At 49.3% G+C, this 57,671-nt stretch carries 37 protein-coding genes (1 of these 37 cut by a window edge); 16 read left to right on the forward strand and 21 right to left on the reverse strand.

The genetic code is table 11. The annotated features are described in order from the left end of the window. Positions 1–86: 86 nt before the first annotated feature. The gene (locus PAEVO_RS30665; protein ID WP_100541248.1) at positions 87–2,246 is read right to left on the reverse strand and encodes a serine hydrolase domain-containing protein; all 2,160 of its coding nucleotides are present in this window, start codon (positions 2,244–2,246) and stop codon (positions 87–89) included. Positions 2,247–2,536: 290 nt separating this feature from the next. Between PAEVO_RS30665 and PAEVO_RS30670 the strand changes: the two genes are divergently transcribed. Continuing rightward, positions 2,537–4,330 carry a helix-turn-helix transcriptional regulator gene (locus PAEVO_RS30670; protein WP_100541370.1) on the forward strand — a complete coding sequence of 598 codons (1,794 nt, stop codon included), beginning with the start codon at positions 2,537–2,539 and terminating at the stop codon, positions 4,328–4,330. 133 nt (positions 4,331–4,463) lie between these two features. On the opposite strand, the gene PAEVO_RS30675 is transcribed toward PAEVO_RS30670, so the two are convergent. The 6 genes from PAEVO_RS30675 to PAEVO_RS30700 form a co-directional block, all read right to left on the reverse strand. Further along, positions 4,464–7,244, reverse strand: a complete 2,781-nt coding sequence (locus tag PAEVO_RS30675; protein WP_100541249.1) for an endo-beta-N-acetylglucosaminidase — start codon at positions 7,242–7,244, stop codon at positions 4,464–4,466. A gap of 115 nt (positions 7,245–7,359) precedes the next feature. Continuing rightward, the gene (locus PAEVO_RS30680; protein ID WP_100541250.1) at positions 7,360–8,880 is read right to left on the reverse strand and encodes an ABC transporter substrate-binding protein; all 1,521 of its coding nucleotides are present in this window, start codon (positions 8,878–8,880) and stop codon (positions 7,360–7,362) included. A 115-nt stretch (positions 8,881–8,995) separates the two neighbouring features. Next, positions 8,996–9,943, reverse strand: a complete 948-nt coding sequence (locus PAEVO_RS30685) for a carbohydrate ABC transporter permease (protein WP_100541251.1) — start codon at positions 9,941–9,943, stop codon at positions 8,996–8,998. Positions 9,944–9,964: 21 nt separating this feature from the next. Further along, entirely contained in the window at positions 9,965–10,894 is a 930-nt protein-coding gene (locus PAEVO_RS30690; RefSeq protein WP_071219420.1) for an ABC transporter permease, read from the reverse strand. A 249-nt stretch (positions 10,895–11,143) separates the two neighbouring features. Continuing rightward, complete coding sequence (locus tag PAEVO_RS30695) at positions 11,144–12,694, reverse strand: response regulator transcription factor (RefSeq protein ID WP_100541252.1); 1,551 nt, start codon at positions 12,692–12,694, stop codon at positions 11,144–11,146. Next, entirely contained in the window at positions 12,691–14,553 is a 1,863-nt protein-coding gene (locus tag PAEVO_RS30700; RefSeq protein ID WP_100541371.1) for a sensor histidine kinase, read from the reverse strand. Before PAEVO_RS30700 ends, PAEVO_RS30695 begins: the two co-directional genes overlap by 4 nt. Before the next feature lie 56 nt (positions 14,554–14,609). On the opposite strand from PAEVO_RS30700, the gene PAEVO_RS34050 reads away from it, so the two are divergent. The 11 genes from PAEVO_RS34050 (at position 14,610) to PAEVO_RS30750 (ending at position 26,182) form a co-directional block, all read left to right on the forward strand. Further along, on the forward strand, positions 14,610–14,777 hold the full coding sequence (locus tag PAEVO_RS34050; protein ID WP_165789783.1) for a hypothetical protein: 168 nt from the start codon (positions 14,610–14,612) through the stop codon (positions 14,775–14,777). A gap of 131 nt (positions 14,778–14,908) precedes the next feature. Further along, entirely contained in the window at positions 14,909–15,982 is a 1,074-nt protein-coding gene (locus PAEVO_RS30705; protein WP_100541253.1) for a hypothetical protein, read from the forward strand. A 26-nt stretch (positions 15,983–16,008) separates the two neighbouring features. Further along, positions 16,009–17,460, forward strand: coding sequence for an AcpB/EbpR/MafR family transcriptional regulator (locus PAEVO_RS30710; RefSeq protein ID WP_100541254.1), 1,452 nt, complete (start codon positions 16,009–16,011; stop codon positions 17,458–17,460). 136 nt (positions 17,461–17,596) lie between these two features. After that, the gene (deoD, locus tag PAEVO_RS30715) at positions 17,597–18,307 is read left to right on the forward strand and encodes a purine-nucleoside phosphorylase (protein WP_100541255.1); all 711 of its coding nucleotides are present in this window, start codon (positions 17,597–17,599) and stop codon (positions 18,305–18,307) included. A gap of 41 nt (positions 18,308–18,348) precedes the next feature. Further along, complete coding sequence (locus PAEVO_RS30720) at positions 18,349–18,948, forward strand: ECF transporter S component (RefSeq protein WP_100541256.1); 600 nt, start codon at positions 18,349–18,351, stop codon at positions 18,946–18,948. Positions 18,949–18,992: 44 nt separating this feature from the next. Next, positions 18,993–19,742: an energy-coupling factor transporter transmembrane component T gene (locus PAEVO_RS30725; RefSeq protein WP_100541257.1), complete on the forward strand. Its 750-nt coding sequence runs from the start codon at positions 18,993–18,995 to the stop codon at positions 19,740–19,742. After that, positions 19,739–20,599: an energy-coupling factor ABC transporter ATP-binding protein gene (locus PAEVO_RS30730; protein WP_100541258.1), complete on the forward strand. Its 861-nt coding sequence runs from the start codon at positions 19,739–19,741 to the stop codon at positions 20,597–20,599. The genes PAEVO_RS30725 and PAEVO_RS30730 overlap by 4 nt, the downstream gene beginning before the upstream one ends. Continuing rightward, complete coding sequence (locus PAEVO_RS30735) at positions 20,596–21,402, forward strand: energy-coupling factor ABC transporter ATP-binding protein (protein WP_100541259.1); 807 nt, start codon at positions 20,596–20,598, stop codon at positions 21,400–21,402. The genes PAEVO_RS30730 and PAEVO_RS30735 overlap by 4 nt, the downstream gene beginning before the upstream one ends. A 20-nt stretch (positions 21,403–21,422) precedes the next feature. After that, entirely contained in the window at positions 21,423–22,373 is a 951-nt protein-coding gene (locus PAEVO_RS30740; protein ID WP_100541260.1) for a nucleoside hydrolase, read from the forward strand. Between the two features lie 24 nt (positions 22,374–22,397). Beyond that, entirely contained in the window at positions 22,398–23,333 is a 936-nt protein-coding gene (locus tag PAEVO_RS30745) for a nucleoside hydrolase (RefSeq protein ID WP_100541261.1), read from the forward strand. Positions 23,334–23,548: 215 nt separating this feature from the next. Then, positions 23,549–26,182, forward strand: a complete 2,634-nt coding sequence (locus PAEVO_RS30750) for a family 16 glycosylhydrolase (RefSeq protein WP_100541262.1) — start codon at positions 23,549–23,551, stop codon at positions 26,180–26,182. 161 nt (positions 26,183–26,343) lie between these two features. On the opposite strand, the gene PAEVO_RS30755 is transcribed toward PAEVO_RS30750, so the two are convergent. The 6 genes from PAEVO_RS30755 to PAEVO_RS30775 form a co-directional block, all read right to left on the reverse strand. Beyond that, a complete protein-coding gene (locus PAEVO_RS30755; protein WP_100541263.1) occupies positions 26,344–26,874 on the reverse strand; it encodes a DinB family protein in 531 nt (176 codons plus the stop codon). A 128-nt stretch (positions 26,875–27,002) separates the two neighbouring features. Then, positions 27,003–27,239, reverse strand: coding sequence for a DUF2798 domain-containing protein (locus tag PAEVO_RS34960; protein ID WP_481856510.1), 237 nt, complete (start codon positions 27,237–27,239; stop codon positions 27,003–27,005). A 352-nt stretch (positions 27,240–27,591) separates the two neighbouring features. Further along, on the reverse strand, positions 27,592–28,191 hold the full coding sequence (locus PAEVO_RS30760; protein ID WP_100541264.1) for a uracil-DNA glycosylase: 600 nt from the start codon (positions 28,189–28,191) through the stop codon (positions 27,592–27,594). 428 nt (positions 28,192–28,619) lie between these two features. After that, entirely contained in the window at positions 28,620–28,907 is a 288-nt protein-coding gene (locus PAEVO_RS30765; RefSeq protein WP_100541265.1) for a hypothetical protein, read from the reverse strand. A gap of 56 nt (positions 28,908–28,963) precedes the next feature. After that, positions 28,964–29,740, reverse strand: coding sequence for an AAC(3) family N-acetyltransferase (locus PAEVO_RS30770; RefSeq protein WP_100541266.1), 777 nt, complete (start codon positions 29,738–29,740; stop codon positions 28,964–28,966). 151 nt (positions 29,741–29,891) lie between these two features. Next, positions 29,892–30,446 carry a TetR/AcrR family transcriptional regulator gene (locus tag PAEVO_RS30775; RefSeq protein WP_100541267.1) on the reverse strand — a complete coding sequence of 185 codons (555 nt, stop codon included), beginning with the start codon at positions 30,444–30,446 and terminating at the stop codon, positions 29,892–29,894. A gap of 167 nt (positions 30,447–30,613) precedes the next feature. Between PAEVO_RS30775 and PAEVO_RS30780 the strand changes: the two genes are divergently transcribed. Beyond that, positions 30,614–32,065 (forward strand): DHA2 family efflux MFS transporter permease subunit, encoded by a 1,452-nt coding sequence (locus PAEVO_RS30780; RefSeq protein ID WP_100541268.1) that lies wholly within the window; start codon positions 30,614–30,616, stop codon positions 32,063–32,065. Between the two features lie 53 nt (positions 32,066–32,118). Here the strand turns inward: PAEVO_RS30780 and PAEVO_RS30785 are convergent, their stop codons facing one another. Both PAEVO_RS30785 and PAEVO_RS30790 read right to left on the reverse strand, forming a co-directional pair. Next, positions 32,119–32,697 (reverse strand): TMEM175 family protein, encoded by a 579-nt coding sequence (locus PAEVO_RS30785; protein ID WP_100541269.1) that lies wholly within the window; start codon positions 32,695–32,697, stop codon positions 32,119–32,121. 152 nt (positions 32,698–32,849) lie between these two features. Continuing rightward, positions 32,850–33,548, reverse strand: a complete 699-nt coding sequence (locus tag PAEVO_RS30790; RefSeq protein ID WP_100541270.1) for a DUF4386 domain-containing protein — start codon at positions 33,546–33,548, stop codon at positions 32,850–32,852. 75 nt (positions 33,549–33,623) lie between these two features. Here PAEVO_RS30790 and PAEVO_RS30795 point away from each other — a divergent pair, with 75 nt between their 5' ends. Next, complete coding sequence (locus PAEVO_RS30795; RefSeq protein ID WP_100541271.1) at positions 33,624–34,496, forward strand: helix-turn-helix transcriptional regulator; 873 nt, start codon at positions 33,624–33,626, stop codon at positions 34,494–34,496. A 357-nt stretch (positions 34,497–34,853) separates the two neighbouring features. On the opposite strand, the gene PAEVO_RS30800 is transcribed toward PAEVO_RS30795, so the two are convergent. Then, the gene (locus PAEVO_RS30800) at positions 34,854–35,774 is read right to left on the reverse strand and encodes an alpha/beta hydrolase family protein (protein ID WP_100541372.1); all 921 of its coding nucleotides are present in this window, start codon (positions 35,772–35,774) and stop codon (positions 34,854–34,856) included. 253 nt (positions 35,775–36,027) lie between these two features. On the opposite strand from PAEVO_RS30800, the gene PAEVO_RS30805 reads away from it, so the two are divergent. Together PAEVO_RS30805 and PAEVO_RS30810 are read left to right on the forward strand one after the other, a co-directional pair. Beyond that, positions 36,028–36,405: a MarR family winged helix-turn-helix transcriptional regulator gene (locus PAEVO_RS30805; RefSeq protein WP_243391006.1), complete on the forward strand. Its 378-nt coding sequence runs from the start codon at positions 36,028–36,030 to the stop codon at positions 36,403–36,405. 343 nt (positions 36,406–36,748) lie between these two features. Then, positions 36,749–41,881: a DUF7507 domain-containing protein gene (locus PAEVO_RS30810; RefSeq protein WP_165789784.1), complete on the forward strand. Its 5,133-nt coding sequence runs from the start codon at positions 36,749–36,751 to the stop codon at positions 41,879–41,881. Positions 41,882–42,323: 442 nt separating this feature from the next. Here PAEVO_RS30810 and PAEVO_RS30815 read toward each other — a convergent pair whose 3' ends face one another. From PAEVO_RS30815 to PAEVO_RS30835, 5 genes are all read right to left on the reverse strand, one after another. Next, complete coding sequence (locus tag PAEVO_RS30815; protein WP_100541274.1) at positions 42,324–43,100, reverse strand: class B sortase; 777 nt, start codon at positions 43,098–43,100, stop codon at positions 42,324–42,326. 19 nt (positions 43,101–43,119) lie between these two features. Beyond that, positions 43,120–49,143 (reverse strand): DUF7601 domain-containing protein, encoded by a 6,024-nt coding sequence (locus PAEVO_RS30820; protein ID WP_100541275.1) that lies wholly within the window; start codon positions 49,141–49,143, stop codon positions 43,120–43,122. Between the two features lie 420 nt (positions 49,144–49,563). Continuing rightward, the gene (locus tag PAEVO_RS30825) at positions 49,564–55,623 is read right to left on the reverse strand and encodes a CehA/McbA family metallohydrolase (RefSeq protein ID WP_100541276.1); all 6,060 of its coding nucleotides are present in this window, start codon (positions 55,621–55,623) and stop codon (positions 49,564–49,566) included. A 124-nt stretch (positions 55,624–55,747) separates the two neighbouring features. Continuing rightward, the gene (locus PAEVO_RS30830) at positions 55,748–56,854 is read right to left on the reverse strand and encodes an SGNH/GDSL hydrolase family protein (protein WP_100541277.1); all 1,107 of its coding nucleotides are present in this window, start codon (positions 56,852–56,854) and stop codon (positions 55,748–55,750) included. Between the two features lie 452 nt (positions 56,855–57,306). After that, on the reverse strand, positions 57,307–57,671 hold the 3' portion of the coding sequence (locus PAEVO_RS30835) for a Cof-type HAD-IIB family hydrolase (RefSeq protein ID WP_100541278.1). It continues 400 nt past the right edge of the window; the window shows 365 of its 765 coding nt (coding positions 401–765); its start codon lies off the right edge, out of view; it ends in the stop codon at positions 57,307–57,309.

Below are 57,671 nucleotides of genomic sequence, written 5' to 3' on the forward strand. Positions count from 1 at the left end.
CGTACCCCAATTCCATGAATCAACGGCAACACGACAAGAAAGCCGGCATCGGCCCTCGAATAAAGGGCGCGATGTCGGCTTTTAACTTAACGGCCAAACTCTTTATTGAATATTTTATCGTGAGCCTCCGCAACTTCCGGGGCTACCGAGTTGATGGCTGTTACCAGAATATGCTTTCCGCCTACAGGTCCGAAGGCTCTCGTCTCAAATCCGAAAGTTCCGCCGGCATGCCCCCAATAGGATTGCCCGTCCGAAGTTTTTCCTTCGTAAATCCCTAGGCCGAATTTACCTATAGGTGATTCTACTGCCGTGAGCATCTGGTCCATCATCTCTTGATTCAGAAGCTCGCCGCCCAACAGCGCACTGAAGAAGGTGGTCAGATCCTTGACTGTTGAAACCATGTCACCCGCTGCATTTGCCCATGATTGATTCATTTCAGTCAAATCATACATATGACCTGATCTGTCCATATTATATCCTCTGGCATGCTTACCCGGAATATAGGAGCTGTTTTCCATAACGAATGTCTCCGTCAGCCCGAGCGGCTCGACGAACCGTTTCCTGATCTGCTCCGCATACGTATCCCCGGTGACCTTCTGAATAATTTGACCGGCTAGCAGTGTATTGGTGTTGGAATAGTTCCAGCCTTTCCCTGGCGCATATACAGGCGGCTTTGCAAGTGCCAAGCGGAGGAGTTCGTCAACGGCATAATAACGGAATGGATTTTGAGGCAAGGTCATGTCTCGCATATCATCATCTGTATAGCTCGCAATTCCGCTTGTATGGTTCAGCAGCTGACGAATCGTAATTTGGCTGCCGTCATACCCGTTCCCCTTTACGACCCCCGGCAGCCATTGTTCGACCGAATCATCCAGGTTTAATTGTTTCTCCTCAGCCAGCTGCAATACAACGGCAGCGGTGAACGTCTTCGTAATGCTCCCAATCCGGAATGAAAAATCCGGCTCTACGGGGCCTGGTACCTCGTAGCTGGCTGTACCGGTGGCATAAGACCAACGTTTCCCGTCCTTTAGCCCACCTCCCACGACACTTGGGACTTGTTTATTGGTTACCACCTGATCCATGACGTGTTTGACTTCTTCCCTTCGCTTGCTTTTCTTTTCCTCCTCCGTGAGTTCCTTTTTGGCTTCTACTGCGAATTCAGACGCTAAAATTTCAGGAATATATTTATCCGCATCGCCCAGTACATTGATATTGATCGAAATGGTATGTTGACCGCCTTCGGTTCCGCCTGCAAAGTTGGTAAATCCGGGAATGCCGCCGCCATGTCCCCATACAATGGTTCCGTCCGGCAGCTTTGTTTGGTGTATGCCAAGCCCATACTTTCCAAGAAAGGAGTCGGCTGTGCTGGTCAACATTTCCTTCAGCATCTCCGGTGTCAACAGCTTACCGCCCAATAAGGCGCGGAAAAACGTGGTCATGTCTTCCCCGGTCGAGATCATCTCACCTGCGGCGTTCGTAAACGATGGGTTCAGCATGGTGATATCCACTAATTGATCCCCTGTGTTCAGGTAGCCGCGGGCATTTTTCTTCGGAATATCCGCCGAGCTGCCGGGAAGGAACGTTTCTTTAAGTTGAAGCGGTTCAATAATTCTTTTCTTCATCTGCTCCGTATACGTTTCCCCGGTGACCTTCTGGATAATAAGCCCCATAATAACCGTATTCGTGTTTGAATATGACCAGCCTGTTACGGGCTTTTGCTCCAAGGCTAGGTCAATTAACTGTTTGGCTGTATAATTATTTCCTGGATTTGTAAGTAATTGAGTCCTGAGCTCAGGAGTCAAATAGTCTGGAAGTCCGCTTGTATGATTCAACAATTGGCGAATCTTAATCTTATTTCCATCAAATCCATTACCGTGCACAAGCCCCGGAAGCCATTTCTCCACCGTATCATCGAGGCTTAGCTTTTTTTCGCCGGCAAGCTGCAAGGCAACGGTAGCAACAAACGTCTTCGTTGTACTTCCGATCCGGAAAGCGGAGTCGGCGTCTACCTTATGGTTCCTTTTGATATTCGCTTCACCGGAGGCATATGACCAGCTCGCCGTTCCTTTCTTTACAGTAACAATAACGCCCGGAATATGGTCGGCATTGGCAGCTTTATCGATTGCTTGCTGGGTTGGTGTCTTAACTGCCGCATGTACAGTTCCATAAGCGGGGAATACCAGTGTACCCGCCAACATGGCTGTTAGAGTAAGCGCAGCTCCTTTTTGAGTGGTGAATGATTTCATAATGCATCGCTCCTATGATTTTGGAATGTTGTGTTCTTCACTCCTTCACCCTACCCCCGAGGTTGTTAAATCGGACAGTGATAAAACCGCCAAGCTTTGGATGACATCGTACTTGGACCTGTCACATATCCCGTATGACAAAGTGTCAACGGTTCATGTGACGTGCCGGCTGCAGCCAAGTTCTAACAACCTCCTCCATTGCTTGACGGATCGAGAAGTTATGGTGCATGATAGGTCTGAATTATTTGGAAATTGGTTTGCAAATAAATACAAGCAGGTGTACATCATCCGTGTTCTCCCTAATGAAAAAATGGTTCTGGTATGATTGGTTACTTGTAGCCATACGAACACTTTGGCTGGTTATTATCGTAAGCACTGCTATTGTCAATCCGTCATTGATCCATGCGCCGGTTTGGGTTGTACTTTCTTTTGCTTTGGCTCTTTACCTCATTCCCTTAACGGTACGCTATAGAAAAGAAGAACGGTATCTTGCAGTCGAAGTCACAACAGCAGGCTTGTTCCATCTCTATTTGGCCTACGCAGCACCGGAATTGTTGTGGTCTTTCATTCTATTCGTGATGATTATCAGTTTGACGAGCAGTCGAAGAAGCTATGTGTGGACAGGAATCCTCTGTGGAATCATATTCCCGATCTTGAACGGTTGGATGGCTAGTCGCCTCCCGTATGAGTATATCGTTAACTGCAGCCTTGGTTTTGCCATCGGCTTCGCGTTTAATATATTAATTCAGTCCCATAAGCAATCCCGAATTATCCAAGAGCAGAAGCTGCTGCTGGAGCAGCATATTAAGCGGATCGAGGAGCTTACGCTGATGGAGGAGCGCAGCCGGCTGTCACATGAGCTGCATGACACGATCGGCCATTCGCTTACGTCGCTCATCGTCGGCGTTGAATCACTCCGATCATCCGTACCGGATTCGCAAATCGAGAGAATTGATTCGCTTGTCGGTATCGCACAGCACAGTCTCGAGGATATCCGAAAGCATCTGCACAAGCTCTCTCATACCACGTTAAGCCATTCGTTAAGTGAGTCGCTGTGGCAGTTAAGCGATTCGTTTATGAAATCGACAGGGTTAACTATCCATTTCCGTGTGATCGGAAGTGAGACTCTCGTTATACAAAAAATAAACTTTAGTCTATATCGCTGCCTTCAAGAGTCTCTAACCAACGCCGTTCGGCACGGCCAGGCGAGCGTGATAACCGTTCAGCTGCATTTCGATAGTCAGCAGCTTCGATTACAGATCGAAGATAACGGCATTGGAATGGATAACATCCAATTCGGATTTGGGCTCCATGGGATGAAGGAACGCCTTGAATTATTTAACGGCACGCTGTCCGTCCATTCCGGGTCTGGGCAAGGCACTATCGTCATATGTAACATTCCGCTGCAGACAGAGCCTGTACATGACGCGATCCGCCTGCTGATCGTTGATGACCAGGCGATCATCACGGACAGCTTAAAGCATAATTTGGAACAGCATGCTGAGTTTATCGTCGTGGGTAAGGCCGGGGACGGGCGGGAAGCATTGGAGCATTGTGAACGGACTCAACCGGATATCGTACTAATGGATATTCGAATGCAGGGAATGGGCGGGCTTGAAGCTTTGCTTGAGATGAAACAGCGATGGCCTAATATGAAGGTTGTCATCATGACAACGTTTGAGGATTCCTTGCAGGCAGCAACTGCATTGGAGCGCGGGGCGGAAGGCTACATCCTGAAGTCGATTCATCCGCGGGAACTGAAGGAAGCCTTGAAACTTATTTATAACGGAGGAACCTGGATCGACCAATCGGTCGCCGCACAAGTCTTCGAAGAGATGAAGCATCAACGTGAGCAGCTGGAAAGAATCGGCTCAAGTCAGGACAACTACCCGTACGGGCTTACGAAACGCGAGATGGAGATTCTGGAGAATCTCTCGAGCGGACTGCGCTACAAGTCGATCGCCGCCAAGCTATTTTTATCGGAGGGAACGATCCGTAATTACTGCTCGATTCTCTACTCCAAGCTAGGCGTCAATAACCGGGAAGAAGCCATACAAATGGCGCGCTCCGAGAATATCGTGTAGGTGCCATCTATACAAAATCTATACATGCTGGGCTCGGGCCTTGACGGCGATTCTATGCCGGGTCCTGACGATATGGGCAATCAAAAAAAGAGCGTTCCCCATTTAAGGGGAACGCTCTTTCAAGTCATCGGAATTATTTCAAACCCAGTACTTCAAAATCATAAATCCGCGCTGCCGTATCCCCGCCTTGCGTAGCCTTCTCTATTTGAAGACGCACGTACCGTGCGGAGGTCAGTTCGATGGCATGGCTGCTGACCGCTTTCGTATTGTCCTTGACCGATACCGCGTCCTTCCATTCCTTGCCGTCCGAGCTTATTTGAATGGTGAATGCCCGCGTGTTGAATGCGGCCGGCTCACCTCCCGCTTCCGCATGCTTGATTACGAATTCGCTGATCTTATGTTCGGCTCCCAAGTCCACGGTCAGCCAGTGAGGCCCGTCTCCGACAGCACACCACTTGGAAGCCGCATTACCGTCCACCGCAAATGGAGGTGCTTCCTTCTCGTTCACGAAGCTGGATGCTGACGTCTTCTTGCCAAGGGCAAGGTTGCCAACGCCATTCTCCGCTTCGCGTGTAACCGTGATGAGCTTCTTCCGAACCAAGTCCTCGCCAACGCTATTTGTAGCGGTTAGCGTCACTTCGTACGTTCCTTCCTCCGGATATGTCACTTTTGGATTCTGCTCCGTGCTGGATGCTGGCTGTCCACCCGGGAAACTCCAGCTCCAGGACTCCGTCACTTCCGAGGAAAGATCCGTGAATTGTACCGTTTCTCCCGGTGCGATCAGCGTTTTATCCGCTTTGAAGGCTGCAACCGGCTTCGGATATTCCGGCCAATCAAAGCTTACCGACGATGCTTTTCCTTGTTCGTAATGGCGGTTTACTGGAATTACGACCATCTTGGTTGCCTGCTCCTTCAGCAGCCGCTTCATTTCCGGCACGTAATATACCGTATTCCCCGTCATGCCCATCAACTCGTACTTGCCGTCCGGTTGAACCCGGTACACCTGGTAGTACATTACGTCCTCAGCCTGTTTCGGTGCCTTCCAAGACAATCGCGCATCTCCATATATCCCGTCGCGGAAATCATTATCGATGACCTGAAGATCGGTCACCTGGTGCGGTTTCTTCGCCTTATCATTCACCTGAGTAACGGCCAGTTTTCCAATATTCGCCCGATAATCCGCTATATCCGCTGCAGATTCGAATTGCAGCGAGATTCCCACAATCGTGCGGCCTTTATACTTGTTCAACTTAACGCTGCCCTGCTTCCAATCCTGATCCGCACCCGTGGCGGTCCACTTGCCAGGCTCGAAGAATTCATACCGATCGGGCGCATCGGAGAATGCCAAACCAATCTTCACCTTGGCGTCCTTCGCATTGTCCGCATAGACGAGCGATACTTCCGTCGTCGGTTCTACCGGGATATTCGCCTTATACAGCTTGACATGGGTAGAGGAGCCTTTGCTTACGGCACCCGCCACCTGAAGCGAGCTGCCTCCGTAGTAAGATTTGCTAAAGTCAAATCCAGGCTTGAGGGCTTCACCCTTTCCATTAGTTTCCGTGATCCAGCGCCAGGTCGGCAAAATATCCTGCAGGCTCCGATTGCTCCAGTCTCTGCTCCGCATCACTTTGCCGTCCACCGCAAACATATGGCCGTTCCCGGTATTGAAATGGGTGACAAATTCAGAACCGGTGAGCACGGTTTTGGCAACCACATCATTCGCAATCCCTCTCCAGGCGAGCGGATCGGTCCCTTCAGGCTGCGAGGTATTAGCTGGATTCATTCCAGGTCCCGCCCAGAAAATCTGCTCCTTTTTCATATACTCCTCGTGGGTTTCAGAGCTGTTAAACGCCCAATCGGGGCGATAAATGCCGAGGGATGTCGTAGCTTTCTTGCCGTCCGGGAACACAACCGGCCAATTGAACTTGCCTTCGTAGCCTTTCGCCTCCACGTCAATGCCGGCGTATAGATCATACGGGCTGCGGCCAAGCTCTGCCGCTTTGGCCGGGGAATTCAGGAACGGAGTAATGTAGTCGTATTTGCCGTTCTTCTCATCCTTGTACTGCCAGCGGAAATCGATAAACATATTGTCGGAAACCCGCTGATTTCCCGCCTGGAAGAACATCTCGTTCTTATCAGTCAACGCCCCCTGCCACTTCACCGGTCCTTCCTTGATCATGGAATCGTACCAGATCACTTCCATGCCTGGCGCCTTTTTCTGCTGAAGATACGTTAAAAACTCAGCCATCTTGGCGGCATCCTCAGGCGTTCCGCCCTGCGTCTCCTGATTGATGAACCAGCCGTCAAATCCGTAATACGCAGCAACCTCAATCAGTTTGTCTGCAACCGGGAAGGATCCATCCTCCCGCTGCTTTAACAGATCATGCATCCACTGGATTTTGCCTCCATGCTCGGTTTGCGGCAAGAAAACGGTTCCAAAAACAGGTACGCCATTCTTGTGAGCCGCATCGATCACATCGGCGCTTGGCGGAACGATCAATCCTTCGCCTGCTGAGCCGCCCCACATCACCAGCTTGTCAATATACTGCCAATTGCTGAACGTATAGGTATGGAACTTCTCCGAGCCTTGGGAAGGAGCTCCGCTTGTGCTTGGATACATGGAAGCGATCGATAAAACCTTCACTTCCTCCTTGGCATTGCTGTTTACCTTATGACCCTGGAGACGCTGATCCTCCAGCTTAACCGTCCCCCGATTAAATAGAGCATCCTTATCCGTGGACGGCGACCATTCCAGCAGCGTGTTCGGATACCAATATGACGAGTGAGGCTGTGCTGCTTCAGCTTCTCCAGCAAAACCCGTCAGGGACGCGGCCAGCACTGCCGTGCTCATCCATACCGTCATTCTGCGTTTCCACTGGGCTTTCGTTAAATAATCCGGTTTGATTCGTTTCATGGGAAAACCTCCTGTTTATTTCATGATTTCGTGGTGAACAATGAATGTAGGAATGACAGAGAGAAACGGCCGCTTTAGATCAGCCGTTTCTACCCCCTCATACACTTTTTATGGATTACTTGTTTTGAGCCTTCCACTCATCAAACTGCTTTTGAGCCTCAGCGATAACTTTGTCAATTCCAGCATCCTGGAATTTTTGTTTTGCTTTTGGCAAGTATTCTTCAGGATCGATGGAGCCGGTGTACAGCGCAGGAATAAATTCCTTCGCTACGTTGGTGATGGCCGCAACTTCTGTTTTTACCGGAGCCGTGTCGAAGTTAAAGCCGAACGTAGGAGCTACCACAGCCGAGCTGTTAAACTTCTCGAATGCTTCCCACTTGTCTTCAGGCTCGCCTTCATGAAGATACGTCAGGAACATATTGCCGAGCGCAAATCCAGGCATGGCATAGTTTTCCTGCATAGCAGGCATATCTTCGATGTATGGTCCTTCAAGCTTCTTGTAGTGCGTACCTTCCAAACCGTATTGAATCATATTCCGGAGCTTCACATCGGTGTTAAGCAGGTTCAAGAACATCATCGCCCGCTCCGGATTTTTGGAGTACGAAGAAATCGCCATCATCGAGCCCGCTGCAGAGCTGGTGTAAATGACTGGATCGTGCATCGGTCTTGTCACAATGTCATATCCCGCGTTTCTGGACCAGCCGAGCTCCGCGTATGGCTGTGTAATCTCGCGGTCCACGAGCCATTTGCCGGTTTTGATGTTATCAATACCATCCAGCGTCGCTACGTCCTCGCGCACATAACCCGCTTTATAGTATTTGCGCATCGTGGTCAGCGCCGATTTCAGTTCAGGTGAATCCAGCAAATTCACAAATTTAAAGTCTTTGGTGTCCAGGTACATACCGATCGGAATTTCATCTCCAAGCGGGAAGTCGACCGGCAAGTACGGCTTAAAGCCTTTCGGTACGGCAAGCGGCGTAATATCCGCAGGCTCGTTCTCTTTAATCGTTTTCAGAAGCGGTTCGAGATCCTCAAGCGTCGTTACATTGGAAATGTCCAAATTGTACTTATCCAGATACTTCTTATTAAAACGCCATACAAACTGCTGTGCCAGTTCCTTGTTGGCCGGGATACCATAGTTCACGCCGTTGACCTTCGTTCCTTCCAAGAAACGGGGGTCCAACGTTTCCTTAATGCCTTTTCCATACTGATCAAGCAGGTCATTCAGCGGCTTAAACGCGCCCTTCGCGGCATTTGGAAGATAATCGAACGCCCATGAGCTAGTGAAGGCAATATCATAATTCTCGCCGGAGCTTGTAATCACCTGCATCCGCTGGCTGTAATCGCCCCAGTCGATCATACTGATCTCGATTGTTGCATTGATTTTTTCCGTCAAATATTTATTGATCTCCTCTTGAACCACGGGTAGATCCTTCTGGTTAGGCCCGATCATGTACATTTTTAGTTTGACCGGATCCAGCTTGGATACATCAACCGTGCCGTCGCTTTGAACGGCTGCCCCTTCCTTCGATGGCTCGCTCTGCTTAGTGCCTTCCTTGCTGCCGCAAGCCGACAATACGACCGTCAGCAGAAGCACAAGAGCAAGGGACAGTATAGAAACCTTTTTCTTAAACATGTGTTTTTCCCCCTGTATCACTTAATGGTTAATGCTATATTGGCACCGCTTACACACTTGGAACATCAAAGCCGGATTTCTCCGGCCTGTGCGATGCGGGTACAACCTTATGAAATTAGCCTTTGACCGAGCCTACCGTCAGGCCCTGGACAAAATATCGCTGGAAGAACGGATACGCCATAACAATCGGCAGCGTCGCCAATACGACCATCGCCATCCTTACCGTCTCTGTCGGCAGGCCGGCTGCTGCATCAAATGAACCGATATTCTGCGCATTCTGTGTCAGAAAGTCCATATTCTTCTCAATCTTCATGAGCATGAATTGCAGCGGTGGCGTCGCCTGTGGATTGTTGTAATACAGCAAGGCGTTAAACCAGTCGTTCCAGTACCCCAAAGAGCTGAACAAACCAATCGTTGCAATCCCCGGCAGCGAGACCGGCAGCACAATTCGGATAAAGGTCAGAAACTCGCCGGCGCCATCGATTTTGGCGGACTCGATAATTTCATCCGGAATCGTCGTTTGAAAAAAGGTTCTCATGACAATGATGGAGAACGCGCTCAAGGATAAAGGAAATATCAACGCCCAGATCGTGTTTTGCAGATGCAGGAACTGGGTCATCACGATATAACCAGGTACCAGACCACCCGAGAACAGCATGGTAAAGAATGCGAGGAAGCTGAAAAACCCTCTAAATTCAAAATTTTGACGGGACAATGCATAAGCATAAGTCGTAACCAGCGCCAGACTCACCAGCGTCCCCAGTACCGTGACCAGGAGCGTTAAGCTGAACGAGGACAGCAGCTCGCCTCCCGTTTCGAAAATATATTCGTACGCCGCCGTACTGAACTGACTCGGCAGCAGCCTGAAGCCTTCCAAGACCAGAGTCTGTTCGTCGGTCAAGGAAATAATAATAACAAATAGAAACGGAAAGATACAGGAGAACGAGAAGATGCCGATCACGATATTGAAAATCGTATTCCACAATGGGGAGATGGCGTTATAGTCTCTCTTCTTTGAACGCTTTGCCGGCTGATTCGCGGTTTGCGTTGATAGCTGCGTCATGAACGGTACACCTCCCTCGGATTAGAAGATCGCATGATCTTTTTCAATTCGTCGAACGATATAATTGGCGACTAGAATCAGAACCAGCCCTACAAGCGATTGGTACAAGCCCGCTGCCGTACTCATTCCGATGTCCCCCATATTGATCAGTCCGCGGTAGACGAAGGTATCGATAACATTCGTTACCGGGTAGAGAGCACCCGAGTCCTTCGGAAGCTGATAGAACAATCCGAAATCGGAACGGAAGATGCCCCCGATTGCCAATATGGTCAGTATGATCATCAGCGGCTTCAAGAGCGGAATCGTAATGTACCGCGTTTGCTTCCACTTGTTGGCTCCATCGATAACAGCTGCTTCATAATAAGACTTGTCGATCCCTGTAATAGCTGCCAGGTAAATCACGCTGTTATAGCCCACGCCTTTCCAGATGCCGACAAAAACGAGAATGAAGGGCCAATATTTAGCTTCGGCGTACCAGCTGATCGGCTCTCCCCCGAAATAAGTGATGATTTGATTCAACGTCCCTTTGTCTACGCTCAAGAAGGTGAACGCAAAATAACTGATGATAACCCACGACAAAAAATGCGGCAGAAACATGCCGGTCTGATATACCTTGGCCGTCCGCTTGTTGACAAGCTCGCTTAGCATGATCGCAAAGCCCACCGCAATGATCAGGCCCAGGATAATAAAAGCCAGGTTGTACAGAATCGTATTCCTCGTAATGATATAGGCATCATTGGTTGTAAACAGATACTCGAAGTTTTTGAACCCTACCCATTCGCTGTTGAACACGCTGGCGAAAAACCCGTCCGGGCTTATACGGAAGTCCTTAAAAGCAAGAACGGTGCCGAACATGGGCAAGTAAGCAAAGATAAGAAACCATATGGTTCCGGGCAGTATCATCAACAGCATAAACCGGTTGCGTATGACCTTTTTGATGAACCCCGACATGAACACTCCTCCTCTTCCCTGTTAAATACAAGTGATGCGACTGTTGTAGAAGATCCCCCATGATCTTTGTCGATGCGGCTATTCTATCACTCGCCCTTTAACTACTATCATTGTGCCAAGTAAGCGCTATCGCGCTCAAGTTGAAAAATACTAGAACGGGATGGATAAATTAAAGAATCCCCCAAAAACAACAAAGAACAGGCCAAAGGTTATCCACCTTGAGCCTGTCGCAAATGGTTTATTGTTGATTTAGATCCGATACATGGACCTCATTTCAGTTGGAGACACGCCCGTATATTTTTTGAACTGCCTGTAAAAGTACGAGCTGTCCGTATATCCTACGCTGAACGCAATATCCGCCGTCTTTTGATCCGTATGTAAAAGGAGCTGCGTGGCTTTCTCGATGCGGTACTGGTTCAAATAATCCGAGAAGCTTGCGCCGACCTCCTGCTGAAAGAGCTGCCCCAAATAATTCGGATGCATCTGCAGCCGCTGACTCAGCGTCTTCAGGGAAAGCTCTTCCGGATAATGGTGCTGCACCTGCTCCACTAGGAACGAGACATGCAGGCTGTAGCCCTGATCCGCTTCTTCCAGGCGCGCAAGGCAGCGTTCGACGATACGCCATACATGATTTCGGAGTCCCTGGAGCGTATTAATCCGGTGCATTGGCGTAAATACCTCGCTGTAATCGGGATTTTTCTCCATATCCTTCGCCGCGATCATCAATTGGACTGCCGCGTTCAGGCAGGTTCCCCGAGGTACCGTTGGCTCCCCGCTGCCGCCGCCAAGAACAGACTCGATATAGGCTTGCAAGGAGGAAACGTCTCCCTCGATCAACAGCTTTGCAAACGTATCGGGACGGGCGGACGGCGAAGAAGCCTGAACGGTCTCCGGTTCCGCAGGCGGACTGAAGAGGATCATGTCATCTCCGGCAATCAGGCAGGCGTTGAAATGGCCCTTCGCCATCCTGTAGCTCTCCTGAATGTCTTTGAAATCATTGAATCCCGCATTTCCTTCGGAGCACCACATGCGCAAGCCGGTCAACACCCGCAGCTTGGCCATGGCATTTCTCATGCCTTCCCGCGCGGCATCCCTCCGTTCATTCATCGCAACCGACATCACAACGATGTCGTCATCGGCATCAGGGAAACAGATCACCTCATGATCTCCCCCAAGCTCTTCCGAAAAAGCCCGGCAAAATTCATCGGCTAGGCTGGTCAAGCGATAGAGCTGGGATACCGGGCGTTCGTCGGATATAAGCCGCAGAACGTAAACCTGGTAGGAGACATAATTCAGCGGAATTCCGAGAAGTTCGGCTCTTTGCTTTAATTCCGAGCTTTTGATTTCGCCGTTGACCCATCGCTGCAAAATATTGCTGCGCAGGATCTTCCAATCCTCCTCGGAGCGAAACCGTTTCAATTCCTCGCGCTCCCAGTCCCCTCGGATATGCTTAATGGTCGCTTCCAGCTCCTCGATGTTGATCGGCTTCAAAATGTAATTCTGAATGCCGAGCGTGATCCCCACCTTCACATATTCAAATTCTTCGTACCCGCTGAGCACAATGAATTTGGTGCGGGGATGCATTTCCTTTACCTTCTTGATAAGCTCGAGTCCGTTCATTCTTGGCATCATAATGTCCGTGATCAGCAGATCCACGGGCTCTTCCCTCAACCGCTCAAGCGCCTGCAACCCATCGTTGGCCGAACCTGACACATGCAGGTCGTAATTCTGCCAATCCACAATGGTGGCCAACCCCTGAGCGATCAAAGGCTCGTCATCAACAAAAAATACCTTCCTCATGTCGTCTCCCCCTTGCGAACCATCGGTATTTCCATGCGGACCTCGGTTCCCTGTCCCTCCGTGCTGTTTATGGCCACTCCGTAATCATTTCCGTAATTCAGCACGATTCGTTCAAGCACATTCATGAGCCCGATCGAACGGTAACCCTTGTCGGGAGGCTGGAGAACCTTGTCCAGCGTGCCGCGGATTTGGGTAAGCTTTTCCTCCGGTATGCCCGTTCCATTATCCGATACGATGATCACGACCCGGTCCCCTGCCCGGCGGGCACGGACTGAAATTTTATTGTTATCTTCCAGCGGGCGAAACCCGTGAACGATATAGTTTTCCACGATCGGCTGGACCAGCAGCTTGATAATGCTGACACTTTGGATTTCCGGATCCACCTCGATTTCCGTCTCCAGCCGTCCGTCATAGCGGATGCGGAACAGGTCGAGATAAACAGAACACATGTCCATTTCCTCTTCAACGGTAACCACCGTGCTTTTTTTCACCATGTTCTTGAACATGACCGACAAGCTGTATATCATTTGCCCCACTTCCTTCGCCCCTTCGAAATACGCCTTCATGCGAATGGATTCGAGCGTATTATATAGAAAATGAGGGTTGATCTGGGATTGCAGGGCGACCAGCTCCGCATTTTTTTGCTTGATTTCCGAGGTATACATTTTATCGATATATTGCTCCAAACGGTCGCCCATGTCGTTAAACCGGCGGGAAATCTGCTGGAGCTCATCTTCGCCGGACATCTGAATGCGCGTCGACAGATCGCCCTCGCCGATCCGGTTCATCGAGCGGATAATCCGCTGCACTTTTTTGGAGAACTTTCGAATGATCGTAAACGTAATCGCAAAACTGGCCGCCATAAACACAAGCGTGACCAGGATCAGTCCGGTTCTTAAACTCTCCGTGCTCTCTTTGATCAGGGATTGCGACACAATCCCCACCACCGACAGGCCCGCGTTGCCGACATTCAATATGTTCACTTTAGAGGGTTCATCCAGCTCCACCCAGTCCCCGGCTTTTTCCTGCTCCAAGTGGTAGGGATAGGTTTGACCGTAGTACTCATCCTCCGAATCGTAAATAACGGTTCCCTGTGCGTTCAACACCAAAATCCGGCCTTTTACCGAAGCTCGGCTCTCCAGCCAAGATGAAATTTGCCGGGCGTCGAACTCCACATTCATCATCCCCACCCGATTCAGGGTCCACGGGTCCTTCAGCTCTCTCGAATAGGAATATGATCTAGGACCGGAGCCTCCGGATGAACCCGAGGACTCGTTTTGAGGCATGGTATCCCAGCTGTGCTGCTCCCGGCGGGCAAACCAGGTCTCCCACTTGTTCTTGGAACCCGCTTCATTATTCAACTGCTGATTGGTCCGGCTGATATGCATGTAAAAATTGTTTGGATAGCTGTAGATCGACACGCTTCTGGCGCTTGACTCCTGCTCCAGGTAATTTTTCAGCAAGGTATTAAAAGACCGTAAACGCTGCTCTCCCGTCCTGGTGTATAAATCCAGCCGATATTTCAGGTAACTCTCATATTCGTTGTTCAAAAAATAGATCAGCTCATCGCTCAGCGTGGCATCTCCATATATCTGCTGAAATATATTCTGTATGCCCTCGTACTGCCGGCTCAAATAAATATTCAGAACATGCGCGGATTTGAGATTCGCATCGGTCTGCTCGCGGAGTATGCGCTGCGTCTGATATTGATAAACCAGGGTTGCCGCAATCGCGAACAGCACGATCATGACGGTCGAATACAGCACAACGATTTTGTTGAACATTTTTCGCTTTAGATGATTTAAATAGAATTGGCGCAGTCTGAAAATATGAAACACACCCTGTTCTATAATGGTCACTTCGGCACCCAGTGTACACCCTTTCCGTAAACCCGGCAATTGAAATTTGCATCTTTATGAACAAGCGCCGTTTGACTAGAACAGCATTAACGGACTGCGAGGGTACGGGGGGCGGCATGGCGTTCGTTCTGACCGAACGCGGCAAGGAACCCCTATGCTGCGAATTGCATTGTACGAGCCAGGCCAGCTTATCCGCATGGATAGGCACGGGATCGCTGCTTTGAAGTATCGTCCATCTATTATGGACTAGAGGAATGCCCCGCTATATGTTGAATATCTATAAGGAAAAGAGTAGGAGAAGCTGTGCCAAAACGTTAATTACGAGATAAATCAAATAAGAGCCGAGGATAGACGAATGAAACTTCAATTACTATATAATGAATATCTTAATTTTAAATTCAATAGAGGACTACCGTCCGTTCAAACGGACGGCTTTGTATATGGCCTTCTTGAGGATGACAGTGCAGCGTTATTCTTTGCCGAACGTAGCGATGAGGCCTTTGTGGAGTGGGCGTATGAATTACAGCCAAGGGACCCCAATTATGTCGCGAGTCCGGACTGGAAGCCTGTGCTCTCGGACTCCTATAAGCAGCTGGATGTCTATGATGAATTGGTATTCTATTATCTGTTGTTTACGATCAATGCGACGACGTCCATTGCCAAGCTCAACCCGTATAATGCCATGAATGATATGATGAAGAACTACTGCTTTTTTCAGCTGGCCCAATTGACGGATGCCTCCAGGTTGAACGAGGTACAGAGACAGCAATTAAGAGATTTTTTCTTCTTTTTCTACCTATACGCGCACCCGGTGAATGAGGAGACCCTCTACGCCTTTTCATTCCGCGGGCTTGATTTGGTCCATACGAAAACCAACATTCATGTTGAGCAATATGTAACTGCTTATCACGATTACTACAGCAAGCATCACGACAAGTACAAAGATCAAATTTCCATCGATCCACATCAAATCCAAGCCTGCAAAAGCCTTACACTGGAGCTGTTAAGGTCCATCGAGGGCAAATCGGCCAAGCTGGAGATGCCCCCTGAAGAAGGGCTAGAGGCTGTATTGCAGCTGATTAATGACGTGGATGGTTTAATGCATATGTACTCCGAAAATAAAACAACATTATTCGGTATGATGAGAGACTTCCTCTCGGACAATCGCTCAAACCCCTATCGCGATCATTGTTTCCGTATGCTGCTTCAGAATTATGTCTGTTATATCCTTTATTTTAAGTTTGATGAAATTCATCATTTGGTGGATTATTTTAAAGACACGCCGGTATGGTGCGAGAGAATGATTAATTCCCTTTTTACGGATGCTATCTTTATCCAAAAGATCATGCGGCAACACCGGATCGACATTGCCGAGTATGAGAATGTGATCGCGTTCTTTAATGAGGAGGCGCGGAGGATTTATTTGTAATCCAAAAGCAGGGGGAGAACCGACGCATGGAAAAGGAATTCATACTGACACATAAGCTGCTGACCCTGCTCGATTCCGAGTATCGCTGGTTCACCCTTGCCGAGATTGAAGAGCAGATTGGCGTATCGGACAAAACGATCCGTAAAATTATCGATGAAGCCAAGGAGGAGCTTCCTCCTTCGATTCATTTTGAGATTTCGCGTGGAAAAGGCGTCATTCTCCACTATGATAAACGGAATGTCGCGATTGGCGAGGTCATCTCTTCCATGTACAGGCAGAGAACCTTCTACCAGCTGCTGGATGTGCTATTCGCCGAGGGAGGGCGCTACTCGCTGGAAGAGCTGGCCGACAAGCTGTATATGAGCTCTTCTTCGCTGAAAAAGCTGATTATCCGGCTGAACAACCATGACCTGAAGCGATACCATTTGCGTATCGCATATTCCATGCCTGAGGTCAAAGGCAGTGAAATCGGTATCCGTTATTTTTACTGGAAATTATATTACGATGCCTATGAATTCTCCGGCTGGCCATTTGCCGACATCGACCAAGCCCAGATCCATGAGTATATTACGGCGATCGAGTCGGAGAATGACATCGTGTATTTCCTGAACGCCAAGCGGAGCTTGTCTTTTCTGGCGGCGATCATGATTAACCGAGTGCTGCAGGGCAAATATGCGGATGTTCCCAACGGGCACTATGACTGGGAGAGCAGCATGCTTCACGCATCTGTTGCCGCATTGGCCAGAGCGCTGGAACAGCGGTACGCCATTCATCTGCCGCTGGACGAAATCCGGTTTCTGCAAGCCATGTTCAGCTTGGGCCAATACAATTATTATGATGATGCGAAAGTCAGCGCGATGATATCGAGGGAGAAAGCAAGCCTAGTGGAAATCGGGGAGGAAAAGTATCGACTCCTCAATCATTTCCTCATGCTGGCGCTTGCCGCGTTCCCTGCGATTGATATGAACGACCGGTTCATCTGGGAAATCGGCGATTTCTTCGAGAAGCTGCGGCTGGAAAATGCGCTTCCCGATCTGATCGCCATCTCGGCAAGCAGCTTGACGGTATATGTTCAAAGGGATTGCCGGCCCATGTACCAGAGCGTAAAAAGCTGCATGCTGGAATGGAGCCAGCGCTACCCGGGCATTCAGTATAACGACTATCATCTGACGAAGCTGACGCTGTTGATCAGCTCCAGCCTGCGCTATAACAGCAAAAAGGCTTTCCTGCTGATCGGCGAGGAATTCTCCATCCGCCATTACGTCGCCAAGCTCATCAAGAATGAAATCGGTGACGAGCTGATCATCAACACCTCCATTATGGAGGGGCTTACCGATGAAATGATTCGAAAACACGGCATCGATTTTGTGATCAGCACGTTTCCTGTCGAGCTGAATGCGGTACCCGTGGTCATCATTTCAACGATACCGACCAAACGGGATTTGGAAAATATCCGCAAGGAATTAATGCAACCATGAGACCTCATGGTTGCATTTTTCCGTTAGGCTCCGTAACTTTCTGGTCTTGGTTATCCCTCCGATTCTGACTATGATGAAGGCAGATCAATAATAAAGCGCTTTCTTAAGAGGGAGGCCAGTAAGCAGGAGGAGCAAGATGAGCATACATTTGGGAGCAAAGCAGGGAGAAATCGCTGAACGTGTGCTGCTGCCCGGCGATCCGCTGCGGGCGAAGTTTGTAGCAGAGCACTTTTTAGAGGAGGTATATTGTTACAACGAAGTGAGGGGCATGTACGGGTACACCGGCCTTTATAAAGGAGTTCCCGTTTCGGTCCAAGGTACAGGAATGGGCAACCCGACCATGAGCATTTATGCGACGGAGCTGATTCAGGATTACGGGGTCAAACAGCTGATCCGCATCGGTACGTGCGGGGCCATGCAAAAAGAGCTTCAGGTCCGCGACATCGTACTGGCTCAAGCCGTATCCTCGGACAGCAATCTGATGGAAAAAATATTTTATGGCTGCAATTACGCGCCAACAGCCGATTATGACATGTTAAGCAAAGCCCATCGACTGGCTCAGGAGAAGCAGGTGAATGTCTTTGTCGGCAATATCTATAATTCCGATGAATTCTATAGAGAAACGTTGGACCGTCTTCATAAATTTATGGACTTCGGCGTGCTCGCGGTTGAGATGGAAAGTGCCGCCCTGTACACGCTGGCTGCTAAATACGGCGTCAGGGCCCTGTCCATATTGACGGTAGGCAGCCATCTGCTGACCAATGAACGTTCGTCCCATCAAGACAGCGAGAAATCCTTCCACGACATGGTCGAGGTCGCGCTCCATACCATCTTAGCGGACGAATAGGGATTGCTTGAAAACAAACTATGCTCTAGGGGGAAAAATCAATGGGAATCAAACGCGGATTTAAATATGATTTTTCGTTGTTGGCCATTTTGTTGATCCCGATTGGGATCGCAATCAACTTTGTCGGCGCGCAAATTATACTGCTGCTCAAGCTGCCGATTTACCTGAACACCATCGGGACGATTCTGACGGCCATGATCGCCGGTCCTTGGGTCGGTATGATTACGGGGGCCAGCACCAATCTTGTTGTCGGCATAACGAACCCGGTCTCGTTCGCATTTACGCCTGTACAAATGGCCGTCGGTCTGGTGGTCGGCCTGCTCTCCATGAGAGGCATGTATACGAAGCTGTGGAAAGTCATCTTGTCCTCATTCGCTGTCGTACTGACCGTTTTGATCGTGGCTTCTCCAATCCAGGTGCTGATGTTCGGCGGAGCGACAGGCAACTCTTCGGATGCCGTGGTTGCTACATTTCTGGCCTCCGGTCAGCAGATCTGGACAGCGGTATTCTCAACCAAAATCCTGGTGGAAAGCGTCGACAAAGTCATCAGCAACGTCATTGCCTTTGTCATCGTGATGAAGATGTCCCCGAGATACTTGTCCAAGCTCAATTACGGTGCAGCTTTTATCAAAAAGAAATGACGTGTAGTCCGTAATGGATACGCTTTCATAAAGGAGGGGTTCTTGTGAATAACGAACGGTCCTTATTGAGCCGTCTTTATCCAACAACCAAGTTTATGATTACCATCGCTTTATGTATGGCAGCATTTATCGTGCCCGGCTACGGGTTTAGCTACGCCGTTCTGCCGATTTGCATGGTGCTGGCCTACTTTGCCGGCAGCTTCAAGGAATTTTCCAATCTGGCGATCAAGGCACTGCTGATGATTGTTGTGTTCATCTTTATTCTGCAGAGCTTCTTCTATCCCGGCAACGACATTCTGTGGAGCTGGAGCATCTTCTCTATCAAGCGGGAAGGACTTGAATTCGCCCTGTTCCTGACATCCAAAATCGTCGCGGTGGCATCGGCCTTCATTCTGTTCTTCCGCATCACCAAGGTCAAGGATTTGGTCCATTCCCTGGAACAGGTCGGCCTGCCGTCCAAAGTAACCTATGTCATCTTGTCCACCTTGCAGCTCATTCCGGAGATGAAAAAGCTGACCCACGTCATCATGGATGCCCAAAAAACAAGAGGCGTTGAAACCGAAGGCAAGCTGCTTGTCCGCATAAAGGCCTTCCTGCCGACCCTTAGTCCGCTCATTCTCGGATCCGTGGCGAGCACGGAGGAACGGGTACTGACACTGGAGTCGAGAGCCTTCTCGGCCAATGTCAAAAAAAGCAGCATCTACAAACTGGAGAAAACAAAGCATGACCGGCTGGTACAAATGCTGCTGGTCGTACTGCTTGCTATCTTAATCGTCTGGAGAGTTGCGCTATGAGTATCATTACGATCAAGAATCTATCCTACCAATATCCGATCAGTGAGACCGATGCACTTAAGAACGTGAATGTAACGATTGAAAGAGGCAAGCTGTATGCGCTGATCGGGGCCAACGGAGGCGGAAAAACGACCCTGTGCAACGTCATTCGCGGGTTTATCCCCCACTTCTATAAGGGAGATCTGCGCGGCGAGGTGCTGATCGAAGGCAAGGATATCCGCGAATGGGAAATGGGCGAGCTCTCCCAAAAAATCGGCTATGTGTTCCAGAATCCTTTTACACAGATCAGCGGCGTGAAGGATAACGTGTTTGAAGAGATTGCATTTGGCCTTGAAAATCTGGGCATGGAGCCCGGACTTATCCGGGAGAAGGTGGATCAGGTCATCCACATGCTGGAGATCGATTATCTGCGGGACAAAAACCCGTTCGAGCTCTCCGGCGGCCAGAAGCAGCGGGTTGCGCTCGCCTCCATCATCGTCATGGAGCCGGATGTGCTGGTTATTGACGAGCCAACCTCGCAGCTTGATCCGAAGGGGACGGAAGAAGTGTTCAAGATTATTGAGCTGATGAAGAAAAAGGGAAAAACCATCATTCTCGTCGAACATAAAATTGAGCTGATTGCCGAATATGCCGACGATGTCATCCTGCTGAGCGAGGGCGAAGTGGCTATGCAAGGCAGCACGCAGGAGATTCTTACCGATGAGCGTGCCCTGGCATTCGGAGCCGCGCTCCCCCAATATTCGCTGTTCGGCCTGGACATGCGCAAACGGGGGATGGATCTCGGCAGCATCCCCTTAACGGAAAAAGAAGCCCTCGAGGCCGTGCAGACATGGATGAAGAAGGGGGTTAACGCATGAGCTTTCTGACTTTAACGAATGTTTCCTATGCCTATCCGAACGGCTACAAAGCGGTGGATAGCGTCAACATGTCCTTCCGAAAGGGGGAATCCGTTGCCATTGTCGGCCAGAACGGGGCAGGGAAAACGACCACCGTCAAGATGATGAACGGGCTCCTCAAGCCTTCCGAGGGAGATGTCGTCATCGACGGCTGGAATACGCGGGATTATACCACCGCGCAAATATCGCGGAAGGTCGGCTATGTATTCCAGAACCCGGACGACCAGATCTTTCATAACGATGTGTACAGCGAGATTGAATTCGGCCCCCGCAAGCTCGGCCTTCCGGAAGAACAGGTCAAAGCAAACGTCATGAAAGCGGCGGAGCTGGCAGGCGTCGTCCCGTTTCTTAAGGACAATCCGTATAATTTGCCCTATTCCATGCGTAAATTCGTAACGATTGCCTCCGTCATTGCGATGGATTCCAGTGTCATCATTCTGGATGAGCCGACGGCAGGCCAGGATCTTCCGGCTATGGCGCGGCTCGCCCATCTGATCGAGGCTTTAAACCAGGAAGGAAAAACCATTATCACCATCACGCATGATATGGAATTTGTCGTGAACAACTTCCATCGGGTCATCGTCATGGCAAACCGCCAGGTCATTGCGGATGACGATAAGCGGGCCATATTCTGGAATCTGGAAGTACTGGAGCAGGCGATGCTGAAGCAGCCGCATATTAGCAGGCTCAGCCACTCCCTGGATATCGGCCATAACATCCTGGCGATACCGGAGCTTGCGGATGAGCTTGCCAAGCATAAGTGATGGAATAAGGGAGTGACGATATGGAGCAGGTAAAGCACATCTTGTTGGATGTGGATACCGGCGTGGATGATGCCCTGGCGCTCATCTTTGCCGTAAAATCCAATAAGCTGCATATAGAAGGCATTACAACGGTGTTCGGCAATGTGGACGTGAAGCAGGCGACGGAGAATACGCTCCAGGTGCTCGAATTGGCGCAGCCCCGGTACGAAATTCCCGTTGCCATGGGAGCGGACGCCCCTTTGTTTCGCCCTCGCCGCGAGAACGTAACCGCCATTCATGGAGCCAACGGCCTGGCCGGATATGAACTGCCGGAGGAGGCGCGCCAATCGCCGGTGAACGAGAGGGCATCTGATTTCATCGTGCGGAAGGTACGGGAACAGGCACATGACATTACCCTGGTATTCACGGGCAGGCTGACCAATCTGGCGGTGGCGCTCGCCAAAGACCCGTCGATCGCGCAGAAAGCCAAGCTGGTGCTGATGGGAGGCGCCATCAAGGTGCCGGGCAATACAACGCCCGTATCCGAAGCCAACATCCACGGCGATCCCGAAGCGGCGCACCGGGTGTTCGAGTCCGGGATTCCGATTACGATGGTCGGCCTGGACGTGACCGGAAAGGCCAAGTTCGGCGAGGCTCATTTTCAACAGCTTATGAACGGTTTCACGGATGAACAGGCAGAATTAAGAGCATTCATGCAGCATATATTCACCTTCAGCTTTGAGGCAAGCGACCGCTTGAACGAGGGCAGATATCGGCTGATGCATGATCCGCTGGCGCTGGCTGTCGTCGAGGACGCTTCCCTTGTGGAGATGGAGGATTATTACGTCTATATCGAGACAAAGGGACAGGTATCTTCCGGTGCAACGCTGGTCGACTTCAGGCGTCCGCAGTCACGGACCAATGCCTCTGTCTGCATGCAGGTCCGTGAAGAGGCATTCCTACAGCATTACATTCGCACGGTGCTGTCATAACCGTCAGAGGAAGGAGCATGATTAATGCATCGAATCGTATTGGATGTGGATACGGGCGTGGACGATGCGCTGGCGATTGCCTATGCCGTCCGCTCTTCGGCTCTCGATATCCTGGGAATAACGACCTGTTTCGGAAACGTTCCGGTAGAGTACGCCACTCGCAATACGCTCCATGTGCTGGAGCGACTTGGCGCAGCCGGAATCCCTGTCGCCATGGGGGAATCCGCCCCCTTGTTCCATCCCTCTATCAAGTCTTATCCCGTCCAGTTTCATGGCGAGAATGGACTCGGCAACCTAGCATTCCCCGATCCGGGAGCCAAGCCGGTCTCGACGTCCGCCGCGGCCTTTATGGTGGATCAGGTCCGGCGATATCCGAAGCAGGTAACGCTGATCTGCGTCGGCCCATTGACCAATCTGGCTGGGGCCATTCTGCAGGCGCCGGAGATATCGTCGTTGGTCCGTCAGATTATCATAATGGGCGGAGCTGTGGCCGTGCCGGGCAACCGCCAGATGCATGCGGAAGCGAATGTATACTCCGACCCGGAAGCGGCCCAACTTGTCTTCCAATCCGGAGCTCCGATTACGCTGGTCGGCCTGGACGTGACCATGCAGACCGAGCTCAGTCTGGAGGATATTCAGCGCTGGAGAGACCTGGATTCGGACCTGACCCGCTTCTTGGCCGATATGACTTCCAACTATATCGGAGGCTACCGGGAAGCCTATGGCGACCGGACCGGCTGTGCCCTGCATGATCCGCTGGCGGTAGCCGTCGCGATCGACCCGAGCCTGGTTGAGGTTCAGCCGATGGTGCTGCAGGTCGATCTGGAAGGCATTCACTCCTATGGCAGAACCATTGCCGATCTGCGTCCGCGTTGTACCGCTCGGCCGAACGTCAACGTCTGCACCGGTGTCGACGCCAAGCGGTTCCAGGAGCATTTTATGAAGACCTTGATGAAATAGCTGCAGCATAAGGAGTGAACGCCGGGTGCGTTTCACTCCTTTTTTGATGAATGATCTATCCCCGCCTAAAACCCGAAATAATGGGACACAACCAAAAAAATGGTACCTATCCTTCTGATTATGAAATTCGATAGAATAAAGATGTTCTTAGGTGTAAGCGTTTTCCATTACGCGCATAGTCTGGGAGAATCCATAATGATTAAGGGAGGGTATTTATGAGGCGATCTTACATTACGGAAAGGCGGTTTAGGCAAAAGGGATTGAGTTTGTTCTTGGCGGTTCTGATGCTGGCTGGCATCGGCCTATGGCCGACCTCGAAGGTTCAGGCAGCTGAGGCTGCCGGGACTACCATTACCTCGATGTCTTACTTTTCGGCAGCAGACGGGCCTGTCATCACAAAATCAGGGATTGATCAGGCTAGCTACGGTTTTGTCATGCCGATCTTCAACGGAGGCTCCGCCACCTGGAATGATGTTGCCCAGGACCTGGGAGTAAAGGTGAAAGTAAATGGCAGCTGGGTTGATATCGACAGTGTCGGCAGCTTTGTCTATAACCAGAATTGGGGTCACTGGAACGACGGCGGCTTTATCGGCTATTGGTTCACGCTCTCCGCAACGACCGAAATTCAGCTGCACTCCAAAGCCAATGGGGTCACACTTGAATATTCACTTGTCTTTCAAAACATCAACAAAACAACCATCACGGCGATGACCCCGACGCAAGGCCCGCTGATTACGGCAGGTTTTACGGGCGGTGCCGGCTTTACCTATCCGACTTTCAACCATGATCCCGCCATAACCTATGCGGCCGTAGCGGATGATTTAAAGGTGTATGTGAAGCCTGTAAACAGCAGCCAATGGATCGATATCGACAACAATGCAGCCAGCGGCTGGATCTATGATCAGAACTTCGGCCAATTCACCGACGGAGGCGGCGGCTACTGGTTTAACGTAACGGAATCGATTAACGTCAAATTAGAATCAAAGACCTCTTCGGCTAACATCGTATATACCATCACCTTTAATGAGCCCGTAAGAAATTCTTATGTCCTTACGCCTTATGAAGGAACGACCTTTACAGCCGATGCGAGCGGCGCTATCGGCATCCCACTGCCTAAAATTGATGGGGGTGCGCCAATCGGCACCGAGCTTGGCAATTTCGTATACCAGATCCATATCAACGGGCAATGGGTGGATTTGGACAATTCGAGTCAGAGCGGATTTGTATATGCCGCTAATGGCTACAACAACATGTCTGATGCCAATCAGTGGGGATATTGGGCCGACCATATCTATGGCCTGTGGTTTCAGCCGATCCAGGAGGATATGCAGATCCGTATCGGCTATCCGCTAAATGGGCAGGCAGGTGGAAGTGTGGGCAGCAATTTCGTCAACTATACCTTGATTGGCAACCCGGATGCTCCCCGTCCGGATGTAACCGATCAGGAGGATATTCCGATCGGAACGCCAAGCGACTCGGCCATCGAGGGCATGGATCTCATCTGGCAGGATGAATTTAGCGGAACTGCGCTCGATCTCAGCAAATGGAATTATGAAACAGGATATTATCTCAGCGACGATCCCAATACTTGGGGTTGGGGCAATTCGGAGCTGCAGCATTATACCGATCATGCACAAAATGTTTATGTACAGGATGGAAAGCTTAATATCAAGGCCTTAAACGAGAAAAAATCCTTCCCGCAGGATCCAAATCGGTATGCACAATATTCCTCCGGCAAGATTAACACCAAAGATCATTTCTCCCTTAAGTATGGCCGAGTGGACTTCCGTGCAAAGCTGCCTACAGGCAACGGCATCTGGCCTGCGCTCTGGATGCTTCCGCAGGATAATGTGTATGGGACATGGGCATCCTCCGGTGAAATCGATGTGATGGAAGCAAGAGGACGCCTGCCTGGCGCGACGAGCGGCGCCGTACACTTTGGGGGGCAATGGCCGACGAACCGGCATCTTTCCGGCGAATATCACTTCCCTGAGGGGCAAACCTTTGCCAATGACTATCATGTCTACTCGGTCGTCTGGGAAGAGGACAGCATTAAATGGTATGTGGATGGCAAGTTCTTCTTTAAAGTAACCCGGGATCAATGGTATTCCGCAGCGGCGCCGAACAATCCGAATGCTCCTTTCGATCAGCCGTTCTACCTCATTATGAATCTGGCGATCGGCGGGACCTTTGACGGCGGCCGGACCCCGGATCCGTCCGATATTCCTGCAACGATGCAGGTGGACTATGTGCGTGTGTATAAAGAAGGAGAAGGCGGCGGCCAGAATCCGGGAAACGTGCCCGTTACCGGCGTAACGGTGAATCCAGCCACAGCACAGGTGGAAGTCGGGCAGAGTGCTCAATTAAACGCCAGCGTGGCACCGTCCAATGCAACGAATAAGCAGGTCACCTGGTCCGTTTCGAGTTCCAGCATCGCATCCGTGAGTCCGAGCGGTCTCGTGACAGGGCTTGCCCCGGGTACGACAACCGTCACGGCGACGACCGCTGACGGCAATAAAACAGCCAGCGCTACCCTTACCGTTGTGCAGGCACCATCCACCGTGATTGTCATCGGCGATGAGGTGAAGGGCCTGAAGAAAATCGGCGATGACTTGCTGTTCTATGTCAATGGCGCAACCTTTGCCGATTTACACTATAAGGTCAATCATGGCGGGCAGCTGAACGTAGCCATGGTCCCAACGGGGAACGGCAACTATACCTACCCTGTCAATAACTTGAAGCATGGGGATACCGTCGAGTACTTCTTTACCTATAACCCGGGGCAAGGAGCACTGGACACCCCTTGGCAGACGTATGTTCATGGGGTAACGCAAGGAACGCCGGAGTAACCCGGTAAGTCCGGACGAATATGTAAGTGGTTGAAAAACCGGTGTCTGCTCCGGGTTGCAAGAGTGCAATATCCAATAAATCAGGGCTCTCTCATTCATAAGAGGGCCCTGATTTATTAGAAATGGATTCAATACGGCAATTGCTTGCCCTATAACCCCTTTTATTTTGAAATTGAATTTTCTGCATACCACTTTCTTAATAGATTAATATGCGCTTGATGGTATCGGTTGTGGTCAGCCATATGCCATAATCCCCAGCGAATGGTTGCTTGCTTTTCATTCTCATGGCCAAAGGTGACAACTCGGTCTAGATCATCATCTTGTAATTGGGTGCAGGTGTCTTCCAACATGTTTAACACATCTTCATACTCCGATATCAGGGTGTTGAGAGCCTTGCCTTTGACCATCGGAAGTCGGTTACTCGCATCAATCATGGGGCCATATTGTTCTTGTAAAGATTGAGGAAGAGGCTCCCCTTTCATTCGGTACACCCAATTCAAATCAACATACAGGATATGTCTTATTAATTGGGCGGTACTATTAAAGCTGCCATTGAGCCCCCTGTAATCGACTTCTTCCTGCGACATCCCCTTCGTGATCAGTTGAAGTCGCTGGCTATTTTCTTTCACAGCCGAAAACAGCATGCCCACGATCGGTGACATATTCGCTTCCCCTTGTAAATCGCACAACATCGGGCTTTTCCTCCTTCCATATGGGTCTACATATAAATAAACTCTCTCTCCTTTACCCGCCATAAATATTCATCTATCGTTGGTTCTCGTTAGTTGAATCTCTTATATTTTTGTATATAGCTTCAAAATTACGATTGTGCACTCGCCGCTTTACCCGCCTGTCTTGAATGTAAAACTTTCATTGCGAATCTTGCTATAGGCTGCGCGATCAACAATTCAATCCAGAAAGCTACGCCAAAGTTTCGAGGCCAAGTATGGAGGAAATTTTTAAACGGTCCAGACTTATTTGTTTGGTACCAACCATAGGGCCTATAATGGAGAGCAAAAGAGATAATACCGTTACATTTAGTACGATATTTAGTAATACTCTTGCATTAAATCCATCGGTCTGTCCTACAAATTTCGGCATCACCTTACTAACGAGAGGGCCCGCAACTATCTTTACGCATAACACGACGATGACCCACATCATAGGAATCACTTTTAGATGTTTCTGGGCAGTCTTGTCTCTACGTACTTCTGGTTTGCCATCCCCTATCATCACCCCTCCAAGTAAATGTATCACCGTGTTATTTTAGCGATTTAGGGGTCTTCTTCATAAGTGAACATTTGATAACCTTTGATTTGTTCGGAGCCTATTTTCTGGATTTCTACGTCGAGGAGGCCCGAAGGTTCTATTGGTAACGTAGCTTCTCTCTTTTCATAGAATTCGTTGATTTATGTTTCCCTTGCTGCCCTGTCCTCCCACTTCTCCCTCAAAGCTTTCAAGTCCTCAACAAAGAACCTTAGCAAATTGGGTCTTCTTCTTACTGCCAGCGGGTGATAGGTAAAGCCGATCGGTACCCCTTGGAACTCGTGCCAGCTTCCTCGAAGTTCCTTGACGGTGGCATTCTCCTTCTGCGGGAATAATCCTTCGGCCACGGCATTCCCAAAGCCAAATAGTACTAGCGGCTGCTTCTGAAGGATCTGCGACTGTAGATGCGGAAGACATGCCGCTCGGGTTGCAGGTTTATCGTAAGCACGGATTGGCCGGCGTTTCAGCAAATAAGTGACATAAACCGTATGTATATCCATACCCGCTTCCCTCATGCCGAGTTGGAGGGTTTCCCGGGTACCGCATAAGAACTCATTTCCTTCCCGGTCCTCCCGGGCTCCCGGATTATCCAGGATCATCATCAGCGAGCCTTGCGGATTGCCTTCCCCCCAGATGACGCGATTCCGCTGTTTGAACAGTTCGCAGCGCTCACAATCCTGAATACCTTCGGGCGCTTGCTCTTCCGGCAAGATGATGCAGGGATGATCCATTTCCGTAGACATGCCCATCCTTCCTTTCTGTCGCATGCAATGGTTCCATTATGCCCACCTAATGTAAAAACTTGCCTTCAACTATATACGGACTACCTTATTGTGTTGAAATCCCACTACTATCTCGGCAGAAACAAAATGGCTTTGAACACGTCAAGCACTCGGTATTCCTTCTACGTTGATTCTTCAAACATCATACCCAAAACCTTCCGTTTCGCCGGACATTTCGGAATTTGGTGAAATAGTCCGGCGCTCCGATTCCGGTTTTCAGCCGTTTTCACCGTGAGCGCCGTTTTCGCTTCCCTGGAACATTCGATTTTTCACCCTAAATTCGATGATTCACGATCTCTCGATTTCTTCGAATTGCTTCCGTTTGCTGTGTAACTCCTTTTTGTATATGCTGGGTGAGTGGCCTCGCGCAGCTGCCCCTATTTTGTATACTACTTACCATCAATCTTCAATTTTCGGTACGTATCGAACGCCACCATAGGCATTTGCAACGAACCCTGATAGCAGTCGCCCAGGAACTGAAATACCGCGCCTTCGGTCCGCAATCCTAACACCTGCTGGATTTCCTTGAACCGAATCTTTGAATCCATTCCTAAATCCACCATCTGTTGCTCCTGGTAATCCCTCAGATCGTTTTTTTCTTTCTCACTCCGGTGATAGTACGCCAAAAGCTTCTGAATCACTTCGTATTGAGTCTTTACCCGCAGCGTTTCGGACATTTCATTCAGTTCGTCCCGCAGTTCTCATGTCGTCATCTGTAGGTCGATGACGTCCTCTAAACGTTAAGCATGGTATGGTCCAAAGGATGATTATCCGAGAACAAATCCCGATTGTGCTTGAGCATTTCCGTTATGACATCCGCCACCGCGGCTGCATCGCATACGCGGACAACGGCATCGCCAAGATACCCCTTATGCATCGCACCCCGACTTTCAAGGACCTCATCGACTTTCCAAAAATGCTCCGACCACGACAACCCGCAATGTCTGCGTGAAGGTACGGGGATTTCCGTCCCATCCGGTAACACCGTGTACAGCTTCTCATGGTCATCCGTTAACCTGCCCGGTATGTCCACCCACTCCTCGACGCCATGAATAAAGGTGTTGCGCTTTAAATCGACACCCACTAACAAAATCGTCGCCTTGCGGTCAAGCAGCTTGCCCCAAGCGGATCCCCTAGCGCATGGCGTATCGAAACGATGATCGTCACTTGTGAACTCTTTGGAATCCCGACCTAATGCTGCCACGGAATGCGTGGGGTGCAGCGAACGCACCACATCCGGGCGTTTTCGAAAAAGCTCCGGCAGGACTCCGACACAAGATGGGGATTGGTCCACGTAAAATCTTGGATTATCCGCATTGATATAAGACCACGTGTGGGTGGGCAGCACCAGCAGCCCCTCTTTCATATACGCTGTTAGCGCATCGAGGACCGTGTCCGCGCCGCCTTCGACCGGCCCCATACTCTTCATGGAAGAATGGACCAACAGCGTCCCTTTGCCGTCAATGCCCAGCTGCTCTAATTGCTTCATTATGCTTTCCAATGTGTGCATATTCTTCTCCTCCTGGGCCAGGATATCAAAAACTGGCTGTCATAACTTTTATTGAAGATACGTCCATGATAAAGAGGACTGGGAATATTTTCAATGTTTCTATGCATATTGGTTCTAACGTTTCAAGCTTGGCCTCTTTGCGCCTAATCGGTTACAAATACTTTCTTCTATACATCAAGGTAATCTGATCCGCTATGTATTCAGCGCTATGCTCGGTACCATCCTTAATCCACCACATAATAATCCCGAGAAGGGATGATGCCACAATATCAACGGAGGCAACCCGACTCGTGGAATTGATGTTTCTAGCGTCTCTGCGCTGTTCTATCGTATTTTTCAATAGGTTCGACAAGTGAGTTTTGAAGCCCGTATGCTCAACCAATACGGCGAAAATTTTCCGGTATTCATAAAAATAATTTAAAAATGTAATCAGCTGCTCCCGTTCGTTTCGGCTCTTCACTTGTAATAGCGGCTCGACTTTCATGGACAGGTCGTCAAAGATCTCATGCACGATCTGGCGCAGCAAGTCGTTAATATCCTCATAATGCAAATAGAACGTGGCACGATTTAGGTCTGCACGGGTTGCAATTTTTTGAACGGTCAATTGGGAAATTTCCTGATTGTCGGCCAGTAATGAAAAAACGGCCTGTTTCAGCATCTTTTTGGAGCGAATGGCTCGTGGATCCACTCTTTTATGTTCAGCCATGTCATCCCTCGATTATCGTTTATTTGTCACTTCATCGACCAATCTTCCCATACTGTCGTTTAGTTGACAGTTTCAGCCGAATTGTAAATAGGAATCACTCTTCAATGCTGATAAGATATATTTTATTGACACTGTGTCGAAAAAGCAATGAAGAGAGGACAGCAGCCATGCAAGAAGACATAAAGAAAATAAATAAAGGGATATTACTGACCATCTTAATCCTTGGTTGTTTCTTATCCACGCTCAATCAGACGCTTTTAAATGTCGCCTTAAGCAATCTAATGGATGTATTTAATGTCACGGCAGCAACGGTACAATGGATTTCAACGGGATTTATGCTGGTCAACGGGATATTGATCCCGATTACGGCCTATTTAATGAAACGCTTTACTACGCGGCAATTATTTATAAGCGCCATGTCGTTTCTATTAATCGGTTCGATCATTTGTGCGGCGGCGCCCAGCTTTATTGTGCTCTTGTTAGGACGGATGATCCAAGCAGCCGGTGCCGGCATTATCATGCCGCTCATGATGGGTGTTGTGCTCGCCATCTTTCCCGTTGAAAAACGCGGCAGCGCTATGGGGCTGCTGGGGCTGGCCATGATTTTTGCTCCGGCCATTGGGCCGACGCTCTCGGGATTTATTGTCGAATACCACTCTTGGCGCTGGTTATTTATCGGTCTCATCCCGCTTGTCATCATGGTCATCGCATTGGCATTCAAGTATCTCGTCAATGTATCCGAAACAGCCAAGTCGAGGCTTGATGTGGGAAGCGTTCTATTATCAACCGTCGGATTCGGCTTTATTTTATACGGCTTCAGTAGTGCAGGCAGTAAAGGCTGGGACGATGTAATGGTCATCTTATCCTTATGCATCGGGATCGTTGTAACGACCCTATTCTGTATTCGACAAGTCAAGTCCGATGATCCACTGTTGAACCTCTCTGTCTTCAAAAATAAAATCTTCACATTAACGTCTCTTATTAACGTACTAGTCACGATGATGATGTACGCAGACATGATCTTACTGCCTATTTATCTGCAGGATGGTCGGGGTTTTACAGCATTCGATGCAGGACTGCTTTTATTGCCGGGTGCGCTTGTAAATGCACTGATGTCACCCGTCACCGGTAAATTATATGACCGTTTCGGTGCGAGACCGCTGTTCATCATTGGTTTGCTGTTTATTATTCCATCCATGTGGGCGGTAACAGATTTATCGGAGTCAACAACGTATATGTATTTGATGATTCGTACCATTTGCCTGCGAATCGGATTAAGCTTCATCACCATGCCACTCAATACGGCCGGACTCAATGCGCTGCCTAAACATCTCGGTACGCACGGTACAGCCGTGAATAATACTGTTCGCCAAATTGCCGGTGCCATTGGTACAGCCGTCGTGATTACGATTTATACCGTGCAGGCAACCAGCCACGCAGCGGATGTGATGCAGAACAATCCTACAACGACTGCTGAGCTCCTTAAATCCCTTACATCCATTTTAGGGGCAAGCGACGCCTACTACTTCATGATGATTCTCTCCGTGATCGCATTGGTTATAACATTATTTATGCCTATGAAAAGCAAGACCATGATCGAACGAAAGCAAGCTCTATAAACCAAAAAAAGCTCTTCGAAGCCCGCCTGCATGCGAGAATCGAAGAGCTTTTCTTAGTGGCTTCTCAAGGCGTGCTCGATTCGCTTATCCGGCATGAACCAGATTACGGCAACAAGTACGAAAAAGAAGCCGGATATCCAAACACTCACATAAGCGGTCAAGGCCGCAGTCAAGTAGAGTAAAGGAGATAGTTTTCCCTTCCAGTCTTTTCCTATCGCTCCAATGAATGAGGAATCGCCGGAATGCTGGTTCATAATCATGCGCTGAAGCAGCCAGTACGAGAACGCCGCTAGCAATAGAATAATCCCGTACAGCGCCGTTGGAGTAGGTGCAAAATGGCTTTCCCCCATCCAAGCTGTCGTGAACGGCACAAGGGATAGCCAGAATAAGAGCAGCAAGTTGAGCCACATCAACCGTCCGTTCATCGTTCGAACCATATGCAGCAGATGATGATGATTGTTCCAGTAGATGCCGACATATACGAAACTGAAAATATAACTAATAATTTTTGGTCCCAGTTCAACTAGCGCATGCCAGTCATGGCCTTCCGGCACTTTGAATTCCAGCACCATGATCGTAATAATAATGGCCAACACACCATCGCTGAATGCTTCCATCCGATTTGCTTTCAAATCGTCTCACCTTTTCCCCTCGCATCATATGTCTCTTATTCCATTATAGAGATCGTTTGTCCTGAGTCTACCTACTTTTCACCTGAATTTTGGTTTGACCCTGCAAGGTTAGAAATGTGTAAAATTTTTCCCATTGGCATCTGTAAGCACCTCTATTTCGCTTTTAGTTTTTCAAGGTTTTGCTGGTGAAACCCCTTCGCAATGATCCAGACTGCTAAACTCATTTCATAAACACCCACAGGCAGAGCAAGGAAACCTTTTGCAGCGGAGAGAGGTTCGATCAGACCGAACATTTCTAATAGACCGGCTGCGAATACGAGTGCTGCTGTAATCATACCAAATTGCGCTAACGGTCTTGGCACCAAACCTGTTCTAAAGAGCAAATAACTATACAATGACGTATTGATACCGAGCATAAAATTGGGGCCTAACGTCGAAGTCCAACGATGGAAAGCTTGCAGCATGTAGCCGATCTCGTGAAGATGGTCTTCACTTGCTATGCGGTTTGCTTCATAATGAATACTAAGCTGAACTAAACCTAATATACTCACCACTCCTATGGCAATAAGAACAGCCTCCATAAATCGAAAGCATAGGTACCCGAGGGCTAGATGTTCATTCCATCGACGAAGGTAAGGAAACAGCATAACCGCCGTCCCTACTGCAGTCAGGACGAGCAAAAGATCGTTAATAACACCGATCATAACCTGTGTTTTCAATCCATTGGCCGCGGACCTGTACCATTGTTCTGACAATACCGGCTCATAAGAAATAACAGCGATGACCGAAGTGACCGCAGCGGCAATATAAAAAATTCCGATCAGGATTCCATTCTTTCTGTCTTGCGTCATAACGCGTTCCTCCTTTGGCTATTACCATGATTGCAATAAGTTACAGAACATTCTGTTTATGGATTGGGGATTATTATGGACCATTATGAAGTCATAGAGCGTGCTTTAATCCATATTGAGAACAATTTAGACCAGCCTTTATCACTTGAGTCTGTGGCTAACTCCTTCAACATGTCCAAATATTACTTTCACAGACTTTTTTCTGCCATGATGGGTTGTTCTTTAAACCACTACATACGATCCAGAAGATTGAACGCCTCCCTACAATTCATTCATACCGGTCACTTATCACTAACGGATATCGCCTATCAGCTAAACTTTGGAACTCCATCATCGTTCACCCGCGCTTTCAAAGACCAATACGGTATGGCTCCAAGCACTCTAAGAGCAGAAAATTCAACCATTTCCCAGACACCCATCCCTTCCGTGGTTAGAAGACCCATCAAAAACATTAATGGTGATATCGTTACCGATTTCACCTTAATGGACTTCGAATCCATCCGGGTGTGCGGCATAGCCTTTGAGGTTGACCTGGCAACGGATGATTACAAGACGAAGATCCGGTCTCATTCGCATAAACTGTTACATGACATTGATAAAACCGTACATGGCCCATGTTATGTCATTTATTCAAATTGCCAACCCGATTCAACCCAATTCAAGGTCCTGTTCGGAATTCCATATGACATTCAGATCCATAAACCTTTTTATTTTACCGTTGATGTCCCACAACTCTTCTGTGCCAAATTCAAATATTTTGGTGATCTTCTTGATATAGGAGATGTCCTCAAAACGGATTACGCAAGATTTCTAAAGATCTCCAAGCAGGAAACTGAACATTCACACATCGAGCTCATTCAAGCTTTTGATGATATTCACAATCTTGAATCGACCTACCACATCTATGCACCTATTAAAAAACTGCCTATTGATTCGGATTATGAATAGGTCTCTTCCGGCCACCCCTAATCTCCTTTAAGCCCTCCATTCTGATGCAATAATGATGGGATGCTCACAAGATAACATAATGGCTAGACCTGCACTTTCCCAATCTTGCTGTAACGAAAAAAGCACCTCTTTCGAGAAGCCGATTCATCAACGATGTGACCCGTTTTTCTCGTTAGTAATGTTATCTTTCAAATATCCGTCACTAGTTGTACGGTTCTCCTTAACGGGACTATAGGCGAAAAAAAACGAAAGGAGCTGCTGCGGCAGCTCCTTCGTTATTTCATTGAAATATTTATACTACCATAAGGGCCAGTAGGCATTGTCGTGGCTGTCGGGTCGTTACTGCCCGCCAGACCCTTACTTCGACTCAATACGCCCCAACGGGATGGCGCTCTCTTCCAGAGCCGCACGAGCTGCCGGCCAACTGAAATCGTCGAGGTCGAGCGCGTTGCGAAGGTAGGCCAGCGTGAGCCGCTGGATCAGGGCGACTCGTTCAGGGCTCTCGTCCGTCGTCTCCGTGACGCTGTAACCGGAGATCCCGCCGAGCGAATGCTCTCCCCCGAAGAGGGTGAGCAGGCTCTTGCTGCCCGGGCTCAGAAAGTACGGGTCGGTGAACCAGTCGGGCCCCCGAGTGGACAGTTGAGAGTGATCATGGTCCCCCGCTACCACGAGGGTCGGCGTGCTCATCTCCGCAAAGCTCGGGTTCATGAAGGGGAAGTGCTCTGCCGCGAACGGACTCAAGTCAGCTCCACCCTTGCCAGTCGTGGCAAGCAGCAGGCCCGCCTTGATCCGCGAGTCGGACATGTCCTCTCCCGGCTCGCCGTGGTTATCGAGGACTCGCGCGCCGAGCAGCATGCTCACCGTTTGGCCTCCCCAGGAGTGTCCGGCTGCGGCGATGCGGCTTCGATCGAGGCGCCCACTGAGACCGGGAACGGAAGCTTCAATAAGATCAAGCTGGTCGAGGATGCGCTTCAGGTCCTCGACTCGGAAACGCCAGATCCGTGGCGTACGGGGATCGTCAGGAGGAAGGTTCAGCGTCCTCGAGTCGAGATGAGTGGGTTGAATGACCACGAAGCCGTGAGCAGCCCAGTAGTCGACCAACGGGCCGTAGCCGTCCAACGACCAGCCATAGCCGTGCGAGAAAACTATAATAGGCAATTCACTCCCAACCGCGGGCGCGGACACTCGCACTTGCAGATTCTCACCGCGATCTGGAGCTGGTAGCACTACCGGCTTCGCCGAGACGACTGGACTAGGCGAACTAATGTTGATATTCATCATAAATGTTCCTTTCTTGAAGAAAGATTAGCCAAACCGCTTCTGGAAGGAAGCGATCAAGCAGGTTCCCTGAAATAAGCCAGAACAATAGGTTGACACGTCAACTATAAGCAACTGTAGCATATTGTGGTTGACACGTCAACCGTGCTATGATGTTCCTATGGATAAGAACGAGCTAAACGAAGAGGAAATGCGAATATGGCATATGTGGAAAGGCTCCTTTCAGAGCATTTTCGGTCGCGTAATCAAAGAGATGTCTGAACACACAGGACTATCAGAGGGGGATTATGGGGTATTGGATCGGTTAGTCCTTCTGGGGAACGGGAGCCTTCGCCAACAGGAGTTGGCCGACTCGATGGACTGGGATAAGAGTCGATTATCCCATCATCTGACGCGGATGGAAAAACGCAAACTTGTGATGAGGAAACCATTAGACACAGATCGCGGTGTTCAAGTCATCATCACTTCAGCTGGAAAATCGGCATTGGATGATGCCCGTCCCATAGTCTCTAAGGCAATACGCAAACATTTCCTTGATCAATTAACGGATCAAGACATTGAATCGATCACTAAGCTCGGGGAAAGGACAAAAACAGGGTCTTCAGCGTCTTGTGAAGCCCCGCCGACATGACTGCGTTTTTGATGTTATTCATGAAGTGAATAAGTGGATCGGTACTCAATGAAAAGAACTCTCCAGACTCGGAGAGTTCTTTCATTTTTATCCATATATTTTCCGGCAGCTCCTTCTTCTTCATTTACGTTCGCTATGCATCAAATTCCACTCCGTATTTATGGAAAATAGCCTTGTAACCTCAGACGAGTCCATTCACTACCGGTAAGCAGCCGAACGTAATGACGCCATTCAACAATAGGAAAAATTTATAAATGTGGATATGCATTATAAAACGCCCGGCGCATATATGAATACAGTGATTGTTTACTGGTGAGTCAGGAAAAATATGGGAGGGGACGCCATGATACCAAACGAAACGGAGCGTCAGACGCCTATCGGGAGCTATAGGAACGTTCCGCTTACTTTCACGGAAAATGTCGGTCAAACGCGAGGAGATATCTGCTATTTATCTCATAAACCCGGAGTTACTATCGGGTTCTCCTCCGCGGAGATTCAGTTTGTTCTTACGAAGAATACGCCGGATCGGCGGGAGGGGATGGCGCTCTTCCTGCAATTTCTCGGCGCGAACGCGGACGTGCAAATCGAAGGTCGTCGCCAAGACACGGGGAAATTCAATTATTTTATCGGCAACGATCCGGCGAAGTGGCATACCGCTGTCCCAACCTATCGGGAGATTGTCTATCGGGAGCTGTGGTCCGGAGTCGACTTAGTCCTCTATGGGGACAACGGAAAATTCAAATACGATGTCGTTGTTCAGCCCGGCGCCAGACTTGACGATATCCGGTTCGTCTACCGCGGTGCAGACGAGTTGTCCTTGAGTGAAGAAGGTAATCTTCAAATTCATACCTCTCATGGCGTTCTGACGGAGGAAAGACCCGTCAGCTATCAGGTGATTGATGACAGCAGGGTTCCGGTGGAAAGCCGATTTGTATTGCCTGAGGGCCAAGGAGATTGCGTCTTTGGCTTCGAAATCGGCGATGGGTATCATCCGGGTCATCCGCTCGTCATTGATCCGTTTGTGCTGTTTTATTCCACTTATCTTGGCGGAAGCGACACGGATATCGGTTTTAGCATCGCGGTAGACAATCAGGACAATGCCTATGTGACGGGGCAAACCTTATCCCTTGATTTTCCGATCACCCCTGGCGCATTCCAACCTGGCAAAGACGGATCTTCCAGTGCGTTTGTCACGAAAATGAATTCCAGCGGCACCTTTCTCGAGTATTCTACTTTTATCGGCGGCAACAGCTTTGATCTAGGACGCGGTATTGCTGTCGATGATTCCGGCCACGCCTATGTAACGGGGCAGACCCTTTCCCCCGATTTCCCTACGACGCCGGGAGCTTTTCAGACATTCATCGGCGGAGCCCAGGATGCGTTCGTAACCAAGTTAAGTCCGGACGGCGGCTTCCTCATATATTCCACGTTTCTTGGCGGAGAGGGAGTTGATACCGGATTCGGCATTACTGTCGATGACGTAGGAAGTGCTTATGTTACAGGAGGTACATCCTCTGTCAACTTCCCCCTCATCAACGCATTTCAAGGGTTTATTGCAAATGAGCATGTTTTTGTTACAAAATTGAATCCTGGCGGCAGCGCTCTTGAGTATTCCACGCTCCTGGGAGGCCATGGCATCGAAACGGGGCGCGGCATTGCGGTAGACGGTGCAGGCCAGGCTTACGTGACGGGGCTGACGACCTCCGTGGACTTTCCTACCACACCGGGAGCGTTCCAAATCAATCTTACGGGTGTCATCGGCGCGTTCGTATCGAAAGTGGATCCCAGCGGGCTCGCGCTCGTGTATTCGACCTTCCTTACCGGTAATGGCGACGACGAGGGGCATGGCATCGCAGCTGATGAGTTCGGCCAGGCTTACGTGACGGGAAGCACTACTTCTTTTGATTTCCCGGTTACGCCGGGATCATTTCAGCCCTTCTATGGCGGCGGGTCTTCCGACGCCTTTGTAACGAAATTAAGTCCGAGCGGCGATTATCAAGTCTATTCAACCTTTCTTGGCGGGGGCGAGTCGGATACAGGCAATGGCATCGCGGTGCGCACAGGCTTCGCTTATGTGACGGGAAGCACCACATCGTTCAATTTCCCCACTACTCCTGACGCGCTCCAGCCGTCCCTCCATGGCGGTAGCGATGGTTTTATTACGCAACTCAACATCATGGGCAACGAGCTTGTCTTCTCCACATACTTGGGCGGCAGCTCAAGCGACACCGGGAATGCCATCGCCGTTGACAATACAGGCTGCGTTTTCGTGACCGGTCAAACCTCCTCTTTCGATTTCCCGGTTACTGGCGTGTTTCAGCCGTTTTTACGTGGGGACAGCGATGCTTTTGTCATAAGACTCTGTTTAAGTCTGGGGACGACGATCAATAAGTTTCCGGACCGCTACGAGGTGCGTCGCGGCGAACCGGTGAGATACTTTATCGAGATCCACAACCCAAGCGCCATAACACTTACGAACGTGGTCGTTGAAGATCCAACGCTCGGCATTTTCCAGGTCATTCCTGAAATCCCTCCCTTCTCGGTCCACATCTTGGAATTTGACTTTATTGTTCCTTTTGACGCGCCTTTCGGACCGCTCAGAAATATTGTCTCCATCACCTCGGATCAATTCGGCGAGCCGCTTACAGGCGAAGCGGAAATTCTCATAACGCCATCTCCTGCTTTGATAGCTACCAAGACGGTAAACCCGCCCGCCGCAGCTCCGGGGGAAACGGTCATCTTTACAATTACGCTCGTGAATCAAGGCGACGTCGAGTTATTCAATGTTCACATCGTCGATCCACTTATCGGACTGGATCAGTTTATCAACGTTCTTTACGTCGGAGAGGTATTCGTCATCGATTGGCCGTTCATCATTCCCAAGGATGCACAGGCAGGACTGACCATTTCCAATATCGTGACGATTACCGCAGACAATCTGCCTAATCCAGAGGAAGTTGGAACGGTGGTCGAGGTGCTGCCGGTTCCTAGACTGGATATCACGAAGACGGCAGATCGCAACGTCGTTTTTCCGGGCGAAACGGTAAATTATACGATTCAGGTCTTCAATACCGGAAATACGGACCTCTTCAATGTTCATGTGACGGACGATCTTACCGGATTCGACATCATCATTCCTTTTCTCCCGTTCGGACAAAGCGAGACTTTCGTAATACCGTTCTTCTTCCCGCTGGAAATGCCACCTCAGACGTATACGAATACGGCGGTTGCCACTAGCGATCAGACGGAGCCCGTATCCGACAGCACGGATGTGACGGTGCTAAGCGATCCGCGTCTTGGGATCAGCAAGGTTCCGGCGACGACCACCGCGGTGGTCGGGCAGACGATCCAGTATACGATCACGCTAGAGAATATCGGAAACGTGCCGCTGACAGGCATCCGGGTCTTCGATCCGCTGCTTGGATTCGAAAGATTCGTAGACATTCTGTTCCCAGGGGAAGTTCTAACTTTTGTATTTGATTTCACCATCCCGCAGGATACCCCAATCGGATCAGATATTTTCAATATCGTTAGCGTAACATCGAACGAGGGAGTAACCGAGGAAGCGGAATCGTCAGTTACGGTAACGGGTTTCGGGCTGTCGCTGACAAAGGTGCCGGATCTTCCGGCCGTTGCTCCCGGCGAGACGGCCACTTACACGCTGACCGTAACAAACTTGCTGGATGTGGCGCAGACGAATGTCGTGCTAACCGATGCACTGCTGGGGTTAAGCGAGGTGATAGACTTCCTCCCTGCGAATGCAACGGTTACCCGAACGGTGGTATTCACCATTCCTGTGGACGCTCAGATTAGCAGCGTCATTCAAAATACATTTACGGTCGCCTCCGATCAAACACCAGAGCAGGAAACGATCGCCGAGGTTGTCGTAATTCCGCCTCCGGGCCCGGCGCTTCGGATCCAAAAGCTTCCTGACCGCAATACGGCTTCCCCTGGCGAGACGATCACTTATACGCTAACTGTAACGAATTTGTTGAACATTCCTCTGACAAACGTCGTGCTGACCGACGCGCTGCTCGGGCTGAGCGAGACGATTCCCGTCCTGCAGGCAAACGAGACGATTACCCGAACGGTGACGTTCATCGTTCCCGCGGACGCCCAGATTGGCAGCATCATTCGAAATACGTTCACCGTCTCCTCGGATCAATCGCCGGATCTGGAGTCATCTGCCGAGGTTCTCGTGCAAACTCCCCCAGGGCCGTCGCTTCTAATCCAGAAGGTGCCTGACCGCAATACGGCCGCGCCGGGTGAGACGATTACGTATACACTGACCGTAACGAACTTACTGGATACACCACAGACGAATGTCGTGCTGACCGACGAACTGCTAGGGTTTAGCGAGACGATTGCAGAACTCCCTGCGAATGGTACGATTACCCGGACGGTGACGTTCACCGTTCCAACGGACACACCAAATGGCAGCGTCATTCGGAATACGTTCATAGCCGTCTCGGATCAATCGCCGCAAGTGGAGACGATTGCCGAAGTGAACGTCGAGATCGGTCCCGCTGTAGAAACGACTCTAGCGGTTCGCAAACTTCCGGATCGGACTACCGCGGAACCGGGCGAGACGATTCGTTATACTGTCGAAGTTACGAATACAGGCACAATTCCGGCGACCAACGTTGTCGTGCGCGACTCGCTCACCGGCCAACAGCTCACGATCCCGGTCATTGCGCCAAGTGCGACCGAGAGGGTGCAGTTCTCGTTCACGGTACCGGCAGGTACACCGCAAGGGCAAGTGATCGCTAATCGAGTCACGGTGACCTGGACCGAGCAGTCTCCCGATACACCGCCCGCAGAAGACGAGGTAAGGGTAGACATTGCTATTCCCGCTGAACTGCCGGATCTGGATGTCGAAGCTACGCCGGATTTGCCGAGTCCGGGAGAGACGGTAATTAAGACGATCACCGTAACGAACACCACGGACATCACGCTGACGAACGTGAACGTCTTCGACCAGTTGATTGGCTTCCAGACGATTATTCCTTCGCTTGCACCCGGGGAGAGTCGCGTGTTCAGTCTGCAGCTCCCGATACCTCCTGGCACGGTAGGCGGAACGGAGTTCCGAAACATCGTCACGATGCGCCCTGACCAGACGCCGCCTCAGCAGCAAGAGGTCACCGTAGAAGTGCAGTCGCTCCCGGACGCGTCGTTGACCAAAACGGTTGACCATCCGGTCGGAAAACCAGGGGATAAAGTAATTTTCACTATTCGGGCATGCAACACGGGCAATGTCCCGCTATTGAACGTGTTGCTGACCGACCCGCTGCTCGGCATACAAGTGCGAATTGTGCGATTCGAGGTCGGAGCCTGCGAGACACTGCAAGTACCGTTCGTGCTTCCGGATGTGGAGGAAGACACCCTCATCGTTAATTCAGTGAAGCTAACATCGGATAACGGACCAACTCGCGAAGCGAGCGCATCGGTCACGGTTATCACAGAGGAAGAGGAGTAAAAAAATCGCCCGCTCACCGATGGTGAACGGGCGATTTTCTATGAGTTTTTCCAGCTATGTCCTCGAACTTGCTTATTCTCTCCACGCCCCTATTTACGTCTCTCCAATCACCCGCAATGCGAGTGATCAGCGTAAGCATGACTTGTATGATATCAGCCGGAGGAGCGTTAGGCCGATCAATCTCGCATCATCATGGAGAACCTTCCTTCAGCACGAAGAGCTGCCTTGATAGAACTTCTTGCGATCGCAGATTTACTTGTCGACATATGTCTACAAAACTCACGTTATTTATGGTGCGGCACAGCATAACGGATCCATCGGCGATAAATAAGAGCACCTACACGGGTCCCCCTAAACTGGATCAAATAAAGCCTAAAAAAATCGCGTCCTCCAAGGGAGAACGCGATATAAAACAACTTGACTCTGTGTTTCAACATCGTCATTAACGCTTTCGGGCAACCACCGCTAACCGGCCGTTTTCGGTCGAGTACTCGCACGTGGACAGTACAATAAGCTGGTCGCCATACCGGGCTGATACGCCCGTGTCATAAAGAGCGAGTTTTTTGATGTTCTGAACATACGAATCGAACTCGGCGGCCGTACTTACATTCTCAATCTGGTAGTATTTAAAAACGTCCTCCGATTTGCGATAAACTTGTGACAGAATGACGGCAACAATCTCATACTCTTCCTTTTCGTAAAGCGTGCTGAACTGGAACGTTGCATGCTCTATATAAAAGCTTTCGTTCTTGTACTTCATTAAATCTTTGAACATCCAGCCGCTTTTCATGTGATGTCCATGAATCAGCAAAATGTCCGCACCGTTGGTCCGGCTATGCGCGTCCAAAAAGGGGAGGCCGCCTGTGTTTTCCTTTTTATCGAAATCATGATTGAGATAGTAATCCGCATCCTGTGGATTCTGCATGACCGGGTACTCAATTCGGGTGCCGTCCATCTTCAGCCAGCCGACGATGTCCGAGTTCCTCTCGTAAAGCTCTCGAAATTCGGGAAGCATGACCGGCTCATTCGCCTTATTGAACAAAACGGAGGGGGATGCAGCCCCTCCGCCTTTGTCCGACCCTTCCTCCCAAGCAGTTGCCAGCTCTTCGATTTTCTGCTGCTCCACATAATCCCGCAAGAGAGCTCGCGAAAAATTGACGAGCGAAAATACCAATACAAGGAAAGAAAAGGCGATAAGAATTTTTTTACTTTTGCTCATTTCTTACCGCCTTTCCGGTCTACTGGATGTGCGCTTTCTTCTTGTTACCGAGCAGACAGAGCGCAATCGTCATCAAGGACATCAGCGCCAAAGCCAGATAGAAGATTGGCGATACGCTGTTGTCTCCGGTTTTCGGAGCATCGTCCAGCTCGTTATTTCCATTTCCCGCACCCTTATCGGCTAAGTCGCTGACATCAGGCACGTTGTCGATGTTGCCATGCTCAGGCTCTGAATTGCCAGGTTGGTCAGGAGCAGGGCTGACAGGGCCTGGATTCTCCGGCTCTGGTGCAGGATTGACAGGACCTGGATTCACTGGCTCTGGTGCAGGATTGACAGGACCTGGATTCACTGGCTCTGGTGCTGGGTTGACAGGGCTCGGATTCTCCGGCTCTGGGGCTGGGTTGACAGGGCCCGGATTCTCCGGCTCTGGGGCTGGGTTAACAGGACCTGGATTCTCCGGCTCTGGGGCTGGGTTAACAGGGCCTGGGTTCTCCGGCTCTGGAGTAGGGTTAACAGGGCCCGGTCCGCCTCCAGTGTTGATCGGCTTCATTGGCACGTCGTATCTTACAATGTCAAAATCGACAGAAATCGTATCACTCCTGTGCGTCTCGTATCCGTCCTTCGTTACGATCAGATAGTAATCCGCCTCAGGAAACACCATGTATGCATAGAAGCCATTGGCATCGCTATCCTGCTCCGGGCTCTTGTTGTCATGCGGCGCAAAATTCGGAACCGGAGGGAGCGTTACTTTCGTATCCGGAATGCGGCCGTTATCTCTATTCCGCTGCGTATCCGCATAATACAGCGTAACTTTGGCTCCAGCAATTTTCTTGCCAGTGGTGGCATTTCCTGTCGTTTCATCATAAACCGTACCGTAAGGGTCGACCAATGCCTCGGAAATATTCAGCTCTCCGTTAGCCTTCACGTCCAGCTGCGTCACTTTGAAGAGCAGTTCCTCGCCGTTTTCAGCTTGATAGCGAACTTCCATGGTGTATTGCTGCGCGCTCAGCTCTTCGTCTTCTATGGAGAAGGTGCCGTTCGAAGCCAGCGGGAACGCCTTAGGACGACCGTTCTCCTGAATATAATTGCCGTCCTTGTCCTTCAAATAGATACGCATCTGGCTGGTGAACGAATCGTTGAATAGCTCTGTTGTCCCATCCAACTGCTTGAACAGAACGATCCCTACCGCCGTTATGACCGCCGGAACGGTTTCGTCTTTCACGCTGCCGTCCACATTTGCTTTTTGCGTGAACTCGATAGGCACATCTTTTCCGTCTACCGTATACACCTTCGTATACGTGATCGTATAGTCGGTGTCCGCCTCGGCAGGGACGAAATATTCACCCTTCTCACTCGTCTGAATCGTCTGCTTCTCACCTGTCTTCAGATTGGTCACCGTGATGGATGCATTCGGAATGACTTCTCCCGTGTTGTTGTCACGCAGCACGCCTTCCAGATACGGGCGGGTATTGACAAAGTGAGCTTCGGCCACTTTTTTCTCCGGAATGGTGCCTGTGTGTTCGAGACTCTCAGGATCCGTCACATAGCCGTTCTTCGAATAATCATCCTGGGTCACCGTATACTTGAGATACGTCGGAAGACCTTCTATAACAAGCGTCTGGCCATCTGTAAGCTCAAAGGTGTCTCCGCTCGTGATTGTTCCCTTGCTGCCGTCCGACTTCTCATAGGTGTAGGATTTGTTATCTCCCTTGCCTGTGAAGGTGACCGTGTACTGGAACGGTTTCTTTTTATCGTCGTCTTTACCTTTAACCGTGTTGCTGATTAACAGGCCGCCCTTCAAGACTCGCACGTTCGTGAACGGGGCGTTTTCGTCTATGCCTTCCATGACTCCGGTATAATACCGTTCCTCAGGGTTGGTCACGTATTCATCGGCGGTGTAGTCCTTCTGGGTAACGGTGTATTTCAGATCCTTAGGCAGACCCACAATTTCCAGTGTCTCTCCATCCTTGAGTGTGAAGGATTCACCAGACTTGATCGTGCCCGGTGTACTCGTCGCGCCATCTGACTTCGTATACGCGTAGCTTCCATCCCTGCCTGCATCCTCAAAGATGACGGTGTACTCGAACGCCTTCGTCTTGTCACCGCCGTTGCCCATGACCGTATTGCTGACGGTCAGCTTGTTGACGGTCCGTTCATTGATGAAGTCCGCCTTATGGTCGCCTTTATTCTCGATTGTGCCGGACAGCTCTCTCGTCTCCGGCGTGGTGATATAACCGTCAACGGTCGTATAATCAGCCTCGGTTACGGTATAGACCAGATCCGCAGGCAATGTCGGGAGCGTCACAGTTTCCCCATGCTTGAGGGTAAACTTGCCTCCGCTCTTGATCGTGCCAAACGTATTATCCGACTTCCTATAGGTGTAGTCTCCGTCCTTGCCTTCGCCGGTGAAGGTCACGGTGTATTCAAAATCCTTGATAGAATCGCTGCCGTTGCCTACCACCTTATTGCTGATGGTCAGCTTACCTTGCGCCGGCGTAGGTACGACCAGCGGATTATCAGAGGTTACTTTTACGCCGTCTATCCAGATAGGCTTCCCGGGCGTATTCCCCACGTACACCTGATAAATTCTTGTAGTCGGCAACCATGTCGTTGTGTCAATATAAGTTTCCTTCAATTCATAATACCCTGGATCCGGGAACAGCAGATTCAGTTTCCCTCCGCTATCGGTTGTTCCTTTGGCGATTTGAGTTCCGTCGTCTTTCTTATAGAGCGTAAACTCTACGCCTTTTAGCGGATTGCCATCGGGATCTACCTTTTTCAGGGGCAGCAGGGCATTGGAGCTTGAACTGCCGGCTACGTCTGAATTGTCCAGCGTGCTTTCACTTTTGGCACTGACCGTTTTCAGCTTATCATCGCCCATCAGCTTTACCTCGTTGCCCATTTTGTCGCCAGCTTTTGCTTTGGTGTTATCCACCTCAGTCTGGTACACAAACTGGTAGAAGTGGTTCGGATCGTCCATCTTAAAGGTTAGGATCGTCTTGCCATCCGCACCCGGTTTGGCTTCCACCTGAACTTCAGCATTCGGATCGCTTAGGTCGAGTGCCGAGCCCTCTCTTTCCAGAGCACCGCTGGCAGACAGTTTAGCACGATACACTGCCATACTAGGCGCGGTCAGCACAAGCTCTCCGTTTACGTCATAACGAAGATTCATGTTGGCACCTATCGTATCCTGCAAAAACACGCCCTGTTCCATGTTGAATGGCGGGGTATAGTTCACCGTCCACTCCAGCACCCCTGGAACTGGCTTCGTTACCGACTTGCCCAGGGTCTGAATAGGTACAATAATCTTACGTTGTTCTGTGACGACCTTTTCCTCACTACCCCATGTCATGTGAAGATCGGCTTTGTTATAAAGCACCTGCTTGTCTGTGCCGTTGGTGGTGTATTCCTCTAAATATTCCTCTAATGCCGCATTGGAGGGCCTTGCCTTCACCAGAATGACATAAGGGCCTTCCAATTTAGAGAAGGTGAAAGTTCCCACATTTCCACTATGAGAAAAGCTTACCACATGAGCATTAGTGCCTGGTTCGATAAGTGTTCTGGCATCGTTTCTGACACCATACTCTGTACCTCCCCCATTGTCCGAAAAACCTTTCCAAAGCTCAAAATCTTTGCCTTCAGAAATCGGCACGAATTCCCAACCTTCAGGTAGTGTATCCACTAGCTTGATGTTGCTAATTACTCGGCTACCGCCGTCCTTAGCCATTTCTTCTGTGTTGTATCCTGGCATATTCACACTTAGACGGAATGTGACAGTCTTAGTTGTTCGGTCATAGGCAGAAATCGTCCATGCTTCATTGTTATCGTTTCTAATATAACTGCTAACGTTATTCGGGCTAACATTTTCAGGCGTACCATCTGCTTGCAATGGCTTTGACGCAAAGAGCATATCCTTGTTCAGCATACGCAGATGCAGGTTGGTGCTGTTTTGTGCTTGTTTTACGGTGTCGCCGTCAATGAGCAAAGCCCGATTCCAGCTTGTTTTCCCTGCGTTGATATCCTGCCTGAAGAGGATGTCTGGGTTGGTCTCAAGTGCACGGAAGCTGAAAGATGCAGCTTTATCGGTATATCCGGTCACCTTGATCAAATCCGCCACCACTTTACCGTTCACGGTTAAAGGAATAGCTTTCAAGGTTAAGCCGTTTGCGCTCTTGAGGGTACCTTCGTGATATTGCTTCCAAAGCTGAGCAGTATTAACATTTGCCTTGATTTTCGCAATCGTTTCCGCGCTCACCTCGCCGGTTCCATCCACAGCGTTATCCAAGGCGTTCAAATCCCCGCCATGCACCAACACATCGTATACGGCTGCATTTGGCAGGTCATACTGTGGCGTAAGATTAACGGTCCATGTGATACCGCCCAGGTTATAATCCTCCATCGAAATAGAGCCTGTTTTTGTAAACGAGTGCGCGCCGATGTTGACAATGGCCTCATCAGTCACTGCATTAGGTCTTGTACCGATCATGACATCGTTGTTCTGTATGCCATCTGGTGTATCCATATTCCAGTTGGCACGAGGATCAATTCTGAAGCTGGAACCGCTTGTTACCTTGCTCTTAATCACTAATTCTACTTTACCGTTAATATCCCCAAAGGAATAAACGCCGTTCGAATCTGGTGTAATTTGTGTTTCTCCAGATGCAGCTCCATCCTCCCATGTCTGCCATTCAGCTGATAAAAAGTCCAGCCCAGCAGGTAATACATTTGTGATTGTAAAGTCCTTTAACCCTTTTTTGTTATATTGGTTAACAGTGACCCTCCATGTAATGGTTTCATTCGGATGGTCATAAGAGCCCGATGCTTGAATCCAGTCGGGTGCAACCCACGTTTCCCGTGTTGCACTGGCTTTTACATCAGCACTCGTATCCCTCAGTTCAACTTTTGGGTCAAGACGCTGTCCGCCACTTCGACCGGGATCGATTGCTACGCCCCGATACTCTTTATAATACAGATCCTTATGAAACCATGCTTGATACTCAACCTTTGGATCCACCCCCGTTCCTGCCGGGAAGATGTAGCTCAGACTGCCATCTACATCCATGGTTGGGTCTACCTTAGTGCCGTTTACCTTGAAGGATCCCGGTACATAGACCATACGGTAATCGGAAGGCTTCGTATAGAACGTCATCCCATCTAGCGGTAGCTTGCTTGCTTCATCAAGCACATCAAAAGAGGATGGAGTAGACTGGATAGACAAATAACCATCTTGATAAGCTGGGACGGTCACATACCACCAAGTCCAGCTCCCATTCTTTGGCCAGTTGTTTCCTGTCAAGTTGATGCTGTACGCCGGCGTAACATCCGGGTTCTTTAGCTCATACGCTCCCCCGAAAATCGAGATAGGCTTTGTATCGCCGTAATTCATGCCCGTTACATCCGCATTGGCAGTGGTTTCAAAGCCGAAGGTAACCGCTCGTCCAATACCATTGAAAAACCCATCGTCGCCATTAAATACAATCTTGATGCTTTCCGGAGTGAAATAGGCGATGCCAAGCTGCTTCTGACCCGTTTCAGTTGTTGCCATCAAGGTTTTGGTAGCTGTTGGCAATACCACTTCCTCGAAGTAGTCATCCCTTTTTAGTTCGATCCAGTCACCCTTCTGAATGTATAGGTCTGGATCTGCATTAGTCGGATCAGCGTCATCACCATTCACCGGCACCTTGAGGCCCTCAGATTTAAGGGTGAATGCCTGTCGGCCCTGGATCGTACCGCCTGGAGCAATGTCCGTTCCCTGCGTCACCTTTAGCGGAAAGGTTGAATTTGCATCCATGAACACCAACGTTTTGTCCGTCGGTGCAGCCATCATCACTATAGAATCGTTCGGTACATCGTATACCGCCTTAGTTACTGACGGCGGTTCGTCCGCGCTCGGCAAATCGGCTTCGCTAACAGCCGCTGCCCCGGAATCGCTTGGCGCGCTATCCGCATACCCAGTGACAGAGAACGCCACCGTCTGCAAGACAAGCGTAATTGCCAGGCAGAAAGAGAGTATTGCTTTACCTATGCTGCGTTTTCGTTTCAAGACACATTTCTCCTCCATTCCCGAACCACTGAAAATTTTTAGCGACAGTAAGATTATCGACCCGATAACACTCAACCGGCCGAATACATCTTCTATTTGCTTGATCCCAGTAGCCCTTTGCATCAACGAAATCTTGCGGAGTTCCCTCCTTTTCACCTCCTACCTTAGTCCTAATCTCCACACTATCTTTTTCATAGTTTAAAAACCTAAGCTCTACAAAATCTCTACAATGCGAAGAATTGCCTTCTCCTGGCACAATAATAGATTGGGAGGGAGCATGAGAAAGGATATTCCTGAAGCGATCTCAGTTACCGGAAAGGGGGCTTGTTCAAAAAGTAACACGTTCAGTAATAAGTTCACTTGCGGACATAAATGAAAATGAGCCCGGCATCATGACCGGACTCATTTTCATTAAACTGCCTAATACATATGGTGCCGTTCAAACGATCTCATGGCTTGCTCCGCCATGAAGGCAGGAGGGTGCGGCTGGTTCGCGCTCCACCACTCCCCCGTTCCGACAAAAACCGAAGAAGTGAACGGAAGCGTGACTTCCGAATCCATGTCTTGGTTGACCCCCTCCATATCGATTTGCTTCTGAGTCAAGGTTAGCTCATAGGATGAAGTCAAGCCATCATACTCTGCCGTGATGAGTACGGTTCCTTCCGAAATCGCGGTTACTACACCGCTAGAACTGATCTCCGCTATACTTGGATCACTGCTTGTATAGATGACGTTTATCTCTACCTTCTCGCGGCTTCCGTCACTGTATACTGCAGTAGTCACCGTTTGATAACTCTCTCCAACGACCAGTGTAGACATTCCTTCGAGCTCAAGCTCAATCAGGCTAACCGGCTCGCCTTCGTTGCCTTCTATTACCGATTGTAAAACTGGCCGTTTAGCAATATCGTCCCATCTCCAGACAGCGTTAAAGTCCCAACCTAATCTGTCAGTATAGGTAGATGGAGTCTCTATTTCAGTTTGGGATATACCTAATCCTTTCAGGGTTGTTAAGGACCCTTCAGCAACACCTTCCCGATCCACCATCATGCCGTCAAATGCATAATTATTTTCGAGCGTGGCGGTGTGCCCCGCAAGAACTCGTCCCATCACCCGGTTTGCCATCGTTGGCGCCGTAACCGAAGGGCCAAGGGCAATGACATTTCTGACGACCGTATCATTGTATCCGTATCCAGTCACTCCGCCCGCATTGCTCGTCATCGCTCGAACGGTTCCAGACGCATACACGTTTTCTGTTAAGCTGCCCGAGTTCGTAATTCCGATTAGGCCACCGGCCTGACTTACCTGAGCGGTTACATCCGCGGTAGAATAACTGTTTCTTACGATACCATTGGAATAGCCTACTAGACCGCCGACTGTGCTGGAGCCTGTAATGGAGCCTGTTGAAAGACTATTCTCTAACTCGCCATTGTTCGTGTTGACGAGTATGCCTATTCTACTCCCGCCAGTGACGCTGGCATCTTTCATGGCTATATTTCTAATCACTCCGCCATTGAGATGGAATAAGCCGCCACTCGAAGAGTTAAAGTTAATTATTTTCTTCCCGTTGCCATCCAAAACACCGGTGAACGAAACCACTTTAAAAAGTGACTCAGCCGGTTGTCCGGCGTAATCCAAATCATGGTCCAAAATATACTTTTCTGCCGGGAAGTTTTCCATAACGTTCAAATCAGCAATGGACTTGATTCGGTAATAACCGGCTTCATTTCTTTCCAAAGGCACGACAGGCTCGCTTGCCTCTTCAGGATTACTGTTCAATACCGGACGCTTTAAAGCATCATTCCACATCCAAACCGACTCAAAATCCCATTTCAATATATTGATATACGTATTGGAATCTTCAACCTGTTGCTGGGATAGCCCTAAGCCTTTTCTGTTGTCAGCAGCGGCAATACTTTCACCTTCTACATCCACAATCATGCCATCAAACGCATAATTATTCTCAAGCGTTGCGGTATGCCCGGCAAGAACTCGTCCCACCACACGGTTTGCCATCGTCGGCGTTACGACTGAAGGATTGAGAGCAATAACATTTTTAACAACCGTCTCATTATAGCCGTAGCCAGTTACTCCGCCTGCATTACTTCTAAGCGCCTGAACGGCTCCAGATGCATACACGTTTTCCGTTAAACTGCCTGAGTTTGTAATTCCGATCAAGCCGCCAGCCTGGTTCAGCTGGGCCGTTACATCTGCAGTAGAATAGCTGTTTCTCACGATGCCATTGGAATAACCCGCTAAACCGCCCACCGTGCTGGAGCCTTCGATTGTGCCCGTTACATAACTATTCTCTACCGTTCCGTTGTTCGTGTTAACGAGTATGCCTATATTACTCCCGCCAGTGACGCTTGCATCTACCATAGCTATGTTTTTAATCGTTCCGCCATTAAGATGGAATAAGCCGCCGTTTTCTGATTTGACATTGGTTAACGATTTATTATTTCCATCAAATGTGCCGAGGAACGGCGTCCCCTTAAATAGGGGTTCAAATCGCTGCCCTTCAAAATCAAGATCGTTTTCCAATATATAATTTTCATTTGGAAATTCTGAAATGGTCTTTAATTCGCTAATCGAACGAATGATGTAGTACCCATTTTCGTTCTGATCAAGCTTCGGCTTCGGAATATGATCTTCGTTAATTTGCTCCAAATTACTTTGCAGTAATGGACGTTTGGCATCTTCATTCCAGATCCAGATCGAATCAAAATCCCAACCGAGGGTCTCCATGAAAAAAGATGGCTTCGTGAATGTGTCTGCACCCACCCCCTGTCCTTTTTCATTGTTTGGATCAGCAACCGTCACGTTCTCACTGCTAACAAACATATTTTCATCGGCGTAATTATTGACTAAAGTTGCCGTCTCCCCAGCTAAAACTCTGCCGACAATTCGATTCGATGCCGTACCCGTAACAATAGATGGATTTAATGCCATACTATTTTGAATGACCGTATGGTTATATCCGTATCCGCTGATGCCGCCAGCATTGGATTCTTCTGCAATTACGGCTCCCATGGCATAGACCTGTTCGGTTATACTCCCCCGATTCGTAATTCCGATCATGCCGCCGGCTTGCTTGCCCCGTGCATGAACTCGAGCTGTTGAATAACTGTTTCTAACGATACCGTTCGAGTAGCCCACAAGACCGCCAACGGTAGAATTGCCTCTAATAGATCCGGTGCTGTAGGCATATTCCACGATCCCATCATTCTGATCAACCAGGATTCCAACATTGCTCCGGCGAACATCAATGTCAGCATGGATGATTCCTAGATTACGAATCGTCCCTTCATTAATGGCAAAGAGGCCTGCGCCGCCTGAAGAGATAATAACGCCCGTAATCGTATGCCCTTGCCCATCAAACGTACCCGTAAATGGAGTGCCATTCGCGCCAATGGCCTCGAAAAACACGCCATTCCCATCAATGTCCCGATCTAAAACAAAATGTTTGTCCGGGAATTCATGCATTTTATAAAGTCCACTGGCACTTTTGATTTGATAGGGGTTGCCTTCCGAACCAACGCCCAGCATTCCTTCTTTAGCTATGAACGGGTCCGTTAACGGCTCTTGATCGATTGGATTATTAACCAATCTTACGACGATCGTATGTTCATCGCCAAATGCAAGAGGGTTATCAAATAAGATGATTTGTTCACGTCCGAGATGTTCCAGCGTTGCTTCTTGAATAACCGTTTCCAACAGCTGTTCACCTGTATGATCCCGCTTTTCCCCGATAACGGTGACACGTTCAAGCGAGCTCGGGTAATTCAAGACCCCAACGCCCTTCAAGACGTTATTTTCTACAATTGCGCTCGTTAATTTCATATAATTGGCGGGTTGGTTCATCGTAAATGAATCAATCTCAACACCGTCGCTGTTGTAAGCTTTCAAGGAGAGAGATTGATCGTTTGATTCTAAAATAACACCCGTCTGCTTATTTTCATCATACACGATATGATCCCAGTCAAATGATTTGTTATCAAAGAACGTTGGACCTGATGAACCAACGGTAACAAAAGTTGTTCCTAAATTCATCGCTTCTTCCGATATATCTTTTACACCGTTTCGTATGGTTGTCCGTTTATACACATGATCATGACCGCCAATATACAAGCTAACACCAAGCCGTTCAAATGCTTGAGACAATTTCACTCTCATCATGTCCATACCGGTCTCATCGCCGGATTGACCGCCATAATAAGGATAATGCCCCATCACGATTTTCCACTTCTTGTCGGTTGCCCGCAAATCTTTTTCCAGCCATGACAGCTGCTTGTCGAAATCCAGCACAGAATTCAGAACAGCAATGTGCATATCGCCATAATCAAACGAATAATTCGTTTCCCGGTAACTGCCTTCACCGTTCTTCGGCAGGTTGAAAAACCCGGAGAACGGCCCGATTTTCCGCTCCGTCGCACGTTCACGATCCCCGACAATGTGAGCAGAAACGAGACCCATATCATTGTTGTAAATGTTGCTAAACACATCATCCCATGCATACATATTGCCGCCGTTCTCGACCAAGTCTCCGACTTGAATCACAGTCTGTCCGTTTGAATTTTTCTCCTGCAGAACATCCAGCATATTTTTAAACAGTGGGAAACTTTCCGGATTTCGATCTGGAACTTCAAGATCTCCCATCACATACAATACGTCTTCCTCTGAAGCCGGCGCGGTCCTAAAGCTATAACTGCCGCTCCAAGGTCCAGTCGGTGACATTCCATACCGATAGTCATACGTAGTCCCTAAGTCGAGACCTGTTATATTCGCTTCATGAGCTGCAAGCACGCGATAGTTACTTTTGCCAAATGTATCACCATACGCGACTTGAAAATAAGAGACTCCCGCTTGTACCACTTCCGCATGGTCCCACGTCGCCTCTGACCCCGGTTTATACTGAACATATGACGTCTCTAAAGCCTTATCCGTCACCAAATTTATTCCTACTTCACGTTCATTTCCACCTACATTAACAATGGGTTGAAATTCATTTAAAATTTGTTCGGCATCCAGATTTTGTTGATCAACAAGGATTCGAATAAGTTCAACACGCGTATTTCCTTGAGCGTCGGTTGCTACATACTTAATGAAATATTCTCCATACATGTCGACCTTAAAATGCTGATTTGCTACGGCTACTTCTCCTTTATCATTTAAAACGATGGCTTCCACCGATAAAGATTGACCGCGGTTATCTGTCGCTGAAGCGCCCAGCACCTCCACTTGATCCCCAAGCTTAATCGTGTCGGGATATTGTCCATGAACCGTGATTTCAGGCGCGTGCACCGTGCCCCTCGTTTCATCACCAATCCAAATTGGAGCACTTATAGCTTCTTCACCGTCTGCTTGAAAAGCTCTAACGAGGAAATAATCCCCATCTTCACTTGCTAAGGTTACTTCCTGTTTAAATTGATTGCTGGCAATATTGCCGTACTCTTTGAGAATTTCACCACTGTTTTTGTAAATAATAACTTTATCCAAAATATCGCTAACATCAGGGTCATTTATCCGTATTTTAAGTTCTATTTCTTTTGTTTTGGCTGGAAGGATCGCCCCCATCATCTGACCTTTTGCTGAAACCGCCATTTCTAGGTTTCGATCAAATGATACATAGGTGCGGTGGTTTCGCATCGCCTCGTAAAGACCTTCTCTAGTAAGATTATCTCCCCACATACCGGTCACATGGGGCTGGACCATTCCCCAGTTTCCTTTGTGCTCGTCTCCGCCAAACACAGGTGAAACATGCCAGCCTTGATCTAACGCCTTGGTATAGACTGCAAAATCATTGGAGGATTTGTATTCCATCAGATTAAGGTTTTTGTCAACATCCCGGTTATAATGTTTAAATTCATTGAAACTCCAATTTCCTGACGCGCGTGGGTGATTAAATTGCGCAATCGCATTGGGATCTTGGGCAAGTCTTGCGTAGAAGGTTGGCAAATCATATTTGATGTCGCTCCAGCCCCAAGTGCCATCCGCACCTACTCCATGTGTTCTTGCAAACCATGGGGCATTAAATAAGTTGATATGGCCCGCTTCATCATACCAAGTCACTTCCGTACCCGGCAGCGTAATAAATTCGTGATCACGATTGTGAGCATCGGATTGCTCATGCAACATCTTGTATTCTTCTGAATAAGAGTCTTGAACATCCGTAATAAAATCACTGCCCGTACTGATGTCATAAGTCACGTCGTGTTCCGTCACTGCAAAAAAATCAAAATCTGTATTACTTTTCACAAAATGATAAGCATCATTAGGCAGCAATATCCCATCACTGAGAGAAGTATGGGAATGCATGTGACCTTTGAACAGTGAAGCTCCTAAATACTTAGCTCTATCTTTTTTAGAAACACCCTCTTCTTTATCTGAGGACGCGAATACATTGATGCCGTAACACAGACTAACAACCCCCGCAATAAAACAAGCCATCACAATAAAAGGCAGACTTCTTCTTTGGGACTTCAATTAAAATCCTCTCCTTTTTCGGCTTAATTGGTAAGACAGTAAGACAGGTGTCTGACTGATAAACAAACAGCCCCTAAACCAAAAAATGCAGTCTGAAGGCTGTTCATATCATCTGTCTTGTTCATCACAGTCGCAACAATCGCTTAATGATAGGCGCAAGCGACTGTGCCATGCGCAAAAATCCAAGGTCCGTTGGATGTGTTCCGTCAACCGTACAATCATTGACGAAATCATCGCCTAGCAGCTTAAAACCGTCAATGAAATGAATATTACGGTCTCCTTCTGTCCGCCTCTGTTCAACATTCTCGATCTGAATCAGCCTGCGGCGATCATGAAGCTCCCTCCTCTCCGTATAGAACTGGTCTTCGGCAGTGCAAATCCTAGAGACTACTAATATAGGAACTTCGGGATGCCGTTCTCTCAAAATTCGGATGAATACAGGCAGCGTTCGTGCGATGTTTCCGGACTCGCCCGTATTCCCTTCATAATCAAGAATGAATAGAGCCGGATCATCGATTTCCGACATGATATGAGCGAGCTCCGGCTCGCCCTTTCCATTCCCCGAGAAGCCAAGATTGACGAACTCCACCGGAATCATACGGCTGAGAATATTGGAATAAGCCATACCCGGCCGGGTGGCACATCCCCCTTGCGTAATCGAAGTTCCATATATAATGACGGGTTTACTGCTTGCATAGGCAGGTGCACCGCTTATGACAGCATCCTTATCTACACCGATCCATACCTCTTCTACCCCTTGGTAGAGCGGCAAGTTTAAGGTGACGGCCACATCTTTTTTTGTCTCCCACTGATAAAGCTGGGATTCATATTCACTTTCCGTTGGTTTGAATCTAGCCGTGGTGATAAAGCTCTGCTCTCCCGGCTCTCCAAGATAGCAGTCAACCCCGCACTGCCCTGTAGGCGGCATATGATACATATTCGCCGGTCCGGCAAGACGTACCCTTATGACCAGCCTTGAAGAATTGGTGCGAAAGCGAATTTGCCCGCCTGCCGTACAATAAGCAAGCGTATCAACCGCAGGCGGCAAGACAGCCCCGGAAGCCAAGGGCAGGCGTCTGTATACCCCATCCTGCGTGAGCCATGGGAAGCCTGCGATGTGAAAGGGCGCCTTAAGCGGAGAATGCCATTTCAGCTGTTCACCATTTTTTATCTCCGGGTATATGGTCCCGCCCAGTTGATCTAAGTTTATCTCTTTCGATTGAACGGCCATCTATTTCTACTCCCTCACTATATTGACTTAAAGTGCGTGTTCAAAAAGTCGGATTTTCAGCACCGAAGCTTATGCTTCCGAAGTGCGTTTTTTCAAAACGCTTTAGGTTGGATGAAGCTAGGGACTGAGGAGCGGAGCTCCACGTTTTCGCAGAAAACGTCTTCCAAAGCATCTGCTGTTTTGGGTACGTGAGCACCTGAAATGTTTCCGCAGGAAACATGCTTCGGAAGCTTCTACTTAGGCCCGGCTGAATTCAAGATTCGATGCCGAATTACTTCTTGACTCCCTTCGTGTTAGATATAGAATTTATTCGTTATCAGCAGAGCTGATGAAATTCTATATCGCAAGAAAACCTACCTTTGAATCGCGGTCGCTCATCCTTGATTGGCCTCGATTGGTTTTCTTATCAAAAGACGACTTTTTGAACAACCTCTAAAATACGTTTGCTGCGTTTACTCCATCTGGAATACATATTTCCGAATCGCCTGAGCAACGCCGTCCTCGTTGTTGGTAGCCGTTATGACGTCCGCTATGGATTTGATATGCTCTTCACCGTTGGCCATCGCCACACCGAGACCTGCCGCCTTTAGCAGCTTCGCGTCATTATCACTGTCTCCCATAGCAATTACATCGGACATCGAGAAGCCCAGCGTCTGACAAACCTCGCGCACTCCGCTTTCCTTTGTAATGCCTTTAACTGAGATCTCCATATTAGTAGGAGCCGAATGGGTAACCTCGAGCGTGCCCCAACTGAGCAGCTCTTCCTTAATTTCCGCGAGCCTCTGTTGATCATTGCTGCCGATGCCGAATTTCATCC

The organism is Paenibacillus sp. GM2FR, from assembly GCF_002803325.1.
Taxonomy (GTDB): Bacteria; Bacillota; Bacilli; order Paenibacillales; family Paenibacillaceae; genus Paenibacillus_AQ; species Paenibacillus_AQ lautus.

Coding starts and splice junctions, on each gene's coding strand:
- PAEVO_RS30665 (WP_100541248.1), bottom strand. CDS start 2,246: ATGAAATCATTCACCACTCAAAAAGGAGCTGCGCTTACTCTAACAGCC.
- PAEVO_RS30675 (WP_100541249.1), bottom strand. CDS start 7,244: ATGAAACGAATCAAACCGGATTATTTAACGAAAGCCCAGTGGAAACGC.
- PAEVO_RS30680 (WP_100541250.1), bottom strand. CDS start 8,880: ATGTTTAAGAAAAAGGTTTCTATACTGTCCCTTGCTCTTGTGCTTCTG.
- PAEVO_RS30685 (WP_100541251.1), bottom strand. CDS start 9,943: ATGACGCAGCTATCAACGCAAACCGCGAATCAGCCGGCAAAGCGTTCA.
- PAEVO_RS30690 (WP_071219420.1), bottom strand. CDS start 10,894: ATGTCGGGGTTCATCAAAAAGGTCATACGCAACCGGTTTATGCTGTTG.
- PAEVO_RS30695 (WP_100541252.1), bottom strand. CDS start 12,694: ATGAGGAAGGTATTTTTTGTTGATGACGAGCCTTTGATCGCTCAGGGG.
- PAEVO_RS34050 (WP_165789783.1), top strand. CDS start 14,610: ATGAACAAGCGCCGTTTGACTAGAACAGCATTAACGGACTGCGAGGGT.
- PAEVO_RS30705 (WP_100541253.1), top strand. CDS start 14,909: ATGAAACTTCAATTACTATATAATGAATATCTTAATTTTAAATTCAAT.
- PAEVO_RS30710 (WP_100541254.1), top strand. CDS start 16,009: ATGGAAAAGGAATTCATACTGACACATAAGCTGCTGACCCTGCTCGAT.
- deoD (WP_100541255.1), top strand. CDS start 17,597: ATGAGCATACATTTGGGAGCAAAGCAGGGAGAAATCGCTGAACGTGTG.
- PAEVO_RS30720 (WP_100541256.1), top strand. CDS start 18,349: ATGGGAATCAAACGCGGATTTAAATATGATTTTTCGTTGTTGGCCATT.
- PAEVO_RS30730 (WP_100541258.1), top strand. CDS start 19,739: ATGAGTATCATTACGATCAAGAATCTATCCTACCAATATCCGATCAGT.
- PAEVO_RS30735 (WP_100541259.1), top strand. CDS start 20,596: ATGAGCTTTCTGACTTTAACGAATGTTTCCTATGCCTATCCGAACGGC.
- PAEVO_RS30740 (WP_100541260.1), top strand. CDS start 21,423: ATGGAGCAGGTAAAGCACATCTTGTTGGATGTGGATACCGGCGTGGAT.
- PAEVO_RS30745 (WP_100541261.1), top strand. CDS start 22,398: ATGCATCGAATCGTATTGGATGTGGATACGGGCGTGGACGATGCGCTG.
- PAEVO_RS30750 (WP_100541262.1), top strand. CDS start 23,549: ATGAGGCGATCTTACATTACGGAAAGGCGGTTTAGGCAAAAGGGATTG.
- PAEVO_RS30755 (WP_100541263.1), bottom strand. CDS start 26,874: ATGTTGTGCGATTTACAAGGGGAAGCGAATATGTCACCGATCGTGGGC.
- PAEVO_RS30760 (WP_100541264.1), bottom strand. CDS start 28,191: ATGTCTACGGAAATGGATCATCCCTGCATCATCTTGCCGGAAGAGCAA.
- PAEVO_RS30765 (WP_100541265.1), bottom strand. CDS start 28,907: ATGTCCGAAACGCTGCGGGTAAAGACTCAATACGAAGTGATTCAGAAG.
- PAEVO_RS30770 (WP_100541266.1), bottom strand. CDS start 29,740: ATGCACACATTGGAAAGCATAATGAAGCAATTAGAGCAGCTGGGCATT.
- PAEVO_RS30775 (WP_100541267.1), bottom strand. CDS start 30,446: ATGGCTGAACATAAAAGAGTGGATCCACGAGCCATTCGCTCCAAAAAG.
- PAEVO_RS30780 (WP_100541268.1), top strand. CDS start 30,614: ATGCAAGAAGACATAAAGAAAATAAATAAAGGGATATTACTGACCATC.
- PAEVO_RS30790 (WP_100541270.1), bottom strand. CDS start 33,548: ATGACGCAAGACAGAAAGAATGGAATCCTGATCGGAATTTTTTATATT.
- PAEVO_RS30795 (WP_100541271.1), top strand. CDS start 33,624: ATGGACCATTATGAAGTCATAGAGCGTGCTTTAATCCATATTGAGAAC.
- PAEVO_RS30800 (WP_100541372.1), bottom strand. CDS start 35,774: ATGAATATCAACATTAGTTCGCCTAGTCCAGTCGTCTCGGCGAAGCCG.
- PAEVO_RS30805 (WP_243391006.1), top strand. CDS start 36,028: ATGTCTGAACACACAGGACTATCAGAGGGGGATTATGGGGTATTGGAT.
- PAEVO_RS30810 (WP_165789784.1), top strand. CDS start 36,749: ATGATACCAAACGAAACGGAGCGTCAGACGCCTATCGGGAGCTATAGG.
- PAEVO_RS30815 (WP_100541274.1), bottom strand. CDS start 43,100: ATGAGCAAAAGTAAAAAAATTCTTATCGCCTTTTCTTTCCTTGTATTG.
- PAEVO_RS30830 (WP_100541277.1), bottom strand. CDS start 56,854: ATGGCCGTTCAATCGAAAGAGATAAACTTAGATCAACTGGGCGGGACC.